A 57,120-nucleotide genomic window follows, 5' to 3' on the forward strand; every position below is an offset into this window, starting at 1 on the left:
GATGTCGATGGGACCGGCGCACCCCGCCCACCCGAGTGCTCGCGGCAGGGACCAGTGGCTCGCCGAGGAGATCCTCCAGTGGGCCGGGCTCGACCTGCTCGTGCTGCGGATCGCCGCCGCGTTCCACGAGAACGTCCCGGCGCTGCACGGGAGGTCCGTCGAACGGGAAGGCGTGATCCGCAACTGCTTCGGCGAGGGCAAGGTCGCCTGGATCAACGGCCGGGACGCGGCGGAGCTCGCCGTGGCCGCGTTCCTGCACCCCGAACGGTTCGCGGGCCCGATCTGCCACCCGCAGGGCGCCGAGGAGCTGAGCCACCACGAGATCGCGGAGATCCTGACCGAACGGCACGGCAGGCCCGTCCGGTTCGAACCCGTCACGCCGGAGCAGTGGCACCGGGAGCTGGTCGAACTGTCCACTGTGGAGGACGTGGTCAACCCGGACATGGCGGGCCACATCACCGAGGTGGCGGCGCGGGTGGCACAGCACGGCTCGACCATGGCGGCGGACGCGCAGGCGCTCAAAGCCCTGATCGGCCGGGAGCCGATGACGTTCCGCGAGTACGCGCGCCTCATCTGATCAGCTGCACAACGGGCGCGCGGATCATTCGTTCGCATGATCCGCGCGCACCGGTCCGCTGCCTACGTTCGAACCATGTCGAACGCACTGAACGTCGTGGGGCGGTGCGCGGCCGTGGTCGTGCTGGCCGTCCCGCTCATCGCCGCGGCACCAGCGCAGGCGTCCACACTGGACTGGAAGCCGTGCCGCGAGGTCCAGGAGCACTGGGACCCGCAGGACACCCGCTCCGAGTGCGCCACGCTGAAGGTGCCGCTCGACCACGCCCGCCCGCAGGGCAGGAAGATCGACCTCGCCATCAGCCGCATCAAGGCCACTGACCAGCACAAACGACGTGGCGTTCTGCTGATGAACCCCGGTGGGCCTGGCAACCAGGGCATCGACATGCCCTCCTTGATGCTGAAGACGAAGTTCGCCGACCTCAACACCGACCACGACCTCATCGGCTTCGACCCGCGCGGGGTCGGGTCGAGCGGCGGCGTCGAGTGCGAGGCCACGCCGGAGGACGGCCCTGAACCGGACCCGCAGGCGAGCCCCGAAGAGCGGTTCCGGCAGGACTACGCCCGCAACGCCCGCACCAACGCCCGGTGCGTCGGCTACGACCGCGACCTGCTGACCCACCTCTCCACCAGGGCCGTCGCCGACGACATGGACCTGATCCGCGCCGCCCTCGGCGAACGGAAGATCAGCTTCTTCGGCATCTCCTGGGGCACCGCGCTCGGCGCCGTCTACCGCAGCCACCACGACCACCGCGTCGACCGCATGCTGCTGGACTCCGTGATGCCCGCGGACTTCACGCTGGAGACCATGAACCTCGGCTCGGCCGCCGCCAAGCAGGCCAACTACGAGGTGCTCGCGGGCTGGCTGGCCGAACGGGACGCGACGGTCCATCTCGGCACGTCACCCGAGCAGGTGACGAAGTCGATCGCCGACCTGGTCGCGAAGCTCGACGCGAGCCCCGTTACCGTCACCCCTCCGGACGGCAAGCCGCGCACCTACACCGGCGGCAACGTCCGCTCGATGCTCACCTACAAGCGGACCGTCTGGCCGCAGGTCGCGGAGTCGATCGTCGCCCTGCGCGACGGCGGAGTCCCTCCGCTGACCGGCCACGAACCCGATCTGGAGGGCTTCGGCCTCACCCCGGTCTGGTACGGCGGCCTGCTCATGCAACGCGCCGTCGTCTGCAACGACCAGGGCCAGGCGCCGACCGCCGACCAGGCGTGGCGGCAGGAGCAGGACCGCGCCGCGAAGTACCCGTTCTTCCGCAACGGTGCCGGCTACGGCAACTGGTGCGCGGGCTGGCCGTTGCCCGCCACCCCGTGGCAGCTCAAGCGCGGCACCAGCCCGGTGCAGCTCGTCGGCCACAGCCACGAGACCGTCACCCCGCACGTCTGGGCCGGGGAGATGCGCGAGCGCATCGGTGGCCAGGTGCTGACCGTCGACGACGCCACGCACGGGTCGTTGTGGGGCGTCGACTGCGCCGAGAAGGCCGTCCGGTTCCTCAGGACCGGACAGGCCTCCTCCGGCAGCTGTCCCGGTGCCGCCTAGTCACTTGCCGTGCGGGTCGTGGGCGTTGAGCGCGGCGACGACCTGGTCGTAGTCGCCGCGAGCCTCGCCGTAGCGCAGGAACTTCACCCGCTCGACCTGGATCTCGCGGGCGTCGGGCTGCGACTCGATGAGGCTCATGACCTCCGAGACGAACTCGGCGAGCGGCATGGCGTGCTCGCTCTCCGCCTGGCCGGGCAGCAGATCGGTCTGCACCGACGGCGGCTCCAGCTCCACGACGCGCACGGACGTGTCCGCGAGCTGGAGCCGCAGCGACTCGCTGAGCATGTGGATCGCCGCCTTGGACGCGTTGTAGCTCGGCGTGATCTTGAGCGGGGTGAAGGCGAGCCCGGACGAGACGGTCATGATCGTGGCGTCCGGCAGCGACTGGAAGTGCTCGACGAACGCGGCGATCAGGCGGATCGGGCCGAGGACGTTGGTCGTGACGATGCCCTCGGCGGACTCCAGGAACGACTCGGGGCGGTGCCAGTCCTCGATGCGCATGACGCCGGCCATGGTGATCAGCACGTTGGTCGACGGGAACCGCGCGAGGACGTCCTTCGCGGCCTCCTCGATGCTCGCGGGGTCGGCCGTGTCGATGCGGACGGTCTCGACACCGGGGTGCTCGGCGGCGATCTGCTCGAGCAGTGCGGTGCGCCGGCCGCCCACGATCACGGTGTTGCCGCGCTCCCGCAGGGAGAGGGCGAGCGCCAGGCCGATGCCGCTGGTGGCGCCGGGGATGAAGACGGTGTTTCCGGTGATGTCCATGGCACTGAGCTTCGGGCGATTCCCGGACCTGCGGCAGAGAGCCCTTATCGGGGGATCGGCGCTCCCTGGTTCAGCGCCGGAACCCCCGGATACTGGAGCACATGGAACGTGAGGAGCTCGCGGCCTTCCTGCGCCGCCGCCGGGAGGAGCTACGGCCGGAGGACGTCGGCCTGCCGGTGGGTGCGCGCAGGCGTGCGCCGGGGTTGCGCCGAGAGGAGGTCGCCGCGCTCGCCGCGATGTCCACGGACTACTACACGCGCCTGGAACAGCAACGAGGCCCGCAGCCCAGCGAACAGATGCTCGCCTCGCTGGCGCGCGCGTTGCGACTGACCGACGACGAACGCGACTACCTCTTCCGCGTCTCCGGCCGCAATGCCCCGTCGCCCCAGGTCACCGCCACGCACGTCGCGCCCGCGCTGCGCCGGGTGCTGGACCGCCTCGACGACACGCCCGCGCTGATCCTGTCGAACCTCGGCGAGATCCTGGTGCAGAACCGGTTCGCCGAAGCGTTGTTCGGCGACTCGTCGCACTTCACCGGCCACGCCCGCAGCATGATCTACCGCTGGTTCACCGACCCCGGCGAACGGCTCGTCTACCCCGAGCACGACCGCGACCGGCAGAGCCGCGCCCAGGTCGCGAACCTGCGCGCGGCCCACGCCTCGATGGGTTCGAAGTCCCGCGCCGGCGAGCTCGTCCGCGTGCTGCGCAGGGAAAGCGCCGAGTTCGCCGCGCTCTGGGAACGGCACGAGGTGGCCAACCGGTACGAGGACCACAAGGTGCTGATCCACCCGCAGCTCGGCGAGATCGAGGTGGACTGCCAGGCGTTGTTCACCGAGGACCAGTCGCAGTTGCTGCTGGTCCTCACCGCGCCGCCGCGCACCGAGGCGTTCGACAAGATCCAGCTGCTCGGCGTGCTCGGCACGGAGAGGTTCAGCTCAGCCTGAGGATCGTCTCCTCGATCTCCTCACCGCGTGCCGAGGCGAACCCGGTGTCCGTGCCGACGACCTCGAACCCGGCCTTCAGCAGCACCCGCTTCGAGGCCTCGTTGTCGCTCGCGCACCGGCCGTAGATCGGCCGGACCGTGACCTCCTGCAACAGCAACGCGAGCGCGCGCCCCGCCACGCCCTGCCCCCAGACCGACCGGTCCACCCAGTAGGTGACCTCGGTGTCGCCCTCCATCACGAACGCCGCGATGGACCCCACGACCCGCCCGTCCGCCACGATCACGCGGTTCGTCGTCTCGGGGTTGGCGAGGTTGCGGCGCGTGTGGGCGTCGAACGCCTCGCGGTCGTCCGGGTCCTTCGCGGTGAACGCGGCCATCGCCACCGCCTCGGGGTCCCTCATGAACTCGAACAGCACGTCGAAATCGGCTTCCCCGACCGGCCGCAACGTCACATCACTGATCATCGAGCGAGCCTATCCGCCAGCCACGCCAAGGAAAGCGGATACCGATAGTCGATCGCGCCATGTCCGGCGTCGAAGAGTTCGAAGTGGACGCGCTCGTCCGGCAGACCGGCCTGAGCGATCTCCCTGCGGAACGCCTCGGCGCCCAGATCGAGGTAGTACTCGTCGCGCGTCCCGGCGTCGATCCACACGGCCCGCAACGACCGGATCGCGTCCGCGTGCCCGGCCACCATCCGCACCGGATCCCAGTCCAGCCACCGTTGCCACACCTCGGGAATCGGCGCCCCGGTCACCGGATCGAACGGCAGCACAGGCGTTCCGTCGTCCTGAGCGGAGAAACACGCTGCCACACCGAGGACCCCGAGCAGGTCCATGTCGGCAGGCTGGGTGAACGCGGGCCGCGACCGGAAGTCCGCCCACCACTGCTGGATGTCGTGGTCGTAACCGCGCAACGACCGCGCCGCCTTGCCGAAGTCCGCGAGGTAGCACAGCTCGTAGAGCGAGTCACCGGCGTGCGTCGCCAACGCGCCGAACAGGTCGGGCCGCAGCATCGGCGTGATCATCGCACCGAACCCGCCCGACGATTTGCCGGCGATCGCCCGCGACTCCCGGTCGGCGATCGTGCGGTAGTGCGCGTCCACCCATGGCACGACCTCGTCGCACAGGTAGGAGTGGTAGGGGCCGGTGCCGGGGGAGTCGACGAACTGCGAACCGCCGTACGACGTCCACGCGTCGACGTAGACGACGACGCAACCCGGAGCGCCCTCGGCGAACACCGCGTCGGCCGTCTCCATGAACGGCTGGCGGAACGGCGTGCGGTTCGCCCACATCGACAGGTGACCGGTGTAGCCCTGGATCATGTACACGGCCGGATAGCGTTCGGCGCTCTCGTCGTAGCCCGGCGGCACGTACACCCACAACGGCCGCTCGTGCGGATCGCCGAGCGGGTTCCCGCGCAGCAGCTCGGAGGAGATCGTGTGCCGGTCGAGCCGACCGGCCAGGGGTGCGTCCCAAGGCAGCATGATCCCCAGTCAACACCTCAAGCCTGCACGAGCGCTCTTTCCATGGCGCGGCGGGCGTGGATCGCGGCCGCTGGGGCCTGTCCGAGCTGCACGGCCGAGTTGAGCGCGAAGCCCGCGGCCAGGATCTCGAAGAGCGCCTGGTCGACGTCGAACGGCTGGGCGAGCTCGCCGTTCTCCACGGCGGCGTCGAGTTCGGCGCGGAGCTGACCCTGCCAGCCCGACCACGCCTCGACCACGGCGTCGCGGACCGCGCCGGGGCGTCCGTCGTACTCGCTGAGCGACGCCGTCAGCAGGCATCCGCCGGGCAGTGGCGGCTCGCTGAGGTATCGCACGGAGTTGTCGCACAGCACGCGCAGGCGCCGCAGGCCGGTCGGTTCGGCGAGGGCGGGTTCCACGAACAGGCGCCAGAAGTCGACGAACGCCTTGTCCACTGTGGAGATCTGCAGCGACTCCTTCGTGCCGAAGTGCTTGTGCACTCCGGACTTGCTCATCTCCAGCTCCTCGGCGAGCCGGCCGATGGTGATGCCTTCGAGGCCTTCCTCCGACGCGATCTCGGCGGCACGGGTGAGGATCCGCGCTCGGGTCAGGAGCGCCTCGGCGGCGGAACGGCGCGGCGACATGTGACGAGAATAGCGTACGGGCGTCCGCTATTGATTTGGAGAACGCTCGTACGCTAAATTCCGCCCAGATCATCGACGAAGGAGTGCGGGATGCGGGTGCGACGGCTGGGCTGGGCGGGCGTGGAGATCGAAGCGGCGGGGAAGAGGCTGCTGATCGACTACGTGCAGGACCTCTCGCCGCTGTTCACGGGCTGGAAGCCGGGCGTCGGTGTGACGGCGGCGAGTGGTGAGGCGATGGCGGCTCTGGTCACGCACCTGCATCGCGACCACACGGACGCGGCGGCGCTCTCGAGCGTGCTGCCCGCGGGGGCGCCGGTGCTGCGGCCCGGTCCCGGGTACGGCGACGACGTGGACAACGTGGCGACGTTGCTGAGCGAGCGCGAGATCGTGGACCACCGGCTCGCGGCCGAGGTCGTGGACACGTGGTCCACCAGGGAGTTCGGGCCGTTCCGGGTCACCGCCGTGCCGTCGGTCGACGGGTTGGGCGACCCGCAGCTGAACTGGGTGGTCGAGGCGGACGGGCAGCGCGTCTTCCACGGTGGCGACACGCTGTTCCACGGTTGGTGGTGGCTCGTGGCCCGGCGGTTCAGCCCGTTCGACGCGGCGTTCGTGCCCGCCAACGGCGCTGTCGTGGACGCGCCGCACCTCCAGCCGCCGAGCCCGGTCACCGCCGCCATGGATCCGTTCCAGGCGGCCGCGGCGGCGAACGTCCTCGACGCCCGCCACGCCGTGCCCATGCACTACGAGACCGCGCAGCCGTTCAAGATCCCCGGCTACGTCGAGGTGGCCGACCCCGAGCGGGAGTTCCGCGAGCACGCGGGCAGCCGTGCCCACGTGCTCGCCGTGGGGGAGTGGCTCGACCTGGCCGCGTGAGCCTTCACCGGAGGGGAACCGGCAAGGCCGAGGCCAGCAGGGTGAGCTTGTCGGAGGCCTCGGTGCCGGCGTCGGGGTGGTAGACGACGAGCATGATGCCCTCGGTCCCGCTGACGAGGTACTTCTCCCGGTTGAGCGTGAGCTCGCCGAGCTGCGGGTGCAGGAACCGGACGGTGGCGCTCATCCGCGGACGGACGTCGTGGCGTGCCCAGAGGCGTTGGAAGAGGGGACTGGCGAGGGTGAGCTCGCCGACCAACTCGATGAAGCGCGGGTCGTCGGTGGCGGTGCCGGCGGCCTGGCGGAACCCGGCGATCAGGTACGCGGCGGCCATCTCCCAGTCGGGGAACATCTCCTGCTCCTCGGGGTCGAGGAACACGTCCCGCAGCCGGTTCGCACCGGCCGTCAAGCGTGGCGAGAGTGCCGTCGCGAGCGGGTTCGCGGCGAGGACGTCGAGGTAGCGGCCCTCGACGAACGCCGGGAACGGCAGCATCGCGAGCAGTTTCGCGGTGCCGGTGGGCACGACCTCGCGGCGGGCTCGGCGGCGTCGGCGGGGTTTGTCGGCGGCGAGGCCGAGCAGGTGCTCGCGCGTGTCGTCGTCCAGGCGCAGCACGTCCGCGAGCGACTCCAGCACCTGGATCGACGGGTGGCGGTCGCGGCCGCGTTCGAGCCGCAGGTAGTAGTCGGCGCTGATGCCCGCGAGCATCGCCACCTCCTCGCGGCGCAGCCCGGGAACCCGCCGCACCCCGTGCACCGGGATGCCCGCCTGCTCGGGCGTCACGAGCTCGCGTCGTGCCCGCAGGAACTCGCCGAGCAGGTTCGGATCGTCGGTCATGCCACCACGGTAAGACGACCGGCCGGGCCGTGAGGGGTCCTGTCACTCCCCAGGCCGCGAGGGGCCCTGGCTGCGCGGCACGTTCGGGCGAAACATCGTCGGTGACCGCACCACACCGCATCTGACCAGGGAAAGTGAACGACATGGCGAACGTTCTGGTGACCGGGGGCTCCGGCTTCATCGCAGGCCACATTATCATCCGGCTGCTGGAGGAGGGCCACGACGTCCGCGCGACGCTGCGGTCGCTCGGCAAGGAGAAGTCCGTCCGGGCGATCCTCGCCGACGCGGGGCTGAAGGACGACTCGGCGCTCTCGTTCGTGGCCGCCGACCTGATGGACGACGAGGGCTGGGCCGACGCCGTGGCGGGCCGCGAGCACGTTCTGCACGTCGCGTCGCCCGTGCACCTGCAGCGCGTCGAGAACGAGAACGACGTGATCGACCCCGCCCGCGAAGGCACCCTCCGCGTGCTGCGCGCCGCCCGTGACGCCGGGGTGCGCCGGGTCGTGCTCACCTCCGCCTTCCACGCCGTGGGCTTCGGGCACCCGCACACGCACGGCCCGTTCACCGAGGAGGACTGGTCCGTCCTCAACGGACCCGGCGTGGACGCCTACGGCAAGAGCAAGATCCTGGCTGAACGCGCCGCGTGGGAGTTCGTCGCGGAGCAGGGCAACGGGATGGAGCTCGTCACGCTGCTGCCCGTCGCGGTGATGGGACCGGTGATGGGCGAGGACATCTCCGGCTCCAACCACGTCGTCCAGCGCATCCTCGACGGCGGGATGCCCGCGTTCCCGAACATGTGGATGCCGATCGTGGACGTCCGCGACGTCGCCACCGCCCACGTGCTCGCGATGACCGCGCCGGACGCGGCGGGCCAGCGCTTCCTCGTCTCCAGTGGACCGTCGATCGCGCTGAAGGACGTCGGGGCGCTGCTAAAGGAGAACCTGGGCGTCGCCGCGAAGAAGGTGCCGACGCGGACGATGCCGGACTTCGTGGTCAAGCTCGCGTCCCGTTTCAACCCCGAACTCAAGTCCGTCGCCGCCGACCTCGGGTTCGTCAAGGTCGTGTCCAACGACAAGGCGCGCCGGGTGCTCGGCTGGCAGCCCCGCCCGGCCCGCGAGGCCGTGATCGCGGCCGGCCGGAGCATGGTCGAGCGATCACTCGCCGGTCAGTCGTCGTAGGGGTCGTCGGCCGGTGAGGCGGTGTCCCAGTCCGACGCGAGGTCCGGGTCGATGATCGCGAACCGGGTGCCGAGCGGGTCGGCGAGCACCGCTACCTGGCCCAGGGGAGAGGGATAGGGCTGGAAGCGGAGCCGCGCGCCCGCGGTGCGGGCCCGGTTCAGCGTCTCGGTGAAGTCGAGTCCGGCCGGGACGGTGAAGTGCGCGATCCAGCGCGGCGGCACGGTCGCCGGGGTGTCCGGGGCCATCCGGACGCGGCCGATCACGGTGTCGCCGCCGGTGGAGTAGACGACGTGGTCGACCGCCTTGCCGTCTCCCACCTGCTGCTGCCGGTAGCCGAAGAGCGCGCGGTAGAACGGGTCGGCCTGGCGCGGGCCGCGGGTGACGAACTCGAGCCAGCCGAGCGAGCCGGGAACGCCCGCGGTGAACCCTCCGCCGTCGACGGGCTGGGCGATGCCGACGGTCGCGCCGCCCGGGTCGTCGACCAGGACCTTGGCCACGAGGCCGGGCACGGTCTGCGGCTGGGTCTCCAGCACGGTGCCGCCGAGCGCGCGCACCCTGACGCTCGCCGCGGCCAGGTCGGCGACGGCCAGGTAGGGCGTCCAGTCCAGGGTGGCGCGGTCCAGCGGGCGGACGCCCGCGACCGGTTCGTCGTCCAGCAACGCGATCGCGTAGTCCTGCCCCGCGTCGTCGCGCGTCCAGTGGTGCTTCCAGCCGAACACGGTCTCGTAGAACCGAGTGCTGCGCTCGGTGTCGTTGGTGGCGAGCTCGACCCAGCATGGATGTCCCGGACGGATGATCACGATTCCACTTTACCCGCACCGGATGCGCGGAAGTGGATCAGTCCTTTGTGGACGGCGAGGTCACGCCGTCGACCGGGCCGTCTCGCGGTGCCGCAGGAACCGGAGGTAGCCGTCCTCGTAGCGCCGCACGAGCTCGGGCACCGGGTCCACGACGGACTCCGGCCGGGTCCACGCGGTCCGGTCGTGGTCGGCGCCGGTCGCCTGCAACGCGGCCAGCACCGCCCCGCGCGCCCCCACCTCGGGGCTGCGCGCGACGTGCAACGGGCGGCCCAGCACGGAGGCGAAGATCTCGAGCCACGCCCGTGAGCGCGCACCACCACCGCACACCACGACCCGTCCGCGCAGACCGGCCGCCTCGAAGCACTCCCGCGCGGTGTAGGCGAGGCCCTCGCAGGTGGCCCTGACCAGGTCGGCCGGCGTGGTGGTGAGCCGAACACCGGTGAACTGGCCGCTGGCCCGCTGGTCCAGGAACGGCGCGCGCTCGCCCGACGGCGCGAGGTACGGCAGCACCTCGACGCCCGCGGAACCCGGCGGGGAGGCACCGAGGACGGCGTCGAGACTCGTCTGCCGCAGGCCGGTCAGGTCCCGCACCCAGTCGAGCGCGGAACAACCGGACATCGCCGCCATGACCCGCATCCACCGGCCGGGCTCCGCCGTCGTGACGTGCATGCCCGACGGCGCTCCCGAGGTGTCGAGCCGCTCGGTGAGGACCTGGCAGCCCAGCGTGGTCCCGATGATCAGCAGTCCGTCGCCCGGCTGGTCGACGCCGCCGCCGACCGCGCAGGCGGGCAGGTCGAACGGGCCGGACGTGACGACGGCGGACGCGGGCAGCAGGTCCGTCCGGTTCGGGGCGATCGGCAGCGGCGTCACCACGGGTGCGAGCAGATCGGCCCGGTGCGCGAGACCGGCCAGCCGCAGGACGTCGGCCGAGTACGAGCCGCCCTCCGGGACGCCGAACGGCAGCGAGGCGTCGGAGTTGTCCGTCGCGCGCAGGCCGGTGAGCTGCCCGAACACCACGTCCTTGCAGTGCGCGGCGGTGGTGGCGCGGTCGAGCGTGCCCGGCTCGTGCCGGTCGAGCCAGGCGAGCACGGGCGCCATCGAGCCCGAGAACACCGCGTTGCCGTTGATCGAGTAGATCTTGGCCGCGGTGCCGTCCTGCGACCAGTCGTCGACGATCCCCGCGCCGCGGGCGTCCATCCAGCTGATCGCGGTGCGCACGGGCCGGCCGCGGTCGTCGACGAGCCAGCAGCCGTCGCCCTGACCGGTGACCGCGACGAGCGACGGCGCCGCGCAGGCCGTCACCTCCGCGATCGCGGAACGGACCTCGCGCATCAGCTCGTCCACGTCCTGCTCGACGTGCCCGCGCTCGGGGTGCAGCAGCGTGATCGGCCTGCTCGCGCTGCGGATCACCTCTCCGGTGTCGTCGAACAGCACGGCCTTCGCGATCGAGGTCCCGACGTCGATGCCGAGAAGATCCACCGCTCACCTCGCTCGTCGCGACCGCCCCGTCTCAACGCTTCAGCGCAGCCTAGGCGTCCGAGCCTCCGGAATCAGCCGTGAACATTTGTCATGGACATATGTTCACGGCTCGATTACTGTCCGCTGGACACGTGATCTGCACCACTCGGACCATCGTCTGGAGGACACCGCCTTGTCCGCTCTGACAGTTCCCGGCAGTGCGAGCAGCTGGTCACGGCGCAGAGTCCGGCAGGTCGTCGGCTCGGTCGCCGTGGTGCTGCTGGTCGTGGTGATGGCGCTGGACACCCGCTTCCTCACCCGCGACGAGGTGGCGGCACTCGCCCCCAAGCCGTTCGACCCGGCCGCGACGGCCGGTGAGCTCTGGAACCGGACCCGGGCCGACGTACCGGGGACCGCGGCCCCGCTGGCCCAGGTCGTCCCGGCGCTGCAGACCGACGTCAAGGCCGCGGCCACGTCGTTCAAGGCCGCCACGCCGAGCCAGAACGCCTACACCTTCCCGGTCACCGTCCTCGGCACCGTCGCGGAGGCGGGGGACTCGGGCGTGCGCGTCCAGGTCGACGGCGTCGCGGCGCCGACGGTGGTGACCGTGGCCGCGGGTCCCGCCCTCAACGGGTCGGTCGTCCGCGACGCCGCGGGGTTCACCTTCGCCCAGGCCCCCGACCAGACGCGCTTCCAGCAGGTGGGCGACGAGCTGCGCAAGCTCATGACCGCCGAGCTGCAGAAGGCGGGCCCGCTCGCCGGCAAGACCGTGAAGGTCGTCGGCGTGCTGAACGTGGTCGCGCCCGCGAACACCGTGCCGGCCGCCAAGCCCGTCGTCGTCCAGCCGATCTCGGTCGAGGTGGTCTCGTGACCGGCGACGAGGTCGTGCTCCGGGCCGTCGGCGTCACGAAGGTCTACGGCGTCACGCACGCCCTGCGCGGCGTCGACTTCGAGGTGCGGCGCGGCGCGGTCACCGTGCTGTTCGGCGAGAACGGCGCGGGCAAGTCCACCCTGATGAAGATCCTCTCCGGGGTGGAGCAGCCGACCTCGGGCGAGCTGGTCCTCGACGGCGAGCAGGTGGTGCTCGCGTCCACCGACGACGCCGTGCGGCGCGGGATCGCGATCATCCACCAGGAGCTCAACCTCTGCCCGAACCTGTCCGTGCGCGACAACGTCTTCCTCGGCCGCGAGCTGCGCACCCGGTTCGGCTCGATCGACTACGCCGCCCAGCGCAAGATCACCCAGACCCTGCTGGACCGGCTGGAGGAGCCCATCACGCCGGGCACCCTCGTGCAGGACCTCCGGGTGGGGCAGCAGCAGATCGTCGAGATCGCCCGCGCGCTCGCCGCCGACGCCCGCGTGCTGATCATGGACGAACCGACCTCCGCGCTGTCCGCCGGCGAGATCGAGGTCCTGTTCAAGGTCATCCGCGAGCTCTGCGCGCAGGGCGTGGCGATCGTCTACATCTCCCACCACCTGGAGGAGGCGATCGAGATCGCCGACCACGCGGTGGTGTTCCGCGACGGCTCGCTCGTGGCGAAGCGGGACGCGCACGAACTCGACCTCGCGTGGGTCGTGCGCACGATGGTCGGCCGCGACGCCGACTACGACTTCAGCGACGAACCGCGCGAGCACGGCGACGTCGCGTTGTCGGTGGAGAACCTCACCGTGGCGGAACCGGCGACCGGCCGCGTGGTCGTCGACGACCTGTCGCTGGAGGTGCGGGCCGGGGAGGTCGTCTGCCTCTACGGCCTCATGGGCGCCGGGCGGACCGAGCTGCTGGAGGCGATCGCCGGCCGCAGCACCGTCGCGAGTGGACGGACCGTGCTCGGGGACGCCGACCTGGCCGGGAAGTCGGTCGCCGAACGGATCGGCCTCGGCCTCGGGCTCGTGCCGGAGGACCGCCAGCGCGACGGCCTCGTCCCGATGCTCGGCGTCGGCGCCAACCTGTCGCTCGCGAGCCTGCTCACGACCGTGCGGCGCGGTTTCATCGCCCGCCGCGACGAACGGACCGGCATCGACCGCCAGATCGTGGACGTGCGGGTGAAGACCGCGAACGCGCAGGCGCCGATCAGCTCGCTCTCCGGCGGCAACCAGCAGAAGGTCGTGATCGGCAAGATGCTGATGACCCGCCCCTCGGTGTTGCTGCTCGACGAGCCCACCCGAGGCATCGACGTCGGGGCGAAGGGCGAGATCTTCGCGCTGCTGTACCGGAAAGCACGTGAGGGCATGGCCGTGCTCTACGCGACGTCCGAGGTCGGCGAGGCGCTCACCGCGTCGCACCGCGTGGTCGTCCTGAACCGGGGCCGCGTCGTCCGCGAGTTCGACCCCCGCACCTGCACCCGCGACGAGGTCATGGCCGCCTCCGGCGAGCAGACCCCCGAGCACCAGAACGGAGCCGCCCTGTGAACACGACCACCGAGGCCCCGGCCGCGCGGCAGGCGGCCCCTGCCGCGCGGAGCCGGTCACCGATCACGCTCAACGCCGTGCTCGTCGAGGGCAGGGCCCTGATCGCGCTGATCGTGATCATCGTGGCGTTCGCGCTGCTGTCGGACAACTACCTCTCCGCGGGCAACATCGTCACGATCATCAAGCAGGTGGCGTTCAACGCCGTCGTGGCGCTCGGCATGCTGCTCGTCATCCTCAACGGTGGCATCGACCTCTCGGTCGGTTCCACGGTCGGGCTCACCGGCGCCGTGGCCGGAACCCTGTTCAAGGGCCTCGACGTCCCGCTGACCCAGGCCATCGCCTACCCGTCGGTGTGGGTGATCGTGCTGGTCTGCGTCGGGGTCGGCGCGCTCACCGGCTACGTGAACGGGTTGCTGATAGCGAGGCTGGGCCTGGCGCCGTTCATCGTCACGCTCGGAATGCTCTACGTGGCAAGGGGTCTGACCCAGGTCCTGCTCAACGGCCAGAACATCACCAACGAGCTGACCGGGCAGCCCTACCTCGGCAACACGGGTTTCTTCGACGTGTTCGCGAGCAGGCCGCTCGGCTTGCCGCTCGCCGCGTGGGTCATGGTCGCGCTCGCGGTCGTGTTCTCGTTGCTGCTCACCAAGACCCCGTTCGGCCGGTGGCTGTACGCGACCGGCAGCAACGAACGCGCCGCCGAACTGTCGGGCGTGCCGGTGAAGCGCGTGCAGACCCGCATCTACGTCCTCTCCGGACTGTGCGCGTCCGTCGTGGGGATCCTCCAGGTCGCGAACATCAGCTCGGCGACCGCGGATCTCGGCCAGTTCTACGAGCTCAACGCGATCGCCGCGGTCGTCATCGGCGGCGCGGCGCTCTCGGGCGGCCGCGGCACCGTGCGCGGCACGATCATCGGCGCCTTCGTGATCGGTTTCCTGGCCAACGGTCTGGTCATCATCGGCGTCTCGCCGTTCTGGCAGCAGGTGATCACGGGCGCCGTGATCATCCTCGCGGTCGCCGTCGACCAGATCCAGCAACTGCTCCAGCGGCGCCGCAACGTGCGCCGTGCCGCCGCGGCCGTGCGGCGCCCCTCCGCAGAGCCGCGGCTCACCTCGTGAACGAAAGGCAGGACTCCATGACCGGACTCAGCAAGCACGGACGCCGGTTCGCCGCACTGGGCCTGGCCGCCGGGCTGGCGCTCACCGTCACCGCGTGCGGAGGCGACAGTCAGGGCGCGGCGACGCAGCCGGGCACGATCGCGATCATCACGGTCGACCCGTCGAACCCGTACTGGAAGGCCGAGGTCGACACCGCGCAGAGCGAGGTCACCAAGGCCGGCTACAAGTACACGCTCTCCGCGCACAAGAACGACCCCGCGCAGCAGAACACGATGGTGGAGACCGCGATCAACGACAAGGTCGCGGGCGTCATCCTCGACCCGGCGGGCGCCGAGGAGAGCATCGCCGCCGTGCAGAAGCTGGTGGACGCGAAGATCCCGGTGGTGCTGGTCAACGCCGAGATCAACAAGACCGGCCTGGCGACCTCGCAGATCGTGTCCAACAACGCCCAGGGCGCCACGCTCGGCGCGGAGGCGTGGGCGAGTGCGATGGGCTACAAGGGCACGTACGTCGAACTGCTCGGCAAGCCCAGCGACAACAACGCCCAGGTCCGTTCGGACGGCTACAAGGGCGTGCTCTCCCAGTACCCGGATCTCAAGAAGATCGGGGAGGAGATCGGCAACTGGGACCGCACCGAGGGCCAGCAGAAGATGGAGGCGTTGCTGTCCAAGAACCCCGACGTGAACGGGGTGATCGCGGGCAACGACGAGATGGCCCTGGGAGCCATCAACGCGTTGAAGCAGGCCGGAAAACTGGCTCAGGTCAAGGTGCTCGGCTTCGACGGCAACCAGGACGCCGTGGAGGCGGTCAAGCGCGGTGAGATGGTCGCCTCGGTGCTCCAGCCGATCGTGGAAGGCACCACCAAGGCGGTCGCCCAGTTGGCCGAAACGATCAAGACCGGCAAGAGCGGAGCCTCCGAGGAGAAGCAGGCGCTCGACTGTACGCTCGTCTCGAAGGACGTCGCTCCCAAGGTCAACAACTTCGTCCTCGCCGCGGGGTAGGGGCCGGCCTGTCCGGCGAGCGCGACACCGAGAGCGGGGATCATGACAGGCAGCGGGAACGGCTCCCAGCGGGAGCAGCAGCCGCGCATCACGCCCCAGCTGCTCTACGCGGTGGGAGCCCTCTACTACCTCGAAGAGCAGACCCAGGCGCAGATCGCCACGCGGCTCGGCACCAGCAGGCCCACGGTCAGCAGGTTGCTCGCCGAGGCCCGCCGGCAGGGAGTCGTCCGCATCGAGCTCGTCGCCCCCGGCAGCGAGGACGACGCGTCACTGGCCGAACAGGTGCGGGTGGCGCTCGGGTTGCAGAAGGTGCACCTGGCGCCGTTCGCACCGCGTGCGGTCGTCGGCGCGTCCCTCGCCTCGGCGCTCACCCGTGCGTTGCGGTCGATGGACCTCCAGTCCGACGACGTGCTGCTGGTCGGGTCGGGCCGCGCGGTGTACGAGGTCGCGCAGTCGGACCTGCCCGAGCTGCCGGGTGTGACGATCGTGCCCACGGTCGGCGGCCAGGACGATCCCGAGCCCTGGTACCAGACCAACGAGGTCACCCGGCAGATCGCGGCGAAGGTCGGTGGCAGGCCGGTGTTCCTGTACGCGCCCGCCCTGCCTGGCCCCGACCTGCACGAGAAGCTGATGGACGACCCGTCGTTCACCAGGGTGCAGGAGTTGTGGGGCAGGGCGAGGTGCGCCGTCGTGGGCGTCGGCGCACCCCCGGCCGCCCGCCGGTCGTTGCCGAGCTTCGTGCCCAAGGACGCACCGTGGATCAAGGAGGCGGTGGGCGACGTGTGCACGCGGTTCTTCGGCGCCGACGGCCAGCCGCTGGTGTTCGAGGGATCGGACCGGGTGGTGTCCACGAGCCTCGAGGTGCTGCGCGCGGTGCCGACGGTGATCGCGGTGGCGTCCGGGCACGAGAAGGTCGCCAGCATCCTCGCCGCAGCGGGTGCGGGGTGGTTCACCGAGCTGGTGACGGACTCGCTGACCGCGAGCGAACTGCTCGACGCGGCGAACGGGCGCCTCGCCTCCTGAGCGGCAGCGTTGGTGGCCGGCCCGCACCGGGCCGGCCCTTCGGCATGCCCGAAAACAGGCGTCCGCACCCACCCTGAACTGCGTGAACAAATGTTCTGAACATGTGTTGACAGCGGCCCCGGTGGCGACCCACTCTGAAGCGGAACCCACCGCTGAGGAGGTCGCCGGTGTTCTCCGAGATCCCGAACCGCATGCAGGCCGTCGTCGTGCACGGACCCCAGGACTACCGACTCGAGGAGGTCGACGTCCCCACTCCGGGGCCGGGCGAGCTCCTGATGCGGGTCGAGGCCGTGGGCATCTGCGCGAGCGACCTGAAGTGCTTCCACGGCGCGCCGAAGTTCTGGGGCGACGAGAACCGCCCCGCCTGGGCCCAGACCGGCATCACGCCGGGCCACGAGTTCGTCGGCACGGTGGTCGCGGGCGACGAGACCGCGCACGGCGTCGGGATCGGCGACCGGGTCGTGTGCGAGCAGATCGTGCCGTGCGAGGAGTGCCGCTACTGCCGGCGCGGCCAGTACTGGATGTGCGGGCCGCACGACATGTTCGGGTTCCGCAACTACAACGGCGCGATGGCCGAGTACCTGCTGATCCCCGCCAAGGCGCGGGTGCACCCGATCTCGAAGGACCTGCCCGCGCACCACGCGGCGTTCGCCGAACCGCTGTCGTGCGCGCTGCACGCCGTTGAGCGGGCGTCGATCTCCTTCGACGACGTGGTGGTCGTGGCGGGCTGCGGGCCGATCGGGCTCGGGCTCGTGGCGGGCGCGAAGGCGAAGAACCCCAAGCTGCTGATCGCGCTGGACCTCGACGACGCCAAGCTCGAACTCGGCCGCAGGTGCGGTGCCGACATCGTCATCAACATCGGGAAGCAGGACGCGGTCGCCGCCGTGAAGGACCTGACCGACGGGTACGGCGCGGACGTCTACCTGGAGGGCACCGGGCATCCGTCGGCGGTCGGGCAGGGCCTGAACCTGCTGCGCAAGCTCGGCACGTACGTCGAGTACTCGGTGTTCGGCTCGGACGTGTCGGTCGACTGGTCGATCATCTCCGACGACAAGGAGCTCGACGTGCTGGGCGCGCACCTCGGCCCGCACTGCTGGCCCGCCGCGATCAAGATGCTGGAGGAGGGCAGGCTGCCCGTCGCCGACATCTGCACGCACCAGCTGCCGATGACGGAGTTCCAGAAGGGCCTCGACCTCGTCGCCGACACCGGCGGCTCGTCGATCAAGGTCTCGATCCTGCCGAACGGGGCGAGCGCGTGACCAGGATCTTCGACGACCCCGCCCGCTTCGCCGAGGACCAGCTGGAAGGGTTCCTCGACCTCTACTCGGACCGGTTGCGCGGCGTCCCCGGCGGCGTGGTGTCGCACCGCACGGACCGGCCGCAGGTCGCTGTCGTCATCGGCGGCGGTTCCGGGCACTACCCGGCGTTCTGCGGCACCGTCGGCCCCGGCTTCGCCACGGGAGCGGTGGTGGGCAACATCTTCACCTCGCCGTCCGCCTCCCAGGCCGCCTCCGTCGGCCGGGCCGCGGACCAGGGCAGGGGAGTGATCTTCAGCTTCGGCAACTACGCCGGCGACGTGATCAACTTCGGGCTTGCGGCGGACCGGATGCGCGACGAGGGCATCGACACGCGCATCCTTCTCGTCACCGACGACATCGCGTCGTCACCGGAGATCGCGCAACGGCGCGGCATCGCGGGCGACTTCACCGTCTTCAAGGTGCTGGGCGCCGCCGCGGCCGAGGGCCACGACATCGACGTGGTCGAGACGTTCGGCCGCGCGGCCAACGACCACACCCGCACGCTCGGCGTGGCGTTCTCCGGCTGCACGATGCCCGGCGCCGACGAACCGCTCTTCACCGTGCCGCACGGACAACTGGGCCTCGGCCTCGGCATCCACGGCGAGCCCGGCATCCGCGACCTGCCCACGCTGCCCGCCACCGAGCTCGGCCGGATGCTCGTCGACGACCTGCTGGCGGACGCACCGGACACGAGGTCACGCCGCGTCGCGGTGATCCTCAACGGTCTGGGCACCACCAAGTACGAGGAACTGTTCCTGCTGTGGCGGGTCGTGGCCGCGCGGCTGCGCGAGGCGGGCCTCACGATCGTCGCGCCCGAGGTCGGCGAGCTGGTCACGAGCCTCGACATGGGCGGCTGCTCGCTGACCCTGATGTGGCTCAACGACGACCTCGAACGCCTGTGGTGCGCCGACGCCTACACCCCCGGCTACCGCAAGACGGCGGCCCCGCTGGAGCCGTTGGTCAAGCCCTCGGTCTCCGAACGCCAGCTGGTGCCGCCGGTCCTGGCCGTGCCCGCCGCGAGCGCCGAGTCGGTCGGGCTCGCGGCCACGGTCCGGGCCGCGCTCAGGGTCGCGTGCGACACCATCGCCGAGCACGAGCACGAACTGGGCCGCATCGACGCGGTGGCGGGCGACGGCGACCACGGCCGGGGCATGCGCAAGGGAGTCGAGGCCGCCTCGGCACGGGCCGAGGGCGCCGGGCAGGACGCGGGCGCGGGCTGGGTGCTGCGGCAGGCCGGCCAGGCGTGGGCCGACGAGGCGGGAGGCACGTCCGGCGTGCTCTGGGGCGCGGCGATCGAGGCGGTGGGCCGCGAGCTCGACGACTACGGCGCCACGTTCGGCCCGGACTACCTGGCCCGCGCCGTCCGCGAGTTCACGGCCACCATCCACAAGCTGGGCAAGGCGAAACTCGGCGACAAGACCATGGTCGACGCGCTGGTGCCGTTCAGCACCGAGCTGGAGACCGCGCTGAACGCGGGCGTGGCCGTGCCGAAGGCCTGGTCGGTGGCCGCCGCGGTCGCCACGATGGCCGCCGCCGAGACCGCCGAGCTGACCCCGAAGATCGGCAGGGCCCGTCCGCTCGCCGAGCGGAGCGTCGGCACCCCGGACGCGGGCGCCACCTCGTTCGCCCTGCTGTGCACCGCGATCGGTGCCCTTCTCACCTCGGAGCGATCGGCATGACCATGCGCATCGTCGTCGGCTCGGACGACGCCGGGTTCGACTACAAGGAGTCCATCAAGGCGGACCTGGCCGCGGACGCCAGGGTCGGCGAGGTCGTCGACGTGGGGGTCGCCGCGGACGGGCACACCGCCTACCCGCACATCGCGATCGACGCCGCCCGGCTCGTCGCCGAGGGACGGGCGGACCGCGCGATCCTCATCTGCGGCACGGGACTGGGTGTCGCGATCTCGGCCAACAAGGTCGAGGGGGTGCGGGCGGTGACGGCGCACGACTCGTACTCCGTGGAGCGGTCGGTGCTGAGCAACAACGCCCAGGTCCTGTGCATGGGCCAGCGGGTGGTGGGGCTCGAGCTGGCCCGCAGGCTCGTGGGGGAGTGGCTCGGCTACACCTTCGACCCGAGCACGGGATCCGCGGAGAAGGTTCAGGTGATCGACGAGTTCGAACGGGTGAAGCGCGCCTGACCCGACTGCCGCAGCAGCACCCCCGCGACCGCGGAGACCAGCGCGAACAACAGGACGGGAAGCCGGTAGCCGCCGGCTTCCTGGCGCAGCAGGCCGAGCACGATCGCGCCGCAGGACGCGCCGATCCCGGTCCACAGGTAGATCGCCCCGGAGATCCGCTCGATGTCGAGCAGGCCGAACACCTGCGGGGCGAGCAGCAGCACCACCAGCGAGCTGTTGCCCACCGCGATGCCGAGCAACGCCGAACCGGCGAACAGCACCGGCATGGTGCCGCCGACGGCGAGCAGGACGAACCCGGCAGCCTGGAGCACACAGGTCAGCACCGCCAGGTACGTCGTGGGCCAGGACCGCAGCAGCAGTTCCGCCGCCAGCCGCCCGATCCCGGCGAACGCTGCCACGACGGCGCCGGGCAGCGCGGGGGAGCCGACGGCGGACTCCTGCCAGACGAACAGCACGTGGTAGACGCCCGCGAGCTGGGTGAGCGTGAGCAGGGTGCTGCCGACGAGCAATGCCCAGAACGCCGTGGTGCGGACCGCCGCGCGCAGCATCATGCCGTCGTGGACGGGCGGCGCGGCCTGTCCTTCCGGCAGGGCGGGCCTGCGCAGGAACACCAGGGCGTTCACCGCGACCAGCAGGGTGAACCCGAGCACCATCAGCGCGGCCGCGCCGGTCAGGCCGCCCGCGGTGAGGCCCCAGCCGACGATCGGCGCCCAGACCATCCCGCCCGCGCTCGACCCGATGAACGCGACCGACAGCACCCGGTCCCGGCTGAGCGTGCTCTTGATGACGAACGTGCTCACCACCAGAGTGCCGCACCCGGCGATCGCTATGCCCAGCAACGACATCGTCAGGTACAGCTGCCACGCCGTGCGGGTCAGCGCGAGCAGGACCACCGCCACCGCGCAGGCGAGCGCACCACCGGCGACCACCCGCCGGGCGGGCATCCGGCGGCACAGCACGACCACGACCGCCGACGCGAGCGCGTTCACCAGGCACTGCAGACTGGCTGCCGAATCGAGCTGGGTGGCAGGGATCGACCGCGCCTGGACGATCGCGTTGAGCAGCACCGGCTGGCCGTAGGAGAGGATCCCCATGCTGGTGCCGAGCAGCACGGCGGCAGCGGCGGCCAGCGTGCGGTCGTCCTTGCGCCACAACGGTTGCCGCGTGGCCGTCGCGCTCACGACCACCGGCCGGTGATGGCGTGCACGATCCGGTCGGCGGCGTGGTCCGCCGTGGTGTCCCCGAAGTTGTCGATGACCAGGTCGGCCGCGCGGGGGAACTGCGCGGGCTCGTCCACCCCGACGACGTTGCGCAGCGGCGCCTGACCCGGTCCGAGGTTGCCGTGGTCGTAGAAGGCGGTCCTGCCCGCGCGGTCCTTCAACGCCACCAGCGGCACCCGCAGCCAGACCTCCAGGTAGGAGGCGATGTTCTCCCGGTTCCAGCGCTGCACGTCGTGGAAGAGCGAGATCGTGGCGCACAGCACGAGGTGCCTCTGCTCCGCCAGTTCGCAGGCGAGCCGGGAGTAGAACGCGGCCACCTTCCGCCGTTCCGCCTCGGTGTAGCCGGGCTGGGCCGGCATGATCCGGCGCATCCGGTCACCGTCCAGCACCACCGGCCGCCGACCGGCGGACGTCAGCCTGCCGGTGACGATCGACGTCACCGTGCTCTTGCCGGCCCCGGACAGCCCGGTGATCCACACGACTCCCGCGTCCACCCCGCTCACCCGTCTTCCCGTTGCGCGTCAATGCTTTCGAGCACGGCCAGACCGGGATCCACATCGGACGGATTGTCGAACTCCCACCAGGGACCGTCGTTCGGCACGCCCGCCACCCGCACGCCCTCGGCCCGGATCAGGTGCGCGAGCAGGCCGGTCATGTCGAGCGCGGCGACTCGAGCGTTGGCGGCCCGTGCCCGCCGCAGCACTGCCCACGCGGGCGGAGTCAGCCGCAGCAGCCCCATGTACTGGCCCTGCACCTCCGCCAGGTCGCGAGGCCGGGACCCGATCTCCGTCACGAGGCCGTCGGCGATCCGGAACGTCTCGGCGTCGCTGCGCGGATCGTCGAACCGCTGCCGCCACACCGCTTCCCAGCCGGGGTCGTACGCGACGGCGAGCTCGGCCGTCGAGCCGACGAGGCGGTGGACGATCTCAGCGGAGTAGACGATGTCGCCGTAGGAGACGATCACCGGGCCAGAGCTCAACCAGTCGTCCGCCGCGGCGAGCGACTCGACCATCGTGCTGTGCTCCCAGCCGGGGTTCTCGAACGTCCGCAACCCGGTGCCGGCGAACCTGGCGCCCTGCCAGCCGGTGACGACGCCGACCTCGCCGGCCCCGCCCGCGCGCAACGCGGCCACCTGCCGGTCGAGCAACGTCCGGCCGCCCAGCTCGATCAGGCACTTGGGCCGGTCATCGGTGTGGGGCGCCATCCGGGAGCCTCGCCCGGCTGCCAGGATCACGGCCCTCACCGTCGTGCCCCCTCGAACAGGCGTCGCACCAGCAGGACGTCCTGCGGGTCGGGCGCGGGCTCGCGTTCCGGGTGCCACATGATCCCCTCGACCTCGGCGTTCCGGTGCCGGATCGCCTCGACCACGTCACCGCACCACGCCGTCGCGTCCAGTGCGGCGGGCAGCCCGTCGACCGCGAGGTCGTGGTAGCTGTTCACCACCCGCTCGCCCTTCTCGGTGGTGACGGTGTGGCGGGTGCCGATGTGCCCCGCCACCGGCCGCAGCCCGCCTCCCAGGGCGGTCGCGATCAGCTCCATCCCGCGGCACACGCCGAGTACCGGCCTGCCGTCCTGGACCGCGAGTGCCAGCAGGGTCCGTTCGGTCAGGTCGCGCTCGGGCTGGTCCCCGTCCAGGTCGCCGCCCCCGGTGAAGAGGAACCCGTCGAGGCTCAGTTCGTGCGCGGTGTGGACGGCCGCGTCGACGTCGTTGGGCAGGGGGACCGCGACGACATCGCAGGCCGTCAGGAACCCGCACCAGCGGGAGTCGAGGGTCCACCGGCGCTCACCGGTGCGGTCGTCGTCCACGCACCGCTGGGTGACCCCGATCCGCCGGCTCACGCGATCACCGTCACCAGGCCGGCGGCCGCGTCGAGGTCGAGCACGTGCGCCCGCGACCACTGGTCGAACAGCGCCGTGCCCGCGCCGATCACCGCCGGGATGCCGAGTTCCAGGGCCCGGATCGCCATGTGCGAGTTCGCGCCGCCGAACGCGGTCACCAGCCCGGCGATGCCGCGGGTGAACAGCCAGTCGTAGCCGGGATCGGCGCTCGCGACCAGCACGATGGCGCCGTCCGGGGCGTCACCGGCGTCCACGCGGGCAACGCGCGCGATCACCTTGCCCCTGGTGACGAAGTTCGGCCGGATCTGCGGCAGGGCGAAGCTCCGCACGTTCGCCGGGCCCGTCACCAGCGGCGGCAGCACCACGGTCTGGCTGACGGCGTGGGCCGCTCGCCCGCGTGCCGCGACCTCGCGCAGCACCGGCAGGTCGTCGGCCGGTCTGCCGGTCAGCGACGCCAGCGTCCGCACGTCCAGGTAGCTCATGTCGTCGACGCCGCACCCGGACCGCTCGCCGAGCCGCCGCACACCAGTGAGCACGTCCCCGAGCACCGAGGTGAAGGCCAGCTTGCCGTGCTCGCGGCCGCGGATCGCCGTGGCCAGGAAGTCCATCAACCGCTCGGCGTCGAAGCGGAGGCCCTCGCGGCGCAGGAGCGCTTCGATCCGCCGCCGCCGGCCACCGGTCAGCTCGAACGGCGCGGTGGTGACGCGGGCCGGGCGATCCCGCGCCGACCAGTCGAAGTACCGCTCGGGCGTCTCGTCGTAGCGGGGCGACAGGATGTCGTACGTGCCGGGCCGCAGGTGGCCGTACCGCTTGAGGAAGACCGCGCGGTCGAGCACCGCGAAGTCCTGCCGCATCTCGCTGGCGACCAGCCCGAGACCGCCGAGGAACCGGGCGCGGTCGGCCAGCGAGAAGACGCCCTCGCGCACCAGGTCGTCCAGGAAGTCGGTGGCGATGAACGCGGCCCTGGCCAGCGCGGCGAACGGACTGGACCCGTAGGCGGCGCACACGTCGAGCCTCGCCACCAGCGCCGGACCGCAACAGCCGACGTCGTGCCCGCCGCACTCGGCCGAGTGCACGTCGTCGGCGTCCATCACGTTCAGCAGGCGCAGGCGCGCGATGTCCTGTTCCCACAGGTCGCCGCAGACGAGCTCGTCGGTGAGCCCGCGCAGGAAGCCTGCCAGCAGCTCGCGTTCGGCGTCGCTGAAGCCGGGGCCCAGGGCTCGCAGCCGGTGCGCGGTGCGGAACGTGCCGGCCGACACGGCGAGGTGCGACTCGACCTTGTCGTGCAGGTACGGCTTCGCGACCAGCTCGTCCAGCCAGTGCCCCACCAGCCGGTCGGCGAGCTCGTCGGGCACCTCGCGCGGCACGAACGAGGTGAGGCTCGCGGCCACGTCGACGTACGGCAGCCCGGAGAACTGCACCATCAGCCGCGTGCCGGTCAGGTCCCGATAGCCGTAGCGCGTCCTGGCGGCGGCCCACACGTGGTCGGTGATGAGGTGGCGGTACAGCGAGAACGCGAACGGCCGGGGCCGCAGCCCGATCATCTCGGCGGGGTTCCAGTCCGGCATCACGCCGTAGACCGCGCGGTGGCCGAGCGCACCCGACGGCGCAGCGATGGCGGCGGACATCTGCCGGGCGGTGTCGTCGAGCGTGGCGCGATGGGTGTCCGGGGGCACGGTCCTGACCGCCGCGAGGGGCCTGACCTGGAGCAGGATCAGCTCACCCGCGCCGGACTGCGCGAACTCGATGTCCAGCCGCCGCTCGGCGCCCAGCAGGTCGTGCAGTTCGGCGAGCAGGTCCCAGACCGCGCCCACCAGGGGATCCGGCGCCTCCCGCTGCTCCGCCCACGCGACGCCGTAGGAGATGTGCAGCTCCGCGCGCCCGCCCGCGGTCACCGCATCGGTCCGGTCGGTCCCGCTCCAGTTGACGACCCGGTAGGGCGCACCGCTGTTGGGATCGCAGGAGAACGCCACGCCGCTCGCCCGGACGTGCTCGAGCAGCGGCTGGATCAGCACCTGGTCGCCGGGTTCCGCCCGGTCGTACGAGGCGAACACCTCGGTCACGGCGGGCCCGACCTCGGCCCCGGTCCTGGCGGGCACCGACAGGAACCGGCCCGCGTGCGAGCCGGTCGCGGTGTCCTCGACGACCGCGCTGCTGCGCACCATCACCGGTCCCGCCGCCCAGTCGCACCGCCGCAGGTCCGCGAGCAGACGATCCGGCGCGTCCTGCCACTCCTCCAGGCTGAAGTGCGTCAACGGCAGGATGCGCGCGGTGGTCAGGAACGGCCGCAGCCGGTGCAACGTCTCCGCCTTGGTCCCGAGCCGGACCGGGGTCACCCCTCGCCGTCCCCGGCGAGCCTCGCCACCCACGCCCTGGTGGTGTAGGGGACGTCGATCCAGTCCCCGGCCTCGGCGCGCACGAACGCGCGGATCTCGTCCAGCAGCGCCGCGAAGCCGTCGCCCGCCTGGTGTCCGAGCGTCGAGTGCGAGGCCCAGGCGTCGCACCAGGGTTCGCTCGGCAACCGGAAGACCTCGGTGCCGGACAGCGCGACCGCCGTCTCGAACAGACCGCTCGCCGCGATGACCTCGGTCTGGTCCGCGCGCCGGGTCCCGTGGCGGTAGCCGGGCACGCGGTCGCGGATCAGCTCCTCGATCCGCGCCTGCAGGGGATCGTCGAGCACCCGGTGGTTCCACAGGCACGCGAAGTACCCGCCGCCACGCAGGATCCGGGCCGTCTCCGCGAGGGCTTGGGGACGGTCGGTCACGTTGAACGAGGAACCGAACGTCACCAGCGCGTAGGCGCCGGACGCCCGCCCGGATGACTCGCCCGTGCCGTCGTACCAGCGCACGTGCTGATGTCCGTGCGTGCGCGTCTCGCCGAGCGCGCGCATCGCGGGTGTCGGTTCCACGGCATCGACGGAGAAACCGCGTCGCAGCAACGGTTCCGTGAGGTGCCCGGAACCGGCTCCGACGTCGCAGACCGGGTCGCCCGGGCGAACCTCGGCCACCCGCACGAGAGCGTCCACGACAGCCGGGACGTACTCGGCCCGGTGCTGGTAGGTGGCTGCGAAAGGGGAGTAGTCGGACGACGGGCGGAGATCGGTGAGCTCGTTGACCATGTGGCTCTCCTTTTTGGCTGGGTACTCCGGTTCTGGAGATCAACCGATCCGGTAGCCGAACCGCGCCGCCGTCTCGACCAGGTGCGGCGCCCGGAACCGGTCCGACAGCTCGTCGTCGCCGAACCACTCCCGCCACTCGTCGACCTGACCGCGCCGCATGATCATGGGAGCGTCCTCACCGGCGACCTGCTCCTCGCGGGCACGCATCCGCGTGAAGCTGCTGCGCTCCACGGCCCGTTCGACCGCGGCCCGCTCGGTGTCCAGGCCGAGCGCCCGCATCAGTTCCGTCACCGCTTCGGCAGGCCGGGTCTTGAGGTCCTCGAAGCGGACGACGGCCGAGCGAGGAGCGAAGTGGGCCGCCTCGAGCCAGGCCCGGTGGAAGCCGACCCAGCCGTCGACGGTGATCGGCGGTTCGCCGACCTCTCCCTTGCCGTCGAGGAACTCCAGGAAGCTCACCTCGCCGATGTCGAGGTAGGAGAGCAGCGTCGGCGCGAACCCCTGGAAGAACCGGTACGACGAGTGCAGCGCGTCCCGGGGATCCCGCACGAGCAGCACGACGGTGTCCGGTGTGGTGTCGGCGAAGTGCTCCGGGGGAAGGTGGTTCTTGAAGAACCTCCGGCCGCCCGCCGGACCGGTCGGGGCGCCGGTGGTCCGGCTGCGGTAGTGGCGGGTCTTCTCGTCGGCGGGCTCGTGCGGCAGCCCGTCCGGCCCGATCTCGTCGACGTGCGGATCGACGAACGTGTGCCCGAGCTCGCGCAGGACGTTGCCCAGCAACGCGGCGCCCGAAGCCGGGTAGGCCGCGACCAGGACGTCCTCGGCGACGACCAGCCGGGCGTTGCGCAGATGCCGTTCGCGCATGGTCATGTCGTCGCCCCGGTCAGACGTCGGCGGGCACGTCGAGCGCGGGCAGCAGCGCGTCGGCCTCGTCGCTCAGCACGACGTCCCTGACCGCGGTGAGGAAGTCCGCCGCCACGCCCTCGTCGTCGCGGTAGCCGGGCACCCTGGAGGCGAGCAGGTCCAGCAGCCCGCGCACGCCGGGGCTGAACCGCTCGGCGCCGGTGATCGTGGCGGCCTGGTGGCAGGCGGCGGCGAGGACCGAGACGATGACGTTCACGTTGTCGATCAGGCGCAGCGATTTCCTGGCCGCGATCAGGCCCATGCTCACCACGTCCTGGTTCTGGCCGTTGGACGGGATCGACTTGACCGACGCGGGCGCCGCGAGGTCCAGGTTCTCCGAGGCGATGCTGGTGGCCAGGTACTGCGAGCCCTGCAGACCGGAGTACAGGCCCTCGTCGCCGAGCGCGAGGAACGCGGGGAAGGCCTTGTTGAGGTGGGGGTCGAGGATCCGGTTGAGCTGCCGCTCGGCCAGCACCCCGATCTCGGTGAGCGCGATGTTCAGGAAGTCGGACGCCATCGCGAGGTACTGGCCGTGGAAGTGGCCGCCGTGGAACACGGTCTCCGGGCTGTCGAAGATCAACGGGTTGTCGTTGCAGGAGTTCAGCTCCTCCTCGACGAGCCGCCGGCAGTAGGCCATGGTGTCGAGCACCGGCCCGAGGATCTGCGGCACGCACCGCAGCGTGTAGGCGTTCTGCAGGTAGTCGTCGACCGCGACGACGTCCTCGCCGTCGGCCTTCGCGCTGACCAGGGCCATGATCTCGGCGTGCTCGCGGGTCAGTCCGCCGCCTTCGAGCAACCGCGTGATCACGGCCGCGACCTCGCTCTGCCCGCGGTGGTTCTTCAACGCGTGCCCGCGCTCGGCGAACGCGCCGGTGGACCCGCCCATCACCTGGATGAACGCCGCCGACGCCCACAGCGCGAGGCGCAGCAGCCGCCGGCCTCTGACCAGGGCCAGCGCCGCGACCCCGGTCATCGCCGAGGTGCCGTTGATCAGCGCCAGCCCGGACTTGTACCCCATCCGGACCGGCGCCAGCCCTTCCTCGGCGAGCACCTCGGCCGAGTCGCGCACGACCCCGTCCTTGCGCACGCGGCCCGCGGCGATGAGCGGCAACGCGAGGTGCGCGAGCGGAGCCAGGTCGCCGCTCGCCCCGAGCGACCCCTGCTGCGGGACCAGCGGATGCACGCCCCGGTTCAGCAACTCGCCCATCAGGCGCAGCGCGTCCGGTTCGATCCCCGAGTAGCCCTTGATCAGGCAGTTGAGGCGGGCGACCTGCATGGCGCGCACCGCCTCGTCGGCGAAGAGCTCGCCACCGCCGGCCGCGTGCGTGCGCAGCAGGTTCTCCTGCAGCTCCGTCTCGAAGCGCGGCGGGACGTTCATGTAGACCATCTCGCCGAAGCCGGTGTTCACGCCGTAGATGGGCTGCCCGGCGGCTCCCCACTTCTGGACGCGCTCGCGGGCCAGCTCGACCTCGGTCATCTGGTCCTCGTCGAGTTCCACGAGGGCCTCGCGCCGCGCCACCACGGCGACGTCGTCGACGGTCAGGCCCTCGCCTCGAATGAGCACAGGAATCTCCTCGCGGGTCTCGCGGAAGTCAGGTGGTGATCACGCGGCGCAATTCGGCGGACGAACTCCGGGTGCCGTGCGAATTCGCGTTCGCCCTGGTCAGGTCGGTCGATTTCGAATGACGCTAGCAGGGGACAGGTCGGTGGGGCCGCAGTTCTGGCCGTCGTTGAGTGTTTTTGATAAGCCCCGTTGCGGAGGCCCGTCATCCTTGCTACTGATTTCAGAAGGGCGTGCGCGAACAACGACGCGGTGAATGTCGATTCCGGATCCGAACAATGACGGCGGTGTCCGAGGCTTGGACTGAGCGGTCCAGAAAACGTATCGTGGGGGAGTGAAGCTCACCGCGAAGGGGCACGCCACCCGGCAACGCATCATCGAGGGCGCGGCGGCGCACCTGCGCAGCGACGACGCGGGTGGCGTGACCCTGGACGACATCAGGGCGATCACCGGCACCAGCAAGGGGCAGATCTTCCACTACTTCCCGGATGGCAAGGAGGAGCTGTTCCTCGCCGTCGCCCGGTTCGAGGCGGACCGGGTGCTCGCCGACCAGCGTCCGCACCTCGGCGCACTGACGTCGTGGACCGCCTGGGAACGCTGGCGGGACGCCGTCGTCGCACGGTACCGGGCACAGGGCCGCAGCTGCCCGCTGGGCGTGTTGATGAACGAGCTGGGCGGTACACCGGGTGCCCACGAGGTGATCGGCACGCTGCTCTCCCGGTGGCAGGCCGAGCTGCGGCAGGGCGTGCTCGACATGCAGGCCGCGGGTCTCGTGCGGGCCGGGGTGGACGCCGACCGGATGGCGGCGGCCCTGATCGCGGGCATCCAGGGCGGCGTGCAGGTGCTCCGGTCGACGGGCAGCGCCACGCACCTGGAGGCCGTGCTCGACCTGCTCATCGACCACCTCCGGGGCTAGCAACTCTGGACTTGCGGGTCCAAAAATGCGCTCCTAACTTCGAACGCATGGCACAACGACTGCAGGGCAGGACGGCCCTCATCACCGGTTCCACCAGCAACATCGGGCGCGCGATCGCCCTCGCGTTCGGCAGGGAGGGTGCGCACGTCGTCGTCTCCGGTCGTGACGAGACGCGTGGCGCGGAGGTCGTCGCGCAGATCCGCGCCGACGGCGGCAAGGCCGACTTCGCCCGTGCCGACCTGGACGGGTCGCCGAAGGCGAGCCGCGCACTGGCGGAGGAGGCGAAGGCACTGCTCGGCGGCAGGGTCGACGTCCTCGTGAACAACGCAGGCATCTACCCGGCGCCGAGCACGCTCGACACCGACGAGGCCACGTTCGACCGCATCTACGACCTCAACGTGAAGGCCCCGTTCTTCCTCACGCAGGCCCTGGCGCCCGGGATGATCGACGCGGGCGCCGGCGTCATCGTCAACCTGGGCTCGTGGATCACCCGCCTCGGCGTCTTCCGCGGCTCCGTCTACAGCTCGACCAAGGGCGCGATGGAGACGCTGACCCGCGCCTGGGCGTCGGAGTTCGGCTCGCAGGGCATCCGGGTCAACGCCATCTCGCCGGGCGTCATCGCCTCGGACGAGTGGGACGAGGACACCCGCGGCGTGTCGAACACGATGATGCGCGGCACCCCGGCCGGTGCGGCGGGCCGCCCGGACGCGATCGCGCAGGCGGCCGTCTACCTGGCCTCGGACGACGCCGAGTTCGTGCACGGCATCGTGCTGGACGTCGACGGCGGACGGACCGGAGTGGCGGTCGTCGCTGTGTGACCTGGGTCACCTATCCCCCCGGTTTCTGTGACCTGAGGTGAGACTCGCCGGTCTCCCATGGCGTAGAGGAACTCGGTCGGCGAAGGGTGCGGAAGTGACGGGTCGGGAGTGGCTGGGGCAGGTGGACGCGGAGCAGGTGGAGGCCGCGCGGACCGGTGATCGGACGGCGCTCGACGCCGTGGTCGCGGGGTGCCTGCCGCTGGTCTACAACGTCGCCGGTCGGGCGCTGCACGCCGACGCCGAAGTCGACGACGTGGTGCAGGAGACGATGGTCCGCGTGATCCGCGGCATCGACGCGCTGCGGGAGCCGGACCGGTTCCGGTCCTGGCTGGTGGCCGTCACGATCAACCAGGTCCGCGAGCACTACCGCCGCCGCGACCTCGCCCCCGCACCGCTGGAGGAGTACGACCGGGCCGACCCCGGCGCCGAGTTCGTGGAGACCGCGTTGTCCCGGTTGCACTTCGCCCAGCAACGCCGCGAGGTCGACGAGGCCGCGCGGTGGCTCGACCCGGCCGACCGCGAGCTGCTGGCGCTGTGGACGCTCGAACGCGTCGGGCAGCTCACCAGGGCCGAGGTCACCGACGCGCTCGACCTCGGGGCGCACGCCGTGACCGTGCGGGTCAGCAGGCTCAAGGGCCGGCTGGAGACGATCCGGCACCTCGTGCGCGCCCTGTCGATGGAACCGCGCTGCGCGGGCCTCGACCGGGCGGCGCAGGGCTGGAACGGCGAGCCCAACCCGTTGTGGCGCAAGCGACTCCTGCGGCACGTGGACGACTGCGGGCGGTGCGGCCGCGGCGTGGACGACGCGATGCCGGTCGAACGCATCCTCACCGGCGCGGCGCTGCTCGTCGTCCCGGCCGCCTACCTGCCGCGGCTGCTGGAGAACCTCAGCGACGTGACGCCCGAGCTCGTGGCACACGCCGTCGAGGCCCCGACGCACCTGGCCGAACCGGTGGGCGTGTTCGCGAAGATCGCCGGAAAGCCCGTGCTGGCCGTGGCGAGCGCGGCCGCGGTGTGCGCGCTCGTCGGTGTGGTCGGCACGATCGTGCTGTTCCCGTCCGACCCACCGGCGGCGGTCGCCGTGCCGAACACGCCGCCGCCAACGACCTCGGTCACGTCGACAGAGCTGTCGAGCGCGGTCCCCACCTCGTCGTCGGCCCCCACCACGTCGTCGACGACCACCACTACTACTACGACAACGACCACGACGACTCAGGCACCGCAGCAGGTGAAGGTCGCGACGGCCGAGGAACGCGTCCTGGCGTTGATCAACGACACCCGCGCCGCGGCCGGGCTGCCCGCGCTGACGGTCGACCCGGCGCTGGTCACGGCCGCCGACCGGCACACCAGGGCGATGATGAGCAACGACTGCGGGCTGTCGCACCAGTGCCCCGGCGAGAGCGGCCTCGGCGAGCGCAGCAGCGCGGCCGGGGTGAAGTGGAGCTCCGTCGCGGAGAACGTCGGCATGGGCGGTCCGGTCAAGGACAACGTCGAGGCGATCTCCAAGATGGCGCTCGGCCTCACCCAGGGCATGATCGACGAGAAGCCGCCGAACGACGGCCACCGCAAGAACATCCTCAGCAAGTCGTCCACGCGCATCGGCATCGTGGTGATCCGCGACGCGAAGGGCACCGTGTGGATGACGCACGACTTCGCCGGAAGTTGAGTCGAGACGCGCGTTTAAAAAAGATCATCCTGAAGTAGTACGCGGGACGCGACCGCAGCCGGACGCGTGACGATCCGTCCGGAAAGCACTGTCTTCCTCGTGCAGACCGTCACCTACCGTCCCACGACCACTGACGCCCCGGAGCTGTTGCGCTGGACGGGTTTCGGCGGTGCGCTCCTGCTCACCGCCGGTGCCTGGGCCGTCAGCGCGAGACTGGGCGCGGTGGCGCTGGGCGTGGCGATCGCGGGTGCCGGGCTGGTCGTGCTGACGTGGGCGCTGCTCGGCCGCACCCGGCCGGACGCGTCGTGGCTGCGGCGCACGCTGGCGTGGTGGTGCGGCCCGCTGCTGGTCGCGCCGCCGTTGTTCAGCCAGGACGTCTTCAGCTACCTGGCCCAGGGCGAGGTGGCGGCGAACGGCCTGGACCCGAACGTGGTCAGCCCGGCGGTGGGCGCGAGCGCGGAGGCGGTGGCACGGGTCGGCGTGTACTGGCGGGAGACGCCGTCGCCGTACGGGCCGCTGTTCAGCACGGTCGAACGGGCGATCACCGGGGTGACCGGCGGCGACCCCGTGGCGGGCATCGGGTTGTACCGGCTCGCGGCCGTGGCCGGGCTGCTGCTCATCGTGTGGGCGGTACCGCGGCTCGCCGAGATGGCCGGAGTGCGGGAGAGCGCGGCGTTGTGGCTGGGCGTGATGAACCCGTTGGTGCTGTGGCATCTAATCGGCGGTGTCCACAACGACGCGCTGATGCTCGGCCTCATGCTGTCGGGCACGGTCGTGGCGTTGCACGCGTTGCCGGAACTTCGCTGGTGGCAGTACACGGCCGGAGTCGTCCTCATCGGACTGGGCGCGCAGGTCAAGCTCCCGGCGCTGGTGGCGCTCGCGGTCGTCGGCACGGCGCTGGCCCGCAGGCTGGGCGGGGGATGGGTCCGGCTGGTCGCCTCCGGGCTCGCGATGGCCGCGGGGTTCGTGGTGGTGTCGGTCGTGACGTCGCTGGCCGGGCAGACCGGTTTCGGCTGGGTGCAGGCCCTCGGCACGCCGTCGAAGGTGAACAGCTGGATGGCGCCGACGAACTGGCCCGGCTATCTGGCGGGTGCGGTGTTCGGCCCGCAGACCGGTCAGGCGATGATTTCCTCGGCACGGATCGCGGGGCTCGTGCTGATCCTGGGCGCGGTGGTGGTGCTGGTCGGCCGCCAGCTGCGCGGACGGATCTCCGAGGTGACGTCGCTGGGGTTGATGATGAGCGTGATCGTGGCGCTGGGGCCGGTGGTGCAGCCCTGGTACCTGCTGTGGGCGCTGGTGCCGCTCGCCGCCTGCCTGCCCGAGGGCGCGTGGCGGAATCGCGCCGCCGTGCTGGCCGGGGTGTTCGCGCTGCTGGTGCCGCCGCTCGCGGGCAACTTCGCCGGTCGCGTGCCGGAGCTCGTGGCCGCCTACGTCGTCGGGATCGCCCTGGTCGGCGGCGCGTACCTGGTCCTGCGCCGGGCGCGGGTGTCCGTTGCGCAGGCTTGACCTCGCGCGCTACGGCGCGGCTCTGGTTTCCGGCGGTGCGTTGGCCCTGAGCTTCCCGCCGCGCGTGCTGTGGTGGCTCGCCGTGCCGGCGTTCGTGGTGCTGTGGCTAGTGTTGCGCGGCACCGGTGCACGTCGGTCGGCCGGTCTCGGGTTCGCGTTCGGGCTGGCGTTCTTCCTGCCGCACCTGTGGTGGATCCAGCACTTTCTCGGCAACGACTTCGGGCCGTGGCCGTGGCTGGTGCTCAGCGCTTTGATGGCGTTGTTCATCTGCGGGGTGTGCGCGCTCTTCCCGTTGGTCTCCACGCTTCCCGCCGCACCTGTGTGGGCGACGTTGTTGTTCGTGTTGCAGGAGACCCTGCGCGGGCTGATCCCGTTCAACGGCTTCCCCTGGGGCCGGGTGGCGTTCGGCCAGGTGGACGGCCCGTTCGGGCGGCTGGCCGTGCTCGGCGGCGCGCCTCTGGTGACGTTCGCGGTGGTGTTCACCGGGTTCGGCCTGGCCGCCTGGTTGCCGCGGTGGACCCGTGCGTGGGCCCTCGTGCCGGTCGTCGCCGCTCTGGCCGTGACGCCGTTGATCTCCGTGGAGGCCCAGACCGGTTCGAGGACCGTCGCCGTCGTGCAGGGCAACGCGCCGGACCTGGGCCTCGGCCTGCTCTCCGAGAGCGCCACCCTGCGCGCCAACCACCTGCGCAAGACCGCCGAGCTGACCGCGTTGGTCCGCGGCGGAGCGCTGCCCAAGCCCGATCTGGTGGTGTGGCCGGAGAGCGCGACCCGGACCCGCGACCGCGACCCGGTGATCGACGGCGCCATCGCCGACCTGGGCGTGCCCACGCTCGTCAGCGCGCTGCGCAACGGCGAGAACTCGGTGATCGTCTGGGACCCGAAGACCGGTCCCGGTCAGTCGTACGCGAAGCAGGAGCTCGTGCCGTTCGCCGAGCACATCCCGCTGCGCCCGCTGGCGCGGATCTTCACCCCGTTCGCCGACCAGCCCGACCTGGTCGCCGGCGACCAACCCGGCGTGCTGGACGTCGCCGGAACGCGGGTGGGCGTCGGCATCTGCTACGAGGTCGCCTACGACTACGTGCTGCGCGAGAGCACGGTCTCCGGTGCGCAGGTGCTGGTGGTGCCGACGAACAACGCCTGGTACGGGCGCGGTGAGATGACCTACCAGCAGCTCGCGATGGCCCGGTTGCGCGCCATCGAGCACGGGCGCGCGGTCGTCGTGGCGGCGATCAGCGGCGTGAGCGCCGTGGTGCGGCCGGACGGCAGCGTGGTGAAGTCGACCGGCATGTTCACCGAGGACCTGATGACGGACTCGGTGCCGTTGCGCACGGACCTGACGTTCGCGACCCGGTTCGGCGGCGCGCTGCACGTGCTGCTCACGGCCGGGGCACTGGGGGCCTGTGTGGTGGCTTCGTGGACGCGACGGCGAGCACGACGGGAGTCGGCGTCCCGCCTTCCGTGAACCGGCCGAGGACCAGCCCGGCGTCGAGGAACGCGTCGATCAGCGCCGGCAACGGCCAGTGCGCGGCGCCGACCTTGTCCCGCAGGCCCTGATCGGACCACGACTCGCGGGTCCAGTGGCCGTCGGCGTAGCCGGGGCGGATCACGACCGCCTCGGCGTCCGAGCGGTCGGCGAACCCGCCGCAGAAGCACGGGTGCACACCGACGTGCACGTACGTGCCGCCCGGTTCCAGCACCCGCGCGACCTCGCGCAGCACGTCGGGGTACGCGGGCATGTCGGTGTGCGCGAGCACCGACACCACGGCCGGAACGCTGTTGTCCCGCACCGGCAACCGGCCCGCGTCGGCCCGCACGACCGGGAGCCTGCCCCGCGCGTGCCGCAGCATGCCCGCCGACAGGTCGGCGCCGACCGGCGTCCACCCCAGCTCCCGCAGGAGCGCGGCGTGGACGCCGGTGCCGCACCCGATCTCCAGGCACACCCCGGCACCCTCGCCGAGCAGCTCAGTCAGGGCGCGGCTCACCCCGAGCGGATCTCCCCGTTGCGTGCCGAGGAACCGGTGCTCGTACCAGTCGGCGATCTCGTCGTAGGCGGCCACACCTCCAGTTCAGCGGGGCTTCCCCTGGCGCGCCAGGGATTCCGCGTGCGGCGAACTCAGTTCTTGCCGAGCAGCGCCGACCCCAGCAGCGTGCGCTGGTGCAGCACGGACAGCCCCTGCCGTTCGGTCGTGAGCAGGCCCGCCTCCCGCAGCACCGACGTGTGCCTGCTGACCGCGGACGGGGACGCGCCGAGGCGTGCCGCCAGCTCGGTCGTGGTGGCGCCGGTGCCGATGGCGGCGAGCACCGCCGACCTCGTGCTGCCGAGCAACGCCGAGAGCGCGTGCTCGTCGCGCCGGCCGCTGGAGAGCTGCCGTTGCCAGGTCCAGTCGTGGTGCAGCGGGTAGACGATGGTCGGGGGCAGGCCCGGATCGGCGAACGCGACGGGGGTGCGGCGGCAGAAGTACGACGGCACCAGCCGCAGGCCGCGCCCGTTGAGGTGCAGCTCGCGGTCGTGCGCGTACTGGACCTCCAGCACCGGCGGCCGCCAGTTCATCAACGGCCACATGCCCTTCAGCAGGCCCTCCACAGTGGACGCGAGCCCGTTGCGGTGCACCCGGTCCGTCTCGACGGCCTCGTCGATCAGGTCCGTGTACGGCTCGACGACCGCGCGGTGGTAGCGGGCGAGCGCCTCGGTGAGACCCAGGAGCGACTCACCGTCACCCGCTGCCAGCGGACGTGTCCACGACGGTGTGGGACGCACCTCCTCCAGCCGCCCGAACTCCTCGCGCAACCGCTGCCGCGGGGTCGACCGGATCGCGGCGAGCGCGCTCCCCAGGCCGTTCGCCCCCTCGGGCGGCGTGATGAAGTCAGGGAAGTACGGCCCTTTCGGGGCCAGCACGGACAGCATCCGGACGCCCGACGTGATCACCTGCCGGTCGCCGTTGCGGCGGATGTCGCGCAGCCACGGCTGCAACAACAACCCGCTGTCCAGTTCGGTCAGCCGAAGCCAGCTGAACACCATTTCCCAGAGTGGATCCACCCTTTCCGCTACCTGCGTACGCTCCAGATCACCTTCGGAAAAATGGATGCGCAACACAGCAACCTCCCCAGGCCAGGTCACCGCGCATAACGATACTGGGCGTGTCACTCCGCCATTTATCGCAACGAAAACCGGACGCGAGACCTGGGTCTCCGCGTCCGGTTCACGTTGTTTTCAGGCTCAGCCGCAGCTGGTGCTCACCCACTGGTGCGAGCGGACCTGGTAGGTGCCCGCGAGGTCACCCTTCTGGCCCTGCTTCGTGCAGCCGATCGAGTTGTTGTAGCCGGTGTTGCGGTAGAACCTGACGCCCTTGGCGGAGGACGTGCCGCGGTTGTAGACCGACTTGACCTCCTTGGTCGTGGCCCAGGAGCACTTGATGGCGCCGGCGGTCCAGTCCGAGTCGGCCACGTCCCACATGCACCGGCCACCCGTGCCGCCGAAGCCGTTCCAGAAGCAGACGTTGCCGGTGTTGCAGTCCCAGGCGGCGAGCGCCTGACCGGTCTCCGAGTCGAACGCCGCGCCCACGACGGCGGCCTCGGCGGCCGGTGCCTCCGCCTGCGCGCTCGGCGCCGCGACGGCCACGGTGAACAGCATGGCGAGTGGCATCAACGCCATCAGAACACGCCTGAAAATGCTCAAAGCACTTCCTTCCCAACCACATCCCTGAATTCGGTCAGGCGCAACTTTAAGCAGCGGGAGGAAGTTCCGAAAAGCTATTGCTCTGTGGCGCAAAAGCACATTTCAGGCTCGTCGCGTGTACCTGTGTTTCACGCCGACCGGGAAGTGGTCCGGATCGCCGTGCGGCCGCAGCACCACCTCGGGCAGCTGCCGTTCGGCGGGCACGTAGTGAGCGAACTCGCTGTTGAGCCTCAGCAGCTGGGACCTGACCGCCTCGGCGATCACACCCGCGTCCGGCTCGGCGCCCGGCGCGGCTTCCACGGTGATCCTCAGCCGCCGGTCCCGATCTTCGTCCTCGACGGATTCGATCACGAACTTCCCGGTGACCGTCTCGCTGATTCCCGGTTGTTCCAATCCGACCGTCACGTTCTCCGGATAGACGTTCGCGCCGAAGAACGACACCGTGAACAACGATCGCCCGAACAGGAACACGAACGGCAGCTCCGGCCCCGGCAGCGGCGTGAACCCGTTGCGGGAGCAGATCTCCAGCATCTCGGCGTGGCCGAAGATCCCGCCCTCGTCGGCGATGCGGTACCGGACGAGCGGGATCCCGCCGTCCGCCGTGAACACGAGCGTCCCGTCGTGCACCTCGAAGAACCTGCTGCCGGGGTCGTACTGCACCAGCGTCGGCAACCGCGAGTCCCCGAACACCTCCCGCGCCTCGTCCGGGTGGTCCGCGAAGAACTGCCGGATGCTCACCGACTGCGCCGTCTCGTTCCCCAGCACCCCGGAGTCCGCTGTGCCGTAAAGGGAAGCGACGTCGGTCCGGGGGTTCTCGATGCCGGCCCGCCGCGACACCAGGTCCCGCCACTGCTCGCTGAACACCTCACCGGCCAGCACCAGCTTGATCCGGTACGCCGCCCAGTCCGTGCCGCTGTCGATGACGTCCTTGACGAACGGCGGGTACCCCAGCAGCACCACCTGCTCGAAGTGCGGCGCCAACTCCGGCAGCACGCGCAGGATCTCGGCCTTGTTGTTGCCCGGCGCCACCACCGTGATCGGACACCCCTTGGCCGCGAGATGCCGGACGCACGCCTGCGTGAACAACCCGCCCACCCACGTGCCGAGCGGGAAGCACACCACGGCCAGCGTCTTCCTGGTGCCGGCGTGGAACCCGTCGACCAGCACCTGCTCGAACCTTCTGGCCGTGTGCAGCTCGTCCTCCAGCGCCCGCGGCCAGATCGTCGGCCTGCCGCTGGAACCCGACGACACGGCGATCATGTCCGACTGCGTCAGTTCGCCGTCGCGACAGAGTTCGGGGAGCGGGTACTGCTCGTGGTAGTTCGCCTTGTCGAGCAGCGGCAGCCGTTGGAAGTCCGCGTCTGTTCGGATGTCCTGGGGATCGATGTCGTTGGCCCGCAAGAGCTTCGCGTACGCCGGCACGGTGCTCGCGGTGCGCCGGAAGAGGTCCAGCACCCAGTTCGGGTTCGGTTCGGCGGGCTGGAAGAAGTCGTCGAACGCCTGGTGCACGCGCGTCTGCCGGCTGGTGTCCATCAGCCGAGCCTAGCCATCCGGCAGCACGCGTGTGACCACTCGCCCTGTAGCTTCAGTGCGGACTAAGAAGAAACCTTCTCCGGAGCGCGGACGTCCGCGGCCGCCTCCAGATGATCAGGCAGAGAGGCCCGGTAGATCGGCATCGCCGCGGCGGTGGTGACGATCGCGACGGCGACCAGGATCGCGAACATCTCCGGCGTGACCAGCTCGTAGGCCAGCCCGATGTTGATGAAGATGAGGATCATCAACCCGCGGGCGTTCATCAGGCCGCCCACCGCCGAGGCGTACCGCCACGAGTAGCCCTGGGCGCGGACCACGAGCCCGCAGCCGAGGTACTTGCCGGCGAACGCGGCCAGCATGATCACCGCGAGCGGGACCCACAGCGCGCCACCGGAACCGAAGCCGGAGATCTGGGTGTTGAGGCCGCTGAACGCGAAGAACACCGGCAGCAGCAGGATGGAGTTGAGGTCGGTCAGCTTGGTCTCGAGCTCGTGCCGCACCACGGCGGACTTCGGCATCGCGAGTCCGGTGATGAACCCGCCGAAGACCGAGAAGACGCCGATCCAGTCGGTGAACCAGCCGGCCACCAGCACGATCAGCAGGATGATCGCCATCATGTCGCGGCTGAGCTTGCCGTCGCGTTCGGCGCGTTCCCCGAGCTTGGCGAGCCACTTGCGGCCGAGGGTGAGCATGAGGACCGCGAAGATCGCCGCGCCGATGATGGTGCGCAGGGCGCCGGTCGCGCTGCCGGAGGCGCCGACGGCGATGATCAGCGCGAGGAACGCCCACGCCACCGCGTCGTCGATCGCGGCGGCGACCAGGGTGAGGCCGCCGATCGGGGTGTTGGCGATGCCGCGTTCCTGCAGGATCCGCGCGAGCATGGGGAACGCGGTGATCGACAGGGCGCCGCCGACGAACAGCATGAACACCCAGAGGCTGGATCCCTCGGGGCTGAGGGTGTCGAAGAACAGCACGGCGGCGCCGGCGCCGAGCAGGAACGTGGGCACGATGCCGGAGACGGCGAGCACGCCTGCCTTGCGGGCGTTGGGTCCGGTGGTGAGGCCGTGGTCCAAAGAGGACCCGACGAGGAACATGTAGAAGGTGAGTCCGATCGTGCTGAGCACGTAGAGGGTGCTCTTGACGTCGGCGGGGAACAGCTGGGCCTGGACGCTGGGGGCGACGGCGCCGAGCAGTGCGGGTCCCAGCAGGACGCCGGCGACCATCTCGCCGACGACCCTGGGCTGTCGCACGAGCATGGCGAGGCGCCCGCACACCGTGGTGGCGACGAGCACGACGGCCAGCGCGGCGAAGACCTGCAACGCGAAGTGGATCTGGTTCACCGGGATCTCCTGGGGATCAGTGCCGGACCGGGCAACCCTGTGTGTCGTGCGTGTCGAAGTAGCGGCCTGCCGGCCGGAGGTGGTGGGCGTGCAGCACCATCGCGGTGCCGAGGACGAGCTGGACGACGCTGCGCCAGAGGTCCTCCCAGCGGTCGCGCAGGCGCAGGTAGCGCAGTCGGCGGCGGGGTGCGGGGCCGTCGCGGACGAGCAGGCACGGGCCGCGGCTGGGCAACGAGCGGGTGTGCGTGACGGTGGAGTGCAGGGTGACGCGGCGGAGCACTTCGCGGGCGGAGGCGCGCATGATGATGGGGGAGAGGCGCCAGGCGGGGCAGGGGCGGTTGGCGGCGACGCCGAACGGGATGTGGTGTTCGTTGCGGGCGGCGGTGTTCTCCCAGCGGCCGGGGTCGAAGGCGTCGGGGTCGGTGTAGCCGGTGGCGTGGTAGGCGGGGTAGCTGAAGCAGAGCACCGATCCGGCGGGGAACGAGGTGTGCTCGTCGAGCACGATGTCGTCGGTGGTGATGCGGTGGGCGATGCCGAACAGCGGGTAGAGCCGGAACGTCTCGTCGAGCACGTGCGCGAAGTACCGGTCGTCGTTGATCCGTGCGGCGGCCGCGGGGTGCTGTGCGAGGGCGAGCAGGAGGTGGGCCATGGCCTCGGCCATCTGCACGACGGCGGTGTTGAAGTAGGTTCCTTGCAGGTAGTGGACCTGCTCGGTCTCGGACAGGGTTTCGGGCAGCGGGTGGCGGACGTCGTCCAGTCGCGTGCTGAGGTACCGGGTGAGGCGGGCGCGCCGGGCGGGATGGCGCAGACCTGTGCACTTCAGCGAGGTGACGACGTCGGTGGCGTGGGCGACGATGAGGTCGCGGGCGTGGCGTGGGCAGGGTTCGCCGAACACGAGTTCGTAGAAGTACTCGGCCCAGACGGGCATCATCAGTTCGCGCAGCCGTACGTGGGTGACGCGCCCGCGGAGCACCTCGTCCAGGACCTTGGCCGTGCACCGGGTCGCGGCGGAGGCGAGGTCGGTGCTGGACCCGGCGAGGAACGTGCGGGTCGCGCGCGCCACGTCGTCGTAGCGGGGGCCTGCTTCGAGGTGTTCCTGGTGGACCTCGGGGCCGGGGGAGAGCCAGTACCAGAAGAGGTCGGAGAGCCCGGCGCCCTTGCTGCGGCCGTTCGCGGCGGGGTGGCTGTAGAGCTCCTGGAAGCGGTCGGGGCCGACCTGCTCGTTGGGGAACGTGATGGCGTTGTCGCCGTTGACCTTCTCGAACACCTTGGCGCGCAACGCGACCACGCGTGCTGGCAGCCAGTTCAGCACCGCGCCACCACCATGTCCGGTGTGAGTTCGCCGCCGCAGAGCGTGAGGACGTGCAGGAACTCGTCGCGCAGCACGTCGAGGACGCGGCGCACGCCCTGTTCGCCGTCGGCCGCGAGGCCCCACAGCACCGGCCTGCCGATCCCTGCGCCGCACGCGCCGAGCGCGAGTGCCAGTGCGATGTCGCCTCCGCTGCGGACGCCGCCGTCGAGCACGACCGGCACGCGTCCGGCGACGGCCGACACGACGGCGGGCAGCGCGTCGAGCGCGGCGGGGACGAGGTCGAGCTGGCGTCCGCCGTGGTTGGACACGATGATGCCGGCGACGCCGTGGCCGATGGCGATCGTGGCGTCCTGCGGGTGCAGGATTCCTTTGACCCACAACGGCAGCGGGGTCATCTGGCGCAGCCGGTCGACGTGGTCCCACGACAGTTCTGGTGACATCTCGATGTTCCGCAGCGGGACGCCGGCCAGGTCGCGCATGTTCTCGGCGGCCAGTCCGGCGGGCAGGTCGTGGAACCCGTGGGCGAGGTCGCGGCGGTGCCGTCCGAAGACGGGGGAGTCGGCGGTGATCACCAGTGCTTCGCAGCCCGCTCGTTCGGCGCGGCGGACCAGGGCTTCGGTGATCTCCATGTCGGGCTGGACGTAGAGCTGGAACCACACCGGTCCGGTAGCCGCCTCGACGACGTCGGCGATCGGCACGGTCGAGGCCATGCTCGCCACCAGGACCGTGCCGTCCAACGCCCGTGCGGTCGCGAGTTCGCCGTCGGGGTGGGCGAGCTTGTGGAACGCGGTGGGGGAGATCAGCACGGGGAAGTCGTCCGGGATCTCCTTGCCCCGCAACACTCTCGGCAGCAGGGCGAGGCGGCGGAAGGCCGCCTCGTTGTCCGCGAGCACGACCTCGTCCCCGACCCCGCCCGCGAAGAAGTCGTAGTGGACGGGGTCGAGCACCGCGCGTGCCTTGTCGTGCAGTTCCGCGAGCAGTGGGTTCACCGGAGGTACTCCCGCAGCGGTGCCTTGTGGACGTTCTCGCTGTCCCACTCGTTCTCGAGGTTCTCGGTGACGTGGTGCTCGTCGACCAGCGTTCCGTCCCGGTACCGGCGCACGACGGGGTGCAGGTACCGGCCGTCGAGCCCGCTGGTGTCCTGCTGGGAGGTGCGTCCGGCGGTGATGTCGAACGGGTTGACCTTGTCGTGGTCGGCGCCGTACTCGAGCGTCACGGTCAGGTAGGACTCGACGTCGCCGAACTCGCCGCGGGCGACGGCCTCGTGCAGGTGCGCGAGCGGCACCTCCTCGACGTAGCGGACCGTGCCGTCCTTGAGCGTGAGCACGGCGTCGGCGAGGAACGCGAACAGTTGCCACAGCGCGGAGGTGCGGTTGACCCGTTCGATGATCGCATCGGTGATGGCGTCCGAAGTGGGCTCGACGGTCCGGCTGGGCCAGTCGACGCCGTGGTAGCGCTGTTCGGCGATGCGGTGCAGGGCGCGCACTCCGTAGCGGAAGCCGTGGATGAACCCGCTGGTCGACTTCTTGAAGTCGCGCATCTGCGTGATCGTGCCCGCGAAGAACAGGTCGGGGACGTTCACCGACTCCCACGCGGCCGTCTGGTCCGGGAAGCGGTCCTTGATCGTGAGCTGCGGCCGGCACTCGGGCGCGAAGATCGAGGCGTCGAACCGGAAGCCGGTCGCGAGGATGACCCGGTCGTAGCGGATCTCCTTGATCACCTCGTCGACCCGCTGGAAGCTGACCTTCACGTAGAAGGCGTCGCCGTCGCGGCGGATGCCGACGATGTGCCCGTCCAGCAACGCGTTCAGCGACTTGAGCTGGTAGGTGTCGAGGAAGTTGTTGTTCACCGCGCGCAGGTGGCCGACGAAGTGCGTTTGCCAGGCGAGCTTCAACGATCCGGGTCCGGCGACGTGGATGACGGAGGTGGTCTCCATCAACGCGTCGGCGGTCTCGAACGCCGAGTTGCCGCGCCCGATGATCAGCACCTTCTTGTTGACGAAGTCCTGCGGGTCGACGGAGACGTCGTAGTAGTGCTCCGCGTGCTCGACGCCGTCGATGTCGGGCACGTACTTCTGGGAGACGCCGGTCGCGACGATGATCCGCTTGGCGCGGTAGGTGCCGCCGTGCTGGTCGTGCACCACGAAGTCGTCCGGCCGGGTCACCGAGACGACCCTGGTGTCGTAGCGGACCGGCAGGTCGTTCTTGACTGCGAAGTCGCCGAGGTAGCGGACCATGTCGTCGGCGTCGGGGAAGTAGCGCGGGGTGTAGGAGGTGAACAGCAGCGCGGGATCGTCGGACAGCAACGAGTTCCAGTCGACGCGCAGGTTGAGCTCGGGGTCGTCCCAGCCCGTGTAGACCTTGTTGATGGAGATCAGCTGGCGGTGCCGGGGGAAGCGGGTGAAGAACGTTCCCGCGGCCGCGCCGGACTCCAGCACCAGGTGGTCGCGTCCGGCCTGTTTGAGCAGGTAGGACGCCTGCAATCCCGCCGGACCCGCGCCGATCACGAGACACTCGGTCGTTACCTCGCTGGACAAGACCTTCTCCTTAGCTCGCGCTTGTCGGGTTTGCCGCTGGGGGCGACGGGTGGCTCCGCGATCGCGGTGACCTGGCGCGGCGCGCACGCCGCGCCGAGCCGTTCGGTGACGAGTCGCTGGATCTCGTGGAGTTCCGGCACCCGGCCCTTCGGGACGACGTAGGCGTGGGGCGCCTCGCCGGTCTCGTCGTCGGGCACCGCGACGACGTAGGCCTCCGCGACGTCCGGGTGCTCGGCGATGACCTGCTCGATCGGCCCGACGTAGTGCAGGTTGGCGTTGACGATCACGACGTCGCGGGCCCGGCCGGTGAGCCGCAGGTAGCCGAACGCGTCGAACCGGCCGAGGTCGCGGGTGCGGACCCAGCCGTCGGTGAAGACCTCGTGCGACTCCTCGGGATCGCCCCAGTAGCCGCAGCCCTGGCCGGGGGTGCGGACGAACAGCTCACCGTCGCGCAGCTCCACGTCGACCGGGGGTTTTCCCACCGTGCCGGGGGGATCGTCCGGGGTGGCCATGGAGATCATGCCGGTCTCGGTCTGGCCGTAGCCGTGGAACAGCACCGGCCCCAGGGTCTCCAGGGCCTCGCGGTGGCGGTCGGGGGTGAGGGGCGAGCCGGACACCAGCAGGGCCTTCAGCGACGACAGGTCGGCCGGGGATTCCTGTTGGGAGGCGACGAGTTTGGCGAGGCCAGGGACGGTGATCACGCGGGCGGTGGCCTGGTAGTCGGTGATCGCGGTGGCCGGGTTGCCGGCGACGACGATGGTGCCGCCGGCGGTGAGGGTGAGGACGGCGTACTCGAACATGACCTGGCTCGACAGCGAGCCGAACACCAGGTAGCGGTCGAGTCGCGTGGCCAGGTCCCGGATTGCAGGTGGCCAGGCTTGCGGGTGTGCGGTCCAGGCGTTGGTCATGGAGGCGTAGGTCTGGGCGCAGGCCTTGGGGGTGCCGGTGCTGCCGCTGGTGTGCAGAAGGCGGGCGATGTCGGCCGGGCGGCCTTCGCACCGCAGCGGGTCGGGGGAGTCCGGGAGGCCGGGGGAGTGCAGGAGGTCGGGTGACAGCCGGAAGCCTGGGGAGTGCGCGAGCAGATCGTCGACGGACAGGCGCGTGAGCGGTCCGCTCGCACTGCCCAGCACGACCGAGCCGTCGACCACCGCTGCCTTGATGTCCAGCGCGAGCAGGTGGGCGACCTGGGCGTCCGTCAGCCCAGGCCGCACCCCCACCACCCGCGCTCCCACCACGTGTCCGGCGAGGATCGTCGCGAACGCCTCGGCGTTCACCCCGAGCAGCAACGCGAGCCCGTCCCCCGGCCCGATCCCGTTGCCGCGCAACCCGGTCGCGATCCGCGCGACCAGGTCCAGCAGTTCCGTGCCGGTCACCACGCGGGTGCCGTGCTCGAACACCGGCCGGTCCCGGGCGGCGCCGATCACGTCGAGCACCGCCTTCGGGAACGGCTCACGCGCCGCCAAGGCATTCCTTCACGAACACCACCAGCGGCTGCTGGTGCACCTCCGGCATGTCCCAGTGGTTCTCGAGGTTCTCCGCGAGGTGGTGGGTCGCGGTGAGCACGCCGTGCCGGTAGTAGCGGACGACCGGGTGCAGGTAGCTCGCGTCGGCCGCGTTCGCCGCGTCGTTCTCGGCGACGCGCGGGATGGCGATGTCGAACGGGTCGATCGTGTCGTGGTCCGGTCCGTACTCCAGCGTCGTGACGAACCGGTGCTCGGCCGGGCCGAGGCCGCCGTCGGCGACGAACGCGACCGGGACCTCCTCGGAGTAGCGGGCCTTCGCGCCGGTGACGCTGACGACGTCGCCCATGACCGCGAACTGCTGCCACAGCGCGGAGGAGGTGTTGACGCGGGCGATCACGGCGTCGCTGATGGCCTCGGGGGAGAGGTCGAGGTCCTCGCCGTGCCAGTCGACGCCGTGGTTGCGGGCGCTCAGGACGCGGTGCAGTGCGCGGGCGCCGTAGCGGAAGCCGTGGATGAACCCGCTGGTCGACTTCTTGAAGTCGCGGGACTGGGTGATCGTGCCCGCGAAGTAGAGGCCGGGGACGTTCGTGGACTCGAAGGCCGAGGTCTGCTGCGGGAAGCGGTTCTTGATGATCAGCGCCGGGGCGGTGTCGGCGGCGAAGATCGAGGCGTCGAACTGGAAGCCGGTGCACGCGATGATGCGGTCGTACTCCAGTTCGCGGACCTTCTCGACCGTGCGCGCGTACCGGAACTGGATCCGGTAGCCACCCTCTGGCCGTTGCTCGATGCGTTCGATCGACCCGTCGATGACGGCGTTCTCGCTCTTGAGCTGGTAGGTGTCGAGGAAGTTGTTGTTCACCGCGCGCAGGTGCCCGACGTAGTGGGTCTGCCAGGCGAGCTTCACCGAGTGCGGGCCGGCGACGTGGATGACGGCGGCGTGCTCGACCAGCGCGTCGGCGGTCTCGAAGCCGGAGTTGCCCTTGCCGATCACGAGCACCCGCTGGTCGGTGAACGACTCGGGGTCCGTGTCGAACGTGTCGTAGCGCTCGGCGTGCTCGATGCCGGGGATCGGCGGCACGTACAGCTGCGAGACGCCGGTGGCCATCACGACGTTTCGAGCGTGCCAGGTCCGGTCGCCCGCCTCGACGACGAACCCGTTGGTGTCGCGGGAGATCCGCGTGACGTCGACGTCGTAGGTGACGTTCAGGCCGGCCGCGCAGTCCTGGAAGTAGCGGACGATGTCGTCGGCATCGGGGAAGTACTTGGGCGTGTAGCGGGTGAACAGCAGGTCGGGGTCGTCCAGCAGCAGCGAGTTCCAGTCCATCCGCATGCGCTGCTCCGGGTCGCGGAACCCGGTGTGGACCTTGTTGATGGAGATGAGCTTGCGGTGCCGCGGGTAGCGGGTGAAGAACGTGCCGGCCCCGCTGCCCCGTTCGAGGACGGCGTAGTCGCGACCGTCCCGCTCGAGCAGTGCGGCGAGCTGCACACCGGCCGGTCCGGCGCCGATGATCAGGTAGTCGTGAGCCATGGACGGGGAAGCTACCCACGCGATCTCAGAACTTTCTGAGATCGGCTGCCTACCGTCCGTGCGGTGACCACGACCGCTTCAGACACGTCCGTGGACCTGGGTTCGCCCCTGACTCCCGCGCAGCTGCTGCGCGCCGCTCAGCCTTTGCCCGTACTGGCCGGCACCGACGTCTTGGACCGCGTCCAACGCGGCCGCGCGTACCTGCGCACGGTGCTGGCCGACGACGAACGCCCGGTGTACGGCGCCAAGACCGGGTTCGGTGCCCTGGTGGGGTTCGCGGGCCGCGCCACCGAAGCCGACCAGTGCGACAACACCCTCGCACACCTCGGCGCCGGGCAAGGCCCCGACCTGCCGCTGGACATCACCCGCGCGGCGATGCTCGTGCGGACCTGGTCGCTCGCCCAGGGACTGTCCGGGGTGTCCGCGCACGTCGTCTCGGGCCTGACCGAGATGTTCGCGACCACGTTCGTCCCGGCCGTGCCGCGCTACGGGTCCGTCGGTGCCAGCGGGGACCTGATACCGCTCGCCTACGCCGCCCAGGCGTTGCGCGGCCGCGGGCACGCCTACCTCGACGGCGTCCGGAGGCCCGCGGCCGAGGCGTTGACGGCGGCCGGGCTGACGCCGCTGGTGCTGGACGGCCGCGACGCCCTGGCCCTGGTGAACGGCACCTCGGTCACGACCGCGGCCCTGTCGCTCGCGCTGTCGTCCGTGCGGGCGTCGCACCGGGCGCTGGCCTCGTTGACGTGCCTGCTGGTGGACGTGGTCGGCGCCGATCCCGGGTTCGCCGACGCCCGGCTGATCTCGGCGTTCGGCCACTCCGGCGCGGTGACCGTGGCGTCGTGGATGCGCTCCACGCTGGACGGCACGACCCCGAGCGGCCTGCGGGCGTTGCAGGAGCCGTACAGCATCCGCTGCTCACCGCAGCTCCTCGGCGCCGCCGAGGACGCCCTGCGCTACGTCGACGGCGTGGTGGCCGCGGACCTCGGCGGCGTGAGCGACAACCCGTTGTTCTTCCCCGACGACGACCTGGTCGCGCACGGCGGCAACTTCTTCGGCCAGCCCGCCGCCTTCGCCGCCGACGTCCTCGCCATGGTCACGGCGTCGCTGGGCAACCTCGCCGAACGCCAGCTCGACCTGCTCGTCGACCCGGCCCGCAACACCGGCCTGCCGCCGATGCTCGCCGCCGGGCCGGGCCGGCAGCACGGCTTGCAGGGCGTCCAACTCGCGACGACGGCGTTCGTCGCGGAGATCCGGCGCGGCGTGCTGCCGGCGAGCACGCAGAGCCTGCCGACCAACCTGCACAACCAGGACGTGGTGCCGTTCGGGACGCAGGCCGCGTTGCGCGCCTACGACCTGGCGGAGCTGCTGCGGCTGCTGTGCGGGTCGCTCGCGCTGGGACTGCGGCAGGCCGTGCACGTCGGTGGCCGGCGGCCGACCGCGCCGAGGTGCGCGGCGCTGCTGGACGCGCTGGCGGCGGCGATCGAGCCGGTGGACCCGGACCGGCCGCTGGACGAGGACGTCCGGGTGGCGGCCGAGGTGGTGGTCTCAGCGGAATGGTGAGCGAACGGTGGTGACTCGCAAGCCGGCTCTGCCCGTGGGCGCGCTCTCACGGGCAGGCGCTGGAGATCCGTTCCCTCTCCGCCGCCCGCCTGCCCGCGACCGGGATCCGCAGCGTGAACCGCGCCCCACCACCGGGCCTGCCCGCGGCCGAGACCGTGCCGCCGTGCCCCGTCACGATCTCCCGCACCAGCGCGAGCCCCAGCCCGAACCGCCCCTCACCCGGCCCGTGCCGGAACCGCTCGAACAACCCCTCCGCGTCCGCCGCCGCGAAGCCCTCGCCGTTGTCCGCGACGACCAGCTCCACCTGGCCGTCGACCGACCGCACGCTCACCGCGATCCGGCCGCCCTCCGGGGTGTGGCGCACGGCGTTGGCCAGCAGTTCGTCCACCGCGCGGCGCAGGCCCGTCTCGATGCCGTCGACCACCAGCGGGTGCCCGGGGTGGTCCAGGGCGAGGGTGATGCGGCGTTCGGCGGCCCGTTCGGTCTCGCCGACCACGGCGGCCTCGGCGATGTCGGCCAGGTCGACGGGCTTGGCGTCGCGCGGGTCGAGCTGCGCGGACTGCAGCAGGTCGTCGACGACGTCGGCGAGGCCGCGGATCGAGCGGGCCAGCGCGTCGAGGTTGGAACGCTGCGAGTCCGGCAGGTCCGCCGCGGCGGCGAGGAGCTGGGCGCGCAGGTAGGCGCGGGCGATCGGGGTGCGCAGCTCGTGGCTCGCGTCGGTGAGGAACCGTCGCTGGCGGGCCAGCGCCTCCGCCCACGGCGCGACGGTGCGGCGGCCGACGCCGAAGCCGATCAGGGCGGCCACCAGCAGGCCTGCGGCGAGTGCGATGGCCAGTGCCCACAGCAGGTGCGCGCGGTCGGCGAGCTGGTAGCGCAGATCGAACACGGCCTGCACGGTCGTGCCGTCGGTGCCCGGTGAGGTGAGGACCATGTACTCGGTGCCGTTCGCGGTGACGTCACGCGGCACGGCGGTGCCCGTGGTGTGCACGGCGTCGATGTCGGGGCGCAGCGGGAACCCGCCGGGCACCTCGAACGGGCCGACGTCGAGCACGCCGTCCTCCAGCACGAACACCCACGCGCACTTCGGCGCGACGCCCGGTACGCCGTACGCGATGTTGTACCGGAGCTCGCGCGACACCTCGGTCTGCTGCGCCTGCACCATGACCGTGTACGCGATGGCGCCCACGAACGCGATCATCACGGTGATCGCGAGTCCCACCAGCACGCTCACCCGCAGCCGGGCCCGCCGGAACTCGGATCGCTCCCACGCCGTCACAGCGCCCCCAACCGGTAGCCGATGCCTTGGACCGTCTGCACGACCGACCGTCCCACCTTCGAGCGCAGGTAGTGCACGTAGGTGTCCACAATGGACTGCGAGGGGGCGTCGGAGAACACCGTGCGCCGCAACGCCGCCCGCGTGTGCACGGTCTCCGGATGCGTGGCGAGCACCCGCAGCAGCGCGAACTCCCGGGTGGTCAGCGGGACCTTCTCGCCGTCGGGCAGCACGACCTGGTGTTGTTCGAGCTCCAGGCTGCCGGCGCCGATGTGCAGCACCGCGGCCAGTTCCGCGGACCGGCGGCACAGCGCCCGCAGCCGCGCGGTCAGCTCGCGCAGGTCGAACGGCTTGGTCAGGTAGTCGTCCGCACCGGCGTCGAGACCGTCGATCCGGTCGAGCACCGACCCCATGGCGGTGAGCATCAACGCCTGCGTGCGCACGGACCGGGAACGCAACCGGGACACCAGGTCCAGCCCGTCGAGCACCGGCAGCGCGCGGTCGATCACCACCACGTCGTACGGATGGGTGAGCGCGAGGTGCAGCCCGCGTTGCCCGTCGAACGCGACGTCGACGTCGTACCCCTCGCCGCGCAGCACCGCGGCGAGCAGCTCCACCAGCTCCCGGTCGTCGTCCACGAGCAGCAGGCGGAAACGGTGAACCGACCGGAACTTCGAAGAGGCCCGCACGGCAATCACAATCGCACGCGCCCACCGCGCGAAACAGATCATGACGACCGGACAACAGGCAACGGACATGTTCACGGACGTGACCGCAAGGCCGGGTGCAGCGGAATTTCCCGTGCCGGACAGGGAACCCTGCCCGTTCACCCCTGCTGATCAAACTTAAACATGTGAACCGGGGCAGTGGCGTGACCTGCGTTCACGCCACTGCTGTGAACGACCTACCAGGCGGGTGCGACGGCCCTGGTGCTCTGCAGTTCGCCGACCCAGCCCGCCGTCGCGACCGCGCGCAGCCCGGCGTCGCCCTCGGCGAGCTTTCCGTGCGGGCCCAGCACGTCCGCGCCGCCCTCGTGCCAGCGCACCGGCAGTTTGCCGTGGCGTTCCAGCAAACCGGCGAACTTCGTCGTCAGCTTGGCCGTACCGATGTGCACCCACCTGCTCGGGAACAGCTCCAGCAGCTCGATCGTCGCCGGGCTCAGCTCCGGCACGACCGTGATGCCGTGGTCGCGGCCGTACTCGACGAGCTCGCGGATCGCCTCCGGGTCGCCCTCGGGGAACACGTGCAGCACGTTGAGCTTGTAGGCGGCCATCCGGTCGATCGCCTGACGCATCTCCGCCGGCGGCAGCAACGCGCTCGACACACCGCGCCACGCGAACCTGGGGGAGTCGCGCACGTCGGCCGCGCGGACCGTGGCGTCGCGGGTCATCAGCTGCTTGAACGACTGCACGCCGTGCCGCAGCCCGGCCTGCGTGCCCGCGCGCAGCATCACGGCGTCGTTGCTGACCAGCAGCGCGTACCCCTCGGGGCCGAGCCCGCGCATGGCCGGGTCGTGCGACACCATCAGCATCCCGTCCGGCGACTCCGCCAGCAGGTAGCCGGTCTCCCGGAAGACGTGCTCGCGCAGCAACGCGGCCGCGGTGCGCGCCTGCCCGGTCACCCGGACGGTCACGTCTTCGGTCAGGACGAACGAGCCCGTGCGACGGGGCGCGCTCGCAGGCATGGGAACAATCACCGGTTTCCTCTCCAGCGAACTAACGCTGGGTGTATCAGGTGAGTTCCGGCAATCGGACGCGGAACGTGGTTCCGATGCCTGTCGTGCTGGTCACATCGACCGTTCCGCCGTGCGCCTCGACGAGCTTGCGGACGATCGCGAGACCCAGCCCGCTGCCCCCGGTGCTGCGGCTGCGCGACTTGTCGGCACGCCAGAACCGGTCGAAGACGTGCGGCAGATCTTCCGCCGCGATACCCGCGCCGGTGTCGCTGATGGTGATCACACAGGCGCCGTCCTGCTGCGTCCCCTCCACGGTGACGGAGCCGCCGGACGGGACGTAGCGGACGGCGTTGGCGACGAGGTTGTCGAGGATCTGCCGCAGCCGCAGCGCGTCGGCCCGCACGAGCAGGGTGCGGTCGGCCGTCACCGCCAACGTGACCCCGGCCTGCGTCGCCCGCGCCTCGTGCGCTGCTTGGACCTGCTCCAAGATGGCCGCGACGTTCACCTGATCGAGCGTCAGACGGAGGGAGCCCGCCTCGGCCACGGCGAGGTCTTGGAGGTCGTCCACGACGTGCTGGAGCACCAGCGCCTCCTTGAGCAGCAGGGTGATCAGCGCCGGGTCCAGGTCGTGGACGCCGTCCTCGGCCGCCTCCAGCCAGCCCCGGATGTTGCTCAACGGCGTGCGCAGCTCGTGCGCGACGTCGCTGACCATGGCCTTGCGCGCCTGCTCCAGCTGCGCCCTGTTCGCGGCCATCGTGTTGAACGCCCTGGTCAGGCCCGCGATCTCGTCCTGCCCGCGCACCGGAACCGGCGGGATGTCCCCGCCCTGGGACATGTGCGTCGCCGCGGCCGTCAACGCGCGCAGCGGCCGGGTGATGCGCGCGCCCGCGAACGCGGCGATCCCGACCGCGACGAGCAGCACCGCGGCTGCGGCGCCCACGACCCGCCAGCCGTTGCCCGACAACGAGATGGCGGCGGTCGGCGTGCCGGTCGGGTTCGTCAGGTAGAGCAGCACCGGCTGTGCCACGTACGGCGTGAGCTGCTCCTTGCGGGACGCGGCGACGCAGGCGGCGACGGCGGGCTCGTCCGGCGGCGGCCTCCCGGAGGACTGCTTCTCGGCCGGGGTGAAGTCGGGGTCGAGGTCGACCGCGGGCAGCGACCTGCGCGCCAGGCAGGCGTTGACCAGGTCCTCCAGTTCGAGCAACGCGGTGAAGTCGGCACGGGTGTCGAACGGCAGGTCGCGTTCGCGGCAGTCGAGCCGCGCCTCGCCCTTCTTCACCAGGCGCAGGCAGAACAGCGTGCCGGTCGGGTCCTCCCGGTCGCGGAAGTCGATCGGCGTGCGGAACGGCCCGAGCACGCGCTTGTCGATCCGGTCCGCGGGCGCGCCCGGCACCAGCACCGGGTCGACCTCCAGCGGATCCACCACGGCCGCAGCCTTCGCGGGCAGCTGACCGCCGTCCCCGCCCCGGTCGGCCACGGTGCGGCCGTCCTTGGTGACGAGCACGATCCGCCGCCCGGGGTGCTCGCTGACGAGCGACCCGACCCAGCTGTCCACTTCGGACCAGTCGCGGTGCGTGGTCGCGTAGCCGAGCAGGGTGGCGTAGATCCTGTTGTCGGAGGCCAGTTCGCGGCCCTGCTCGCGGGCGATCGACGCCTGTGTCAACTGGGTCGCGAGCCACGCCGTCGCGGCGATCGAGCACACCGCGATCAGGACCACGACCACGAGCAGCCGGGTGAAGACGCTACGGCGCATCAGCGCGCCCGGCCGTGAGCTTGTAGCCGATCCCGTACACCGTCAGCAGGTGCGCGGGGGAGCGCGGATCGGTCTCGATCTTGCGGCGCAGGTTCTTCACGTGCGTGTCGACGGTGCGCGCGGTGAGGAAGCTGTCGATGCCGTGCATGCGTTCCAGGAGCTGCTCGCGGCTGAACACCCTGTCCACTTCGGACGCCAGCACCTCCAGCAGCCCGAACTCGCCCGGGGTGCACTCGACCAGCGCGCCGCGCACCGTCACCTCGTGCCGCAGCTGGTCCACCACGATCGGCCCGACCCGCAGCGCCGGCGCGGGGGCCCGGGCGGGGAGCCTGCGCAGCAACGTGCGCACGCGCGCCACCAGTTCACGCGGGCTGAACGGCTTGGTCATGTAGTCGTCCGCGCCGATGCCCAGGCCGTGCAGCAGATCGTCCTCAGTGGACCGTGCCGTCAGCATCAGCACCAGCACGTCCGAGTCCGCCCGCAGCGCCCGGCACACGTCCAGCCCGCCCAGCCCCGGCAACATCAGGTCCAGCACCACGAGCGCCGGTTCGTGCCTGCGGGCGGTGTCGAGCGCGTCCCGTCCGTCGTGGACGACCAGCACGCGGTGGTGGTCCTGCTCCAGGTAGCGGCGCACCAGCTCGGCCTGGTTCTCGTCGTCCTCCGCGACCAGGATGAGAGCGCTCACCGGGCCGACTATAGGGACGCCCTCGCCGCTCTCACCGGTTCGACACAGGATCCTCACAAGTGCCTCCGAAGATCCACGGCATGCGCAGGACAATCGTCGCGGCCACCGTCGTGGTCGTGGTCGTCATCGCCGTGGTGCTGGTGGTGCGGGGCAGGCCGGCCGAGCCTTCCGCGGCCCCGGTCGTGGCCGTGAAGACCACGACCGTGCAGCTGGGCGACCTCACGAACACCCGCACGCTGCAGGCCCAGCTGGGCTTCGGCGCGGCCCGCCTGGTCAAGGGCGCCGCGGGCACCGTCACCAAGCTCCCCGCCCCCGGCCAGACCACCGAACAGGGCAAGGAGCTCTACCGCGTCGACGACCAGCCGGTGGTCGTCTTCTTCGGCGCGACCCCGCTGTTTCGCGCCCTGGACGCGCCGGGGCTGAAGGGCTCCGACGTGGCCGTCGTGATGGACAACCTCGCCGCCCTCGGCTACTCGGTGGGCACCCGCCCGAAGGACACGACCAAGGCCGAGCTCACCCCGCGCGTCGTCGACGCGCTGAAGAAGTGGCAGAAGGCGTTGGGCGTCGAGCAGACCGGCACCCTCGCGCCCGGCCGCGTGCTCGTCCTGGACGGCCCGATGCGCGTGGGGGCTCTCAAGGCCCAGCTGGGCGCTCTGGCGACCGAGGACCTGTTCGAGCTGACCCCCACGACGCGCCTGGTGACGTTGCAGATCCCGGTGACCGAGGCGGGCACGCTGAAGGCGGGCATGGCGGCGACGATCGTGCGCCCCGACAACCGCCCCGTTCCCGCCAAGGTCACCTCCGTGACGCCCGTGGCCACCCCGCCCGAGAACGGCACCGCCCCGAAGACCGACGTCGTCGTGACCCCGGACAACCCGGCCGACGTCGAGGACCTCGACACCGCGCCGGTCCGCGTGACCGTGGTGTCGGAGAGCCGCACCGGCGTGCTGACCGTGCCGCTGGCCGCGCTGGTGGCCCTGAAGGAGGGCGGCTACGCGCTGCAGCTGCCCTCCGGCGCCTTGAAGGCCGTCCAAACAGGGCTGTACTCGCAGGACAAGGTCGAGGTGTCCGGCGACGGCCTGACCGCGGGCCTGGAAGTGGTGACGGCGTCGTGACCCCTGTCCTCGCCCTGCGGTCGGTGAGCAAGCACTACCCCGGTGGCGTCACGGCGCTGGACGACGTGTCCCTGTCGGTGTCGGCGGGCGAGCTGCTGGCGATCGTGGGCCCGTCCGGTTCGGGCAAGTCGACCCTGCTGCACCTGGTGGGCACGCTGGACCTGCCGTCGTCCGGCGTGGTCGAGCTGGACGGGCAGGACGTCTCGACGCTGTCCGACCGCCGGTTGTCCGCGCTGCGGGGGAGCCGGCTGGGGTTCGTGTTCCAGCAGTTCCACCTGTCCGACGGGCTCACCGCCGCCGAGAACGTGTCGACCGGTCTGCTGTACGCCGGCGTGAAGCGCAAGGACCGGCACGGGATGGCCGTGGAGGCGTTGCAACGGGTCGGGCTCGGGCACCGCATCGGGCACCGGCCACAGGAGCTGTCGGGTGGCGAACGGCAACGGGTCGCGATCGCGCGGGCCGTGGTGAACAACCCGGCGCTGGTGCTCGCCGACGAACCGACCGGGGCGCTCGACACCGCCAACGGACAGGCGGTGCTGGAGCTGCTCAGGGAGCTGCACGGACAGGGCACGACCATCGCCCTGATCACGCACGACCGGGACATCGCGGCGTCGCTGCCGCGCCGGGTGGAGCTGAGGGACGGCCGCATCGTCGCCGACACGGGCACGGACACCACCGTGCTGCCCGCCGTCGCCACGGGTGAGGACACCTCCGTCCTGCCCGCCATCCCCACGGGCGAAGACACCGTCGTTATGCCCGCCATCTCCCGTGGAGGCGTGCGATGACCCGCCTCTCCCCGCGCGACCTGCTGTCCGTCGGCTCCCAGGGCATGCGCACCCGCCGCCTGCGCGCCGCCCTCTCCGCCCTCGGCATCGCCCTGGGCACCGCCACCGTCGTGGTCGTCACCGGCATCCCCGCCTCCAGCCAGCAGGCGCTGCTCGACGAGCTCACGACCCTCGGCACCAATCTGCTCCGAGCCCAGCCCGCCCCGCGCCAGGAAGACCCGGTCAAGCTGCCCCCGGAGTCCGTCGCGATGGTCGAGCGCATCGGCCCGGTCACCGAGGCGGCGGCCGTCGCCAACACGCACACCCGCGTCCGCCGCAACGACCTGCTCGACCCCGGCCACAGCTCGGACATCACCGTCCTGGCCGCCACCCCGGCGTTGCTCGCCACCGTCAACGGCCGGCTCAGCAGCGGCGAGTTCCTGCCCAAGCCGGACTTCCCCGGCGTCGTCCTCGGCAACGTCGCGGCGCAGCGGCTCGGCATCCCGGACGTCGGCGCGCGGCCCGCGATCTTCGTGGGGGAGCGGTGGTTCACCGTGACGGGCGTGCTGGCGCCGCTGCCGCTCGCGCCCGACCTCGAACGGTCCGTGCTCGTCGGCTGGGACGCCGCCCGCACCCAGCTCGGCTTCGACGGCCACCCGACGGTCGTCTACGTGAAGGCGCGCGAGGAGTCCATCGAGGACGTCCGCGCCGTGCTGCCCGCCACCCTGCACAGCGAGATCCCCGGACTCGTGCAGGTCAGCCGCCCGTCGGACGCACTCGCCGCCAAACGCGCCACCCAGAACTCCTACAGCGCCCTGTTCCTCGGCCTCGCCGGGGTCGCGTTGCTGGTGGGCGGCGTCGGCGTGGCGAACACGATGGTGATCTCCGTGCTCGAACGCCGCAGCGAGATCGGCCTGCGCCGTGCTCTGGGCGCCACCCGTGGGCACATCCGCTCGCAGTTCCTGACCGAGGCGGTCCTGCTGTCCGGCCTCGGCGGCCTCGCCGGCACGGCACTGGGCGCGCTCGGCGTCGCCGGGTACGCGACCCTGCACCGGTGGCCGCTCGTCATCCCGCTCGAAGTCCTCGTCCTGGGGGTGCTCGCCGCGTTCGTCGTGGGCGCCGCCGCCGGGCTCTACCCCTCCCTGCGCGCCGCCCGGCTCACGCCGACGCAGGCGCTCGCCGCGTGAACGAGAGGAAACCGATGAAGAAGGCCACCCTGGCGCTCGTGTTGTTGTTCCTGACCGCCTGCTCGAAGCCGGACGCAGGCCCGGAGGTCGCCTCGCTCTCGACCCCGTCGAGCAGC

General features: G+C 71.2%; 53 protein-coding genes (2 of these 53 running past the window's edge). 23 read left to right on the plus strand and 30 right to left on the minus strand.

Annotated elements, in window-relative coordinates; all coding sequences use genetic code 11:
* On the plus strand, positions 1-577 hold the 3' portion of the coding sequence (locus ACFWNN_RS00555) for an NmrA family NAD(P)-binding protein (protein WP_382437673.1). It extends 302 nt beyond the left edge of the window; the window shows 577 of its 879 coding nt (coding positions 303-879); its start codon lies off the left edge, out of view; its stop codon occupies positions 575-577.
* 75 nt (positions 578-652) lie between these two features.
* Entirely contained in the window at positions 653-2,122 is a 1,470-nt protein-coding gene (locus ACFWNN_RS00560) for an alpha/beta fold hydrolase (protein ID WP_382437674.1), read from the plus strand.
* Here the strand turns inward: ACFWNN_RS00560 and ACFWNN_RS00565 are convergent, their stop codons facing one another.
* Positions 2,123-2,887: an SDR family oxidoreductase gene (locus ACFWNN_RS00565; protein ID WP_382437675.1), complete on the minus strand. Its 765-nt coding sequence runs from the start codon at positions 2,885-2,887 to the stop codon at positions 2,123-2,125.
* Positions 2,888-2,988: 101 nt separating this feature from the next.
* On the opposite strand from ACFWNN_RS00565, the gene ACFWNN_RS00570 reads away from it, so the two are divergent.
* On the plus strand, positions 2,989-3,831 hold the full coding sequence (locus tag ACFWNN_RS00570) for a helix-turn-helix transcriptional regulator (protein WP_382437676.1): 843 nt from the start codon (positions 2,989-2,991) through the stop codon (positions 3,829-3,831).
* Here ACFWNN_RS00570 and ACFWNN_RS00575 read toward each other — a convergent pair.
* The 3 genes from ACFWNN_RS00575 to ACFWNN_RS00585 are packed head-to-tail and all read right to left on the minus strand — an operon-like array spanning position 3,818 to position 5,933.
* Positions 3,818-4,294: a GNAT family N-acetyltransferase gene (locus ACFWNN_RS00575; protein WP_382437677.1), complete on the minus strand. Its 477-nt coding sequence runs from the start codon at positions 4,292-4,294 to the stop codon at positions 3,818-3,820. The genes ACFWNN_RS00570 and ACFWNN_RS00575 overlap by 14 nt on opposite strands.
* Positions 4,291-5,313 carry an alpha/beta hydrolase-fold protein gene (locus ACFWNN_RS00580; RefSeq protein WP_382437678.1) on the minus strand — a complete coding sequence of 341 codons (1,023 nt, stop codon included), beginning with the start codon at positions 5,311-5,313 and terminating at the stop codon, positions 4,291-4,293. Before ACFWNN_RS00580 ends, ACFWNN_RS00575 begins: the two co-directional genes overlap by 4 nt.
* A 17-nt stretch (positions 5,314-5,330) precedes the next feature.
* On the minus strand, positions 5,331-5,933 hold the full coding sequence (locus tag ACFWNN_RS00585) for a TetR/AcrR family transcriptional regulator (RefSeq protein WP_382437679.1): 603 nt from the start codon (positions 5,931-5,933) through the stop codon (positions 5,331-5,333).
* 90 nt (positions 5,934-6,023) lie between these two features.
* Between ACFWNN_RS00585 and ACFWNN_RS00590 the strand changes: the two genes are divergently transcribed.
* Entirely contained in the window at positions 6,024-6,806 is a 783-nt protein-coding gene (locus ACFWNN_RS00590) for an MBL fold metallo-hydrolase (RefSeq protein ID WP_382437680.1), read from the plus strand.
* Positions 6,807-6,810: 4 nt separating this feature from the next.
* On the opposite strand, the gene ACFWNN_RS00595 is transcribed toward ACFWNN_RS00590, so the two are convergent.
* Positions 6,811-7,638, minus strand: a complete 828-nt coding sequence (locus ACFWNN_RS00595; protein WP_382437681.1) for a helix-turn-helix transcriptional regulator — start codon at positions 7,636-7,638, stop codon at positions 6,811-6,813.
* Between the two features lie 143 nt (positions 7,639-7,781).
* On the opposite strand from ACFWNN_RS00595, the gene ACFWNN_RS00600 reads away from it, so the two are divergent.
* Positions 7,782-8,816 carry an SDR family oxidoreductase gene (locus ACFWNN_RS00600; RefSeq protein ID WP_382437682.1) on the plus strand — a complete coding sequence of 345 codons (1,035 nt, stop codon included), beginning with the start codon at positions 7,782-7,784 and terminating at the stop codon, positions 8,814-8,816.
* Here ACFWNN_RS00600 and ACFWNN_RS00605 read toward each other — a convergent pair.
* Entirely contained in the window at positions 8,804-9,616 is an 813-nt protein-coding gene (locus tag ACFWNN_RS00605) for a VOC family protein (RefSeq protein WP_382437683.1), read from the minus strand. The genes ACFWNN_RS00600 and ACFWNN_RS00605 overlap by 13 nt on opposite strands.
* 60 nt (positions 9,617-9,676) lie before the next feature.
* Positions 9,677-11,095, minus strand: a complete 1,419-nt coding sequence (locus tag ACFWNN_RS00610) for an FGGY family carbohydrate kinase (RefSeq protein WP_382437684.1) — start codon at positions 11,093-11,095, stop codon at positions 9,677-9,679.
* A gap of 172 nt (positions 11,096-11,267) precedes the next feature.
* On the opposite strand from ACFWNN_RS00610, the gene ACFWNN_RS00615 reads away from it, so the two are divergent.
* From ACFWNN_RS00615 to ACFWNN_RS00650, 8 genes are all read left to right on the plus strand, one after another.
* Positions 11,268-11,945, plus strand: a complete 678-nt coding sequence (locus tag ACFWNN_RS00615) for a DUF2291 family protein (protein WP_382437685.1) — start codon at positions 11,268-11,270, stop codon at positions 11,943-11,945.
* Positions 11,942-13,483 carry a sugar ABC transporter ATP-binding protein gene (locus ACFWNN_RS00620; RefSeq protein WP_382437686.1) on the plus strand — a complete coding sequence of 514 codons (1,542 nt, stop codon included), beginning with the start codon at positions 11,942-11,944 and terminating at the stop codon, positions 13,481-13,483. Before ACFWNN_RS00615 ends, ACFWNN_RS00620 begins: the two co-directional genes overlap by 4 nt.
* Positions 13,480-14,601, plus strand: a complete 1,122-nt coding sequence (locus tag ACFWNN_RS00625; RefSeq protein WP_382437687.1) for an ABC transporter permease — start codon at positions 13,480-13,482, stop codon at positions 14,599-14,601. Before ACFWNN_RS00620 ends, ACFWNN_RS00625 begins: the two co-directional genes overlap by 4 nt.
* 17 nt (positions 14,602-14,618) lie before the next feature.
* The gene (locus ACFWNN_RS00630; protein ID WP_382437688.1) at positions 14,619-15,602 is read left to right on the plus strand and encodes a D-ribose ABC transporter substrate-binding protein; all 984 of its coding nucleotides are present in this window, start codon (positions 14,619-14,621) and stop codon (positions 15,600-15,602) included.
* 42 nt (positions 15,603-15,644) lie between these two features.
* Entirely contained in the window at positions 15,645-16,625 is a 981-nt protein-coding gene (locus tag ACFWNN_RS00635; protein ID WP_382437689.1) for a sugar-binding transcriptional regulator, read from the plus strand.
* Between the two features lie 191 nt (positions 16,626-16,816).
* Positions 16,817-17,884 carry an alcohol dehydrogenase catalytic domain-containing protein gene (locus ACFWNN_RS00640; RefSeq protein ID WP_382438387.1) on the plus strand — a complete coding sequence of 356 codons (1,068 nt, stop codon included), beginning with the start codon at positions 16,817-16,819 and terminating at the stop codon, positions 17,882-17,884.
* The gene (locus ACFWNN_RS00645) at positions 17,881-19,602 is read left to right on the plus strand and encodes a dihydroxyacetone kinase family protein (RefSeq protein WP_382437690.1); all 1,722 of its coding nucleotides are present in this window, start codon (positions 17,881-17,883) and stop codon (positions 19,600-19,602) included. Before ACFWNN_RS00640 ends, ACFWNN_RS00645 begins: the two co-directional genes overlap by 4 nt.
* Before the next feature lie 2 nt (positions 19,603-19,604).
* Positions 19,605-20,063 (plus strand): ribose-5-phosphate isomerase, encoded by a 459-nt coding sequence (locus tag ACFWNN_RS00650; protein WP_382438388.1) that lies wholly within the window; start codon positions 19,605-19,607, stop codon positions 20,061-20,063.
* Here the strand turns inward: ACFWNN_RS00650 and ACFWNN_RS00655 are convergent.
* From ACFWNN_RS00655 to cmdF, 8 genes are read right to left on the minus strand one after another with little or no spacing between them, the layout of a single operon-like run.
* Positions 20,024-21,244, minus strand: a complete 1,221-nt coding sequence (locus ACFWNN_RS00655) for an MFS transporter (protein WP_382437691.1) — start codon at positions 21,242-21,244, stop codon at positions 20,024-20,026. The two genes, ACFWNN_RS00650 and ACFWNN_RS00655, sit on opposite strands and share 40 nt — an antisense overlap.
* Positions 21,241-21,786 carry an adenylyl-sulfate kinase gene (locus ACFWNN_RS00660; RefSeq protein ID WP_382437692.1) on the minus strand — a complete coding sequence of 182 codons (546 nt, stop codon included), beginning with the start codon at positions 21,784-21,786 and terminating at the stop codon, positions 21,241-21,243. Before ACFWNN_RS00660 ends, ACFWNN_RS00655 begins: the two co-directional genes overlap by 4 nt.
* Positions 21,783-22,517 (minus strand): NTP transferase domain-containing protein, encoded by a 735-nt coding sequence (locus ACFWNN_RS00665; RefSeq protein ID WP_382437693.1) that lies wholly within the window; start codon positions 22,515-22,517, stop codon positions 21,783-21,785. Before ACFWNN_RS00665 ends, ACFWNN_RS00660 begins: the two co-directional genes overlap by 4 nt.
* A gap of 5 nt (positions 22,518-22,522) precedes the next feature.
* Positions 22,523-23,122 carry a gamma-glutamyl-gamma-aminobutyrate hydrolase family protein gene (locus ACFWNN_RS00670; RefSeq protein WP_382437694.1) on the minus strand — a complete coding sequence of 200 codons (600 nt, stop codon included), beginning with the start codon at positions 23,120-23,122 and terminating at the stop codon, positions 22,523-22,525.
* The gene (locus ACFWNN_RS00675; protein WP_382437695.1) at positions 23,119-25,458 is read right to left on the minus strand and encodes a PEP-utilizing enzyme; all 2,340 of its coding nucleotides are present in this window, start codon (positions 25,456-25,458) and stop codon (positions 23,119-23,121) included. The genes ACFWNN_RS00670 and ACFWNN_RS00675 overlap by 4 nt, the downstream gene beginning before the upstream one ends.
* Positions 25,455-26,240 carry a class I SAM-dependent methyltransferase gene (locus ACFWNN_RS00680; RefSeq protein ID WP_382437696.1) on the minus strand — a complete coding sequence of 262 codons (786 nt, stop codon included), beginning with the start codon at positions 26,238-26,240 and terminating at the stop codon, positions 25,455-25,457. The genes ACFWNN_RS00675 and ACFWNN_RS00680 overlap by 4 nt, the downstream gene beginning before the upstream one ends.
* A 39-nt stretch (positions 26,241-26,279) precedes the next feature.
* Entirely contained in the window at positions 26,280-27,104 is an 825-nt protein-coding gene (locus tag ACFWNN_RS00685; RefSeq protein ID WP_382437697.1) for a sulfotransferase domain-containing protein, read from the minus strand.
* Between the two features lie 13 nt (positions 27,105-27,117).
* Positions 27,118-28,701, minus strand: coding sequence for a tyrosine 2,3-aminomutase (gene cmdF, locus ACFWNN_RS00690; RefSeq protein WP_382437698.1), 1,584 nt, complete (start codon positions 28,699-28,701; stop codon positions 27,118-27,120).
* A 331-nt stretch (positions 28,702-29,032) separates the two neighbouring features.
* Between cmdF and ACFWNN_RS00695 the strand changes: the two genes are divergently transcribed.
* The 5 genes from ACFWNN_RS00695 to lnt all read left to right on the plus strand — a co-directional run bounded on the left by ACFWNN_RS00695 (position 29,033) and on the right by lnt (position 35,066).
* Complete coding sequence (locus ACFWNN_RS00695; protein ID WP_382437699.1) at positions 29,033-29,614, plus strand: TetR/AcrR family transcriptional regulator; 582 nt, start codon at positions 29,033-29,035, stop codon at positions 29,612-29,614.
* 47 nt (positions 29,615-29,661) lie between these two features.
* A complete protein-coding gene (locus tag ACFWNN_RS00700; RefSeq protein ID WP_382437700.1) occupies positions 29,662-30,432 on the plus strand; it encodes an SDR family NAD(P)-dependent oxidoreductase in 771 nt (256 codons plus the stop codon).
* Between the two features lie 94 nt (positions 30,433-30,526).
* A complete protein-coding gene (locus ACFWNN_RS00705; RefSeq protein WP_382437701.1) occupies positions 30,527-32,098 on the plus strand; it encodes a sigma-70 family RNA polymerase sigma factor in 1,572 nt (523 codons plus the stop codon).
* A 99-nt stretch (positions 32,099-32,197) separates the two neighbouring features.
* Positions 32,198-33,604: a polyprenol phosphomannose-dependent alpha 1,6 mannosyltransferase MptB gene (mptB, locus tag ACFWNN_RS00710; RefSeq protein WP_382437702.1), complete on the plus strand. Its 1,407-nt coding sequence runs from the start codon at positions 32,198-32,200 to the stop codon at positions 33,602-33,604.
* Positions 33,591-35,066 carry an apolipoprotein N-acyltransferase gene (gene lnt / locus ACFWNN_RS00715; protein ID WP_382437703.1) on the plus strand — a complete coding sequence of 492 codons (1,476 nt, stop codon included), beginning with the start codon at positions 33,591-33,593 and terminating at the stop codon, positions 35,064-35,066. Before mptB ends, lnt begins: the two co-directional genes overlap by 14 nt.
* On the opposite strand, the gene ACFWNN_RS00720 is transcribed toward lnt, so the two are convergent.
* The 10 genes from ACFWNN_RS00720 to ACFWNN_RS00765 all read right to left on the minus strand — a co-directional run bounded on the left by ACFWNN_RS00720 (position 34,981) and on the right by ACFWNN_RS00765 (position 46,992).
* Complete coding sequence (locus ACFWNN_RS00720) at positions 34,981-35,661, minus strand: class I SAM-dependent methyltransferase (RefSeq protein WP_382437704.1); 681 nt, start codon at positions 35,659-35,661, stop codon at positions 34,981-34,983. The genes lnt and ACFWNN_RS00720 overlap by 86 nt on opposite strands.
* A 56-nt stretch (positions 35,662-35,717) precedes the next feature.
* Positions 35,718-36,620 carry an ArsR/SmtB family transcription factor gene (locus ACFWNN_RS00725; RefSeq protein ID WP_382437705.1) on the minus strand — a complete coding sequence of 301 codons (903 nt, stop codon included), beginning with the start codon at positions 36,618-36,620 and terminating at the stop codon, positions 35,718-35,720.
* Between the two features lie 201 nt (positions 36,621-36,821).
* Positions 36,822-37,280, minus strand: a complete 459-nt coding sequence (locus ACFWNN_RS00730) for a peptidase inhibitor family I36 protein (protein WP_382437706.1) — start codon at positions 37,278-37,280, stop codon at positions 36,822-36,824.
* 102 nt (positions 37,281-37,382) lie between these two features.
* Complete coding sequence (locus ACFWNN_RS00735) at positions 37,383-38,813, minus strand: phenylacetate--CoA ligase family protein (protein ID WP_382437707.1); 1,431 nt, start codon at positions 38,811-38,813, stop codon at positions 37,383-37,385.
* 62 nt (positions 38,814-38,875) lie between these two features.
* On the minus strand, positions 38,876-40,153 hold the full coding sequence (locus tag ACFWNN_RS00740; RefSeq protein ID WP_382437708.1) for a cation:proton antiporter: 1,278 nt from the start codon (positions 40,151-40,153) through the stop codon (positions 38,876-38,878).
* 16 nt (positions 40,154-40,169) lie between these two features.
* Entirely contained in the window at positions 40,170-41,465 is a 1,296-nt protein-coding gene (locus tag ACFWNN_RS00745; RefSeq protein WP_382437709.1) for a cytochrome P450, read from the minus strand.
* Positions 41,459-42,454 carry an alpha-hydroxy acid oxidase gene (locus ACFWNN_RS00750; RefSeq protein WP_382437710.1) on the minus strand — a complete coding sequence of 332 codons (996 nt, stop codon included), beginning with the start codon at positions 42,452-42,454 and terminating at the stop codon, positions 41,459-41,461. The genes ACFWNN_RS00745 and ACFWNN_RS00750 overlap by 7 nt, the downstream gene beginning before the upstream one ends.
* On the minus strand, positions 42,451-44,001 hold the full coding sequence (locus ACFWNN_RS00755) for an NAD(P)-binding domain-containing protein (RefSeq protein ID WP_382437711.1): 1,551 nt from the start codon (positions 43,999-44,001) through the stop codon (positions 42,451-42,453). Before ACFWNN_RS00755 ends, ACFWNN_RS00750 begins: the two co-directional genes overlap by 4 nt.
* Positions 43,986-45,464, minus strand: a complete 1,479-nt coding sequence (locus ACFWNN_RS00760; RefSeq protein WP_382437712.1) for a class I adenylate-forming enzyme family protein — start codon at positions 45,462-45,464, stop codon at positions 43,986-43,988. Before ACFWNN_RS00760 ends, ACFWNN_RS00755 begins: the two co-directional genes overlap by 16 nt.
* Positions 45,451-46,992 carry an NAD(P)-binding domain-containing protein gene (locus ACFWNN_RS00765; protein WP_382437713.1) on the minus strand — a complete coding sequence of 514 codons (1,542 nt, stop codon included), beginning with the start codon at positions 46,990-46,992 and terminating at the stop codon, positions 45,451-45,453. The genes ACFWNN_RS00760 and ACFWNN_RS00765 overlap by 14 nt, the downstream gene beginning before the upstream one ends.
* A 63-nt stretch (positions 46,993-47,055) precedes the next feature.
* Between ACFWNN_RS00765 and ACFWNN_RS00770 the strand changes: the two genes are divergently transcribed.
* Positions 47,056-48,552: an aromatic amino acid ammonia-lyase gene (locus ACFWNN_RS00770; protein ID WP_382437714.1), complete on the plus strand. Its 1,497-nt coding sequence runs from the start codon at positions 47,056-47,058 to the stop codon at positions 48,550-48,552.
* Between the two features lie 46 nt (positions 48,553-48,598).
* On the opposite strand, the gene ACFWNN_RS00775 is transcribed toward ACFWNN_RS00770, so the two are convergent.
* The 5 genes from ACFWNN_RS00775 to ACFWNN_RS00795 form a co-directional block, all read right to left on the minus strand.
* The gene (locus ACFWNN_RS00775) at positions 48,599-49,828 is read right to left on the minus strand and encodes a sensor histidine kinase (protein WP_382437715.1); all 1,230 of its coding nucleotides are present in this window, start codon (positions 49,826-49,828) and stop codon (positions 48,599-48,601) included.
* Positions 49,825-50,514 carry a response regulator transcription factor gene (locus ACFWNN_RS00780; RefSeq protein WP_382437716.1) on the minus strand — a complete coding sequence of 230 codons (690 nt, stop codon included), beginning with the start codon at positions 50,512-50,514 and terminating at the stop codon, positions 49,825-49,827. The genes ACFWNN_RS00775 and ACFWNN_RS00780 overlap by 4 nt, the downstream gene beginning before the upstream one ends.
* Positions 50,515-50,729: 215 nt before the next feature.
* A complete protein-coding gene (locus tag ACFWNN_RS00785; protein WP_382437717.1) occupies positions 50,730-51,521 on the minus strand; it encodes a glycoside hydrolase family 20 zincin-like fold domain-containing protein in 792 nt (263 codons plus the stop codon).
* 34 nt (positions 51,522-51,555) lie between these two features.
* The gene (locus ACFWNN_RS00790) at positions 51,556-53,253 is read right to left on the minus strand and encodes an ATP-binding protein (protein ID WP_382437718.1); all 1,698 of its coding nucleotides are present in this window, start codon (positions 53,251-53,253) and stop codon (positions 51,556-51,558) included.
* On the minus strand, positions 53,243-53,938 hold the full coding sequence (locus tag ACFWNN_RS00795) for a response regulator transcription factor (protein WP_382437719.1): 696 nt from the start codon (positions 53,936-53,938) through the stop codon (positions 53,243-53,245). Before ACFWNN_RS00795 ends, ACFWNN_RS00790 begins: the two co-directional genes overlap by 11 nt.
* A gap of 80 nt (positions 53,939-54,018) precedes the next feature.
* On the opposite strand from ACFWNN_RS00795, the gene ACFWNN_RS00800 reads away from it, so the two are divergent.
* The 4 genes in view from ACFWNN_RS00800 to ACFWNN_RS00815 are tightly spaced (at most 14 nt apart) and all read left to right on the plus strand, a layout consistent with a single transcriptional unit that may run on beyond the window.
* Positions 54,019-55,053 carry a peptidoglycan-binding protein gene (locus ACFWNN_RS00800; protein WP_382437720.1) on the plus strand — a complete coding sequence of 345 codons (1,035 nt, stop codon included), beginning with the start codon at positions 54,019-54,021 and terminating at the stop codon, positions 55,051-55,053.
* Positions 55,050-55,838, plus strand: coding sequence for an ABC transporter ATP-binding protein (locus ACFWNN_RS00805; protein ID WP_382437721.1), 789 nt, complete (start codon positions 55,050-55,052; stop codon positions 55,836-55,838). The genes ACFWNN_RS00800 and ACFWNN_RS00805 overlap by 4 nt, the downstream gene beginning before the upstream one ends.
* Complete coding sequence (locus ACFWNN_RS00810; RefSeq protein ID WP_382437722.1) at positions 55,835-57,004, plus strand: ABC transporter permease; 1,170 nt, start codon at positions 55,835-55,837, stop codon at positions 57,002-57,004. Before ACFWNN_RS00805 ends, ACFWNN_RS00810 begins: the two co-directional genes overlap by 4 nt.
* Before the next feature lie 14 nt (positions 57,005-57,018).
* Positions 57,019-57,120, plus strand: the 5' end (the start) of a protein-coding gene (locus ACFWNN_RS00815) for a hypothetical protein (RefSeq protein WP_382437723.1). It continues 435 nt past the right edge of the window; 102 of the gene's 537 nt are visible here — the first part of the coding sequence; its start codon is at positions 57,019-57,021; its stop codon lies off the right edge, out of view.

This window comes from Lentzea sp. NPDC058450, from assembly GCF_042721395.1.
Taxonomy (GTDB): Bacteria; Actinomycetota; Actinomycetes; order Mycobacteriales; family Pseudonocardiaceae; genus Lentzea.

Bases quoted from the DNA above. Each gene is read 5' to 3' on its own strand.
- ACFWNN_RS00560 (WP_382437674.1), top strand. From the start codon at position 653: ATGTCGAACGCACTGAACGTCGTGGGGCGGTGCGCGGCCGTGGTCGTG.
- ACFWNN_RS00565 (WP_382437675.1), bottom strand. From the start codon at position 2,887: ATGGACATCACCGGAAACACCGTCTTCATCCCCGGCGCCACCAGCGGC.
- ACFWNN_RS00570 (WP_382437676.1), top strand. From the start codon at position 2,989: ATGGAACGTGAGGAGCTCGCGGCCTTCCTGCGCCGCCGCCGGGAGGAG.
- ACFWNN_RS00575 (WP_382437677.1), bottom strand. From the start codon at position 4,294: ATGATCAGTGATGTGACGTTGCGGCCGGTCGGGGAAGCCGATTTCGAC.
- ACFWNN_RS00580 (WP_382437678.1), bottom strand. From the start codon at position 5,313: ATGCTGCCTTGGGACGCACCCCTGGCCGGTCGGCTCGACCGGCACACG.
- ACFWNN_RS00585 (WP_382437679.1), bottom strand. From the start codon at position 5,933: ATGTCGCCGCGCCGTTCCGCCGCCGAGGCGCTCCTGACCCGAGCGCGG.
- ACFWNN_RS00590 (WP_382437680.1), top strand. From the start codon at position 6,024: ATGCGGGTGCGACGGCTGGGCTGGGCGGGCGTGGAGATCGAAGCGGCG.
- ACFWNN_RS00595 (WP_382437681.1), bottom strand. From the start codon at position 7,638: ATGACCGACGATCCGAACCTGCTCGGCGAGTTCCTGCGGGCACGACGC.
- ACFWNN_RS00600 (WP_382437682.1), top strand. From the start codon at position 7,782: ATGGCGAACGTTCTGGTGACCGGGGGCTCCGGCTTCATCGCAGGCCAC.
- ACFWNN_RS00630 (WP_382437688.1), top strand. From the start codon at position 14,619: ATGACCGGACTCAGCAAGCACGGACGCCGGTTCGCCGCACTGGGCCTG.
- ACFWNN_RS00635 (WP_382437689.1), top strand. From the start codon at position 15,645: ATGACAGGCAGCGGGAACGGCTCCCAGCGGGAGCAGCAGCCGCGCATC.
- ACFWNN_RS00640 (WP_382438387.1), top strand. From the start codon at position 16,817: ATGCAGGCCGTCGTCGTGCACGGACCCCAGGACTACCGACTCGAGGAG.
- ACFWNN_RS00650 (WP_382438388.1), top strand. From the start codon at position 19,605: ATGCGCATCGTCGTCGGCTCGGACGACGCCGGGTTCGACTACAAGGAG.
- ACFWNN_RS00680 (WP_382437696.1), bottom strand. From the start codon at position 26,240: ATGGTCAACGAGCTCACCGATCTCCGCCCGTCGTCCGACTACTCCCCT.
- ACFWNN_RS00685 (WP_382437697.1), bottom strand. From the start codon at position 27,104: ATGACCATGCGCGAACGGCATCTGCGCAACGCCCGGCTGGTCGTCGCC.
- ACFWNN_RS00700 (WP_382437700.1), top strand. From the start codon at position 29,662: ATGGCACAACGACTGCAGGGCAGGACGGCCCTCATCACCGGTTCCACC.
- ACFWNN_RS00735 (WP_382437707.1), bottom strand. From the start codon at position 38,813: ATGGACACCAGCCGGCAGACGCGCGTGCACCAGGCGTTCGACGACTTC.
- ACFWNN_RS00765 (WP_382437713.1), bottom strand. From the start codon at position 46,992: ATGGCTCACGACTACCTGATCATCGGCGCCGGACCGGCCGGTGTGCAG.
- ACFWNN_RS00790 (WP_382437718.1), bottom strand. From the start codon at position 53,253: ATGCGCCGTAGCGTCTTCACCCGGCTGCTCGTGGTCGTGGTCCTGATC.
- ACFWNN_RS00800 (WP_382437720.1), top strand. From the start codon at position 54,019: ATGCGCAGGACAATCGTCGCGGCCACCGTCGTGGTCGTGGTCGTCATC.
- ACFWNN_RS00810 (WP_382437722.1), top strand. From the start codon at position 55,835: ATGACCCGCCTCTCCCCGCGCGACCTGCTGTCCGTCGGCTCCCAGGGC.